The following is a 56526-nucleotide window of genomic DNA, read 5'->3' on the forward strand; positions in this document are numbered from 1 at the left end:
CGGCGGCGGAAGCCGCCATGAAGAGCGATGCATTCGTAAACGAGAAATCAATTCCGCCGACTTCGATCGGCACAATCTTCTGGATCAGGAACTGATGGGTCGGATCGTTAGACACCGCTTGTTCTCTCTATCTTTTAGCCCGCGCGAGACGGGATTATTGCACTGGATCGAACGCTGGAGCGCTCTGCCCTATTTTCCACCATTCTGGCGCTCGGCGGGATCAGGCTTTGCAACCTTCCCCGCAGCCCGCAGAACGTTCAACACGCCGGCACAAAATCCAAGAAGAAGAAGAACAATCAATCCCCAAGGCGCCGTGCCGACAAAACGGTCAAGGAGATAGCCAAGAACGGCGCCGACGACGATTGCGGAGATGAACTCGCTCGAAAGCTTCATCGCCTCGGCATAGCCTTTGCGGCTCGCTTCGGCGCTGGCTTCGATAGCCTCTTCCTTCCCCGCCTCTACGCGCTTGGTTGCGAGCTTCGCTTCCAGTTGCGCACGACGCTTCTCAAGACTTTCCTCGCGGTCATCCGCCATCGCGTTCTCCTCCTCCAGCCGCTGTCCGCGATCCCGCTACCCCGGTTTTCCGGACAACGACCCCAAGGTTTGAGAACCTTTCGGCCCGTTCTGAAGTCGCGCGCAACATAGTTTTAGCAAAAAGCATAGTCAAGGCGTGAGCGGCCGATGTCCAGCCATAAAATAGGCAATAGAAAACATATGCTTAGACCGATCTTGGCGCACATGGCCAAAATCGACCGAAAGAATCCGCTTTTGTGTGTGGCGATGAGACGCGAAATCGCGCCAGGATCCGCTTTTCCGTTAGCTCCAGCCGCCGCCGTAGGTGCGATAGAAGACGTGCAGGCCGATGCGGCCGACCTTCTCCATGGTCTTCGCCCATTTCGGACGAACGTAGACAGCATGATAATGCGTGGCGGAGCCAACCTGCGGGAGCCAGATCTTGCCGGCGGTAACCGCCATCGCAACTTCGCGGGCGATTCTCCAGTGATACTGCGAGTTCACCCGATCCTTGACGTTATCGCAGGCAAAGGAGAACTGGCATCGGTTGCGCCAGTCCTCGTTCTGGTAGACGACGCCGCAGATCGTCTTCGGGTAAGCCGGATTGCGGACGCGATTGAGAATGACCTGGGCAACGGCGGCCTGCCCCTTCACCGTTTCGCCACGCGCTTCGAAATAGATGCCGGATGCCAGGCACTGCTGCTCGGCGGCCGAGAATACCGACGGCGCCAAGATGCTTGCAGCCCAGGCGTGGTCACGCGGACCAATCTGCGGCACGAAGCGGCCGTCGTCGGCCTTGTCGGTCAGAATCGAATCGAACGGTGATTGACGGGAATAATCAGGCGCGGCCGGTGCATACGCCGTCGCCAGCACGTCGGCCTTTGCGTTGGTCACGAGGCCAGCCAGCATGGGCGAGACGCCGCGATCCGGCTTGGGCGGTTCCTTTTTATAGAAGTTGGTCGCGATCTGGATTTCCTTGCCCTTAATCTTCGGCTTCACGAAAGCCGACTTATCCTTCAGGTCAAAGGTGGGCTGAAAGAGCAAGCGCGTTCTGTGGAGGATAGACCCGGCGGAGAAATCCTTTGGCGGCTGCACCTTTTCGACGGCAACGACGCGGCCCTTCTTAGATGGACGATTGACGCGGTCTTCGTCCGGCGTCGCCTCATGTCCCTTGTCCTTCGCCATGAAGGCGATCTTGCGGCCGTCGGGCAGAACCATGCCTGCGCCGGCGGCGATCGTGCCTGTCGCGACAGGATCAGCAAAGGTCAGTTCCACCTGATGGATCGACCCTGCCGGCGAATTGGTCAAAACCATGCGCCAGTTCTCCCGCCCCTGGTCGAGGCCGGCAAGCAGAGCAGCGAGGTCAGCATGGGACGCCATCGTCGGTGACATCAGCCACCCGCAAACGCCGAAGAGCGCGGGTGAACTCCAGTTTTGAAGCAAGAAGCGCAGCTTGCCACGGGAACGGCTATTTCGACGCAACGCGAGACTCCGGCATGAGACGCATGAACATGCCGTTGAAAATGTCTCATTAACCTTGATGCTTGGTTAATGCGGACACCTTCCGGAGACGAAAGCATTAGCGGCAGGAAAAATAAAAGCCCGGCAGATTGCCGGACTTTTAAAGGGCACTTGTTCGGCTAGATAATGACGTGCGAGCCGAGTTCCACCACGCGGTTTGCCGGCAGGCGGAAGTAGTCCGACGGATTTGCTGCGGCATTGGCGAGCGCGATGTAAAGGCGATCCTGCCAATAGGGCATGCCGGACTTCGCATCGGGAACCAGCTTGCGGCGGCCGAGGTAGAAGGAGGTCGACATGATGTCGAACTTCAGGCCCGACTTGCGCAGCGTCGCCAAGGCTTGAGAGACGTTCTGCGATTCCATGAAGCCGAACAGCAGTTCGACGCGCGAGAAGCGCTCAGAAATCTGCTCGACCTTATAGCGATCGGCGCTCGAAACACGCGGCTTGTTGATCGTGCGGATCGTCAGAATCACGTTCTTGTCATGCAAAACGTGGTTGTGCTTCAGATTGTGCAGCAGCGCGGCGGGCGCCGATTCCGGATCGCTGGTCAGGAAGATCGCGGTGCCGGGCACCTGGGCGGGGGAATGGTCGCTCTTGCGTTCGATCGAGCTGACGAAAGATGCCATCGGGATATCGGTATGGCGCGTCTTCTCCATTAGTAGAGCCGAGCCGCGTCGCCAGGTCCACATGATGACGGTGAACACCGTGGCAATCATGATCGGAATGTAGCCACCGTCGTGGATCTTCAGCAGGTTCGCGCCAAGGAAGATGAGTTCAAGACCGACGAGCGGCGCCAACGCGAGCGTTGCCACCAGGATAGACCAGTTCCAGCGAACGCGCACGAACTCGAAGGCCATGATCGAAGTGACGACCATCGCGCCGGTGACCGAGATGCCGTAGGCCGTTGCCAGCGCATCCGACGTCTTGAAGCTGATGACGAGGAAAATGACGCCGAAGAAGAGCACAGCGTTGACGGACGGTACGAAGATCTGTCCCGTATTCGTTTCCGACGTGAAGAGGATTTCCATGCGCGGCAGGAAGCCGAGGTTGATGCCCTGGCGGACGAGCGAGAAGGCACCGGTGATGACTGCCTGGCTGGCAATGATCGTCGCAGCGGTCGCGAGGATGACGACCGGCAGCAGTGCCCATTGCGGATACATCAGGTAGAAAGGATCAGACATCGCCATCGGATTGCCGAGCACGAGAGCGCCCTGCCCCAAATAGTTCAGCGTCAATGCCGGGAAAACCAGCGCGAACCACGCCCACTGAATCGGACGACGACCGAAGTGCCCAAGATCGGCATAAAGCGCTTCCGCGCCTGTCACTGTCAGGAAGACTGCACCAAGCACCACGACGCCGTAAAATCCCTCATGCAGCAGGAAGCTGATCGCATAGTAGGGATTGAAGGCAGCAAGAATGCCGAAGTCATCGGAAATGTGCGAAATGCCCGCGGCGGCCATCACGATGAACCAGAGCGCCGTGATCGGCCCGAAAAACCGCGCGACGGCGCCGGTCCCACGAGACTGGACGGCAAACAGCAGGGCCAGAATGAAGACCGAGATCGGCACGATATAGCTCGTCATGCTTGGCGCCACGAGCTTCAGACCTTCGACGGCCGACAAAACCGACAGCGCCGGCGTGATCATTGCATCGCCGAGGAACAATGCTGCACCGACAAGGCCAAGCAGCATCAACAGCGCTGTATGCCCGTTGGCGGTCTTCATCAGCAACGCCAGCAGGGAGAGCGTGCCGCCTTCGCCTTCGTTGTCAGCGCGCAGCAGGAAGAGCACGTACTTGATGGTGACGATAATGGTCAGAGCCCAGATCATCAGCGAAATAAGGCTGATCACCTCGAAACGCGTGAGGCCGTCGATCGCGACGGGCTTCAATGCTTCGCGGAACGCGTACAGCGGGCTGGTACCGATATCGCCATAGACGACGCCGACGGAGCCCAGCGCAAGATAGAACAGCTTGCGCGGCTTCATTTTTCGTTCGTGTGAATGGCTGCCTTCGTGCATGAAATGAAAACAGGCTCTTCAGAGCCAGCCTTTCCATCGGAAAAAGAAGAAGGGAATGATGGCGGACAACACCATGAGCCCAATCGAATAGGGATATCCGTGGGCAAAGTGCAGTTCCGGCATGAATTCGAAATTCATACCGTAGATGGAGGCGACCAGCGTCGGCGGCAAGAACACCACGGATGCGATCGAAAATATCTTGATGATCGAGTTCTGCTCGATGTTGATCAGGCCGAGCGAGGCGTCGAGCAGGAAGGTGATATTGCCGGCGATGAAGGACGCGTGTTCATTGAGCGACTGGATGTCGCGCGAGACCGTCTTGCAGAGTTCCTTGGTGTCGCGATCCTGCTGAACGGCCGGGACATTGTAGAAAAACGTCATCAGTCGCGAAAGCGACGCGAGGCTGTCACGGATCTTGCTAACGAGGCGATGATGGCCGGCAATGTCCCTAAGCTTTTCTTCCAGATAGTTCGACGGCTTGCGAACTTTTCTGGCGCGGTCGCCAAACACATGCGTCGACAGGATGTCGATACGCGCGACCGACAACTCCAGGATCTCGGCAGTCCGATCGATCACGGTTTCAAAGAGTTTTGCCAGCAGCGCGGCACCACTCCGCCACTGCTGCGGCACGCGGTGAAGAGCGGCAATGAATAGCGAAAAGGACTTTGGTTGCGCGTAGCGAATCGTGATCAACCGCTTGCCAGACAGGATGAACGCAACGTCGGTCAGCGTCGGCGCGTCCGTTTCAACCTTCCAGACGAGAGACGCGGTCATGAACACTGCATCGTTTTCCGTGTAGAGGCGGGCCGACGGCTCGATGTCCTTGAGATCGTCTCGCGTCGGGACCTCAATACCAAGGGTTCTTTCGACGAAAAGTTCCTCCTCGCGCGAAGGCTCGATCATGTCGATCCACATGACATCGTCACGCAACGAACCTTGCGACAGATCGCCGATTTCAACCGACTTGCAATTGGAACAGTATGCAGTGATCACCGGTTGGACCTCCGGCAATCCGGGCATGTCGCGCGCATCGCCCTGCTCATCGAAGGCCCTTCCACGGCGCGCCGATTGCGAGAGCGCGCGGGATGCAAGTTCCCGACCTTAACGAAAGCGATTGACGAAAGTTCATACGACTCCTGGCACATCCGGCACTCCGGATATGCAATATGCTCATCCGCATCGCAGTCACCAATCCTTCGGCCAAGATAACTCCGAACATGCAGGTGACCGGTCCCCATCGGGGCGGCCATCATCGAGCATTCGCAAAAACCGCCTCATGGCGACGGCGCGCCATATGACGGAAAGCTGCGAAAGAATCAAGACATCTTACGTTCACGGCGCCGTTTGACCACATTTCCTCCGCAATTGGGAGTCTAGCGGCGGTGACGCATTCACTCGAAAACAATGGCCGGCGCGGCCCTCTGCGGCTGCCCACCGAGCTGCTGCCAGACCTTAGCGGCGATCTCGCGATAGATGCCGGCAACAATGCCGTTCGGCTCCGTGGCGACAAGTGGCGTTCCGGCGTCCGATGTCTCGCGGATGTTCATCGTCAGCGGCACTTCGCCGAGGAAAGGAACGCCGATGCGTTCCGCTTCCCTGCGAGCGCCGCCATGCCCGAAGATATCATAGCGCGTGCCTGTATCGGGCGCGATAAAATAGCTCATGTTCTCAACGATGCCGAGCACAGGAACCTCGACCTTCTTGAACATGTTCAGCCCCTTGCGGGCATCGACGAGAGCGAGATCCTGCGGGGTCGAAACGATAACGGCGCCGGCGAGCGGCACCTGCTGTGCCATCGTCAGCTGCGCATCGCCGGTTCCAGGCGGCATGTCGACAACAAGCACATCGAGCTCGCCCCAGGCAACCTCACGCAGCATCTGCATCAGCGCCGATTGCACCATCGGACCACGCCAGATCATGGCTGTCTCCTCGTCAACGAGGAAGCCCATCGACATGACCTTGAGCCCATAATTTTCCATCGGATTGATGATGCGACCATCGATCTGGGTGGGACGGCCCGAGATCTTCAGCAGCCGCGGCATCGAGGGGCCATAGATATCAGCATCGAGGATGCCGACACGCAGGCCATTTGCCTGGAGACCGAGCGCAAGATTGACGGCAGTCGTGGATTTACCCACGCCCCCCTTACCCGAGGCGACGGCGATGATCGCGTTGATACCGGGAACGCCAAGCTTGCCTGCGCGCGGCTGCTGTTGCGGCGCGTGAGCATGGCCATGATGGTCATGTCCCGCCTGCGGTTGAGGGCGTGAAACCGGCGCCGAGCCTGAACCGGCCTTCTTGTCTGCCGTCAGCGCAACCAGCGCTCCCTTGACGCCCGGCATCTCCTTGATGACCCGTTCGGCCGCGAGGCGAAGCGGCTCCAGCTCCTTGGCGCTTTCTGCCGGAACAGTGATGGAGAAATAGACCTTGCCGTCCGAAATGAAGACATCAGACACCATGCCGAGCTCGACGATATCGTGTTCGAGATCGGGTCCGCGGACCGTCTTCAGCGTTTCGAGAACCTGTTCCTTGGTGACGCCGGTCATTCCATCCTCACTGCCTATGTTGGCATTCTAGATAGAGGAGCGCCGCGTCTTCGCCAAACAAAATCGGTGATCGAGATGGCAATTGAGAGAAACGAGGTCAACCGGAAGGCCGTTGCGTCCACCAAGTCCGCCGGGCTTTCGCCCTGATGGATGCAAAGGCCTTCCGGGATACCAAAATAAGCTTTGCGAACTAGAGCAAGCGCGGCAAAAGGCCAGCACAAACAGCCCATCGGAAGAGTAAGCGTGGGGAATGCCGTCAGCGGCGTGTCCCAAACGCAACAACCGCCGCCGACGCCCAGGCCCGAGATCGGGTACCGTGGCGTCGGCTGGCGGTGTGCGGTCGCGCCATTTATCCGGCGTCGTTACCAGGTCCCCTCTGGACCGCTGGAAACACGGAAGCAGAAAACGTGCCAATTGGCAAACATTCGCAAAAGCCAATGTTATTCAGTGACACGCTGATCGGCAGTGGCGAAGATTTAGGCGCGAATGCTTGCGAAGCCCACAATTTGCGCAACCGTCACTTTATGAGACCAATCCGCAAGGCTCTGGCAACTGCCTGGGTCCGGTTGACGGTATCGAGTTTCTTCGTCGCGCGATTGAGGTAGTGGTTCACCGTGTGTTCGGACAGATTGAGGATCTCGGCGATCTCAACACTGGTCTTACCGGCGGCAGTCCAGTTCAGACAATCGATCTCGCGATCAGTCAAGGAATCCGTGACCCGCGTGTCATAACCGCGGATCTCCGCCAGCCGATCGAAGACGTGGGTAGAGATATAGTGGAGTTCGCGCATTTCCTCGCCGGTAAATGCCTCACGATCGCCTGAGAATGATACGGCGCCGCGACCGCCGGAGGCCTCGTGAGTGGGGAAGTAGGCGCAACGCATCATGCGAAAGCGTTCAAAGAGGGCCGCAACAAAGCCGGCCTTTCCATCGATTCGCTCCAACTTGACCTGCGACACGTCATTGAAGAACGGCGTGGTCGACGCCCTCAACCGTTTCATGACGGGGCTGTTGGTCACAAGCCCCTCCTGGTCGTAAGCTGCCAGCAGCTCCACCGGCCAGCTTGAGATCACAGTGCTGCTCTGCAGATCGATCGCCGTCGTCGAAGGAAGGTTAAACACCATGAAGGCGCGCGCGCGATAGGCTTCCGTCACTTTCTTCATGAAGCGGAAAATATCAAACTGCGTTTTCAGTCCGGCGATCTCACTAACGTTGACGTCCACGGAAGATTTTGGATGCGATGGGGTCATGTGCTTACTCAACTCGAAAGAATGGAATCCTGTGGAGAAGGCGTCTCGTCCACGTCGTCGCTAATTTGTAGTGCGGGTGACGAATTGCCTGCACATACACCCCAGGACGGGGGATTGACGAACGTCAATTGTGATGATTCGTCAGAAAATCTCAATACTATGCTTTAGTTGAGTCCTGGCCGATCGCAGCCAGTGTTCAACGACGCGGCCCAAGTCCTACGCGCATGGCTTCCATGATCCGTCCAGCCGTCTCCCGGATCGGGGCCGCCCATTCCGATAGGCTTTCCATACCGAGCCGATAGGCCGGACCAGTGACGGAAACGCCGCCGACAAGCGACAGGTTTTCCGACCAGATCGGGGCCGCGATACAGCGGATTCCGACTTCGTGCTCCTCACGGTCGAAGGCATGGCCCACCTTTCGTATCTCCTCAATCTCGCCAAGAAGCGACTTGGCGGTATGCGTGTTGGCGGTGAAGCGATGGAAGGCGATTTCCGCCACCAAAGCCCTAACCCGCTCTTGGGGCAGGATAGACAAGGCAGCCTTGCCTACACCAGTGCAATAGACCGGCGACGCGTTGCCGATCTGCGAGTACATCCTGACGGGCTGCTGCCCTTCGAACTTGTCGAGGTAGATGATCGAGGTGCCGCGAAGCACACCGAGATGGACCGTTTCACCGGTCATATCCTGGAGAGCCTTAAGGTGGGGCTCGGCAATGAGGCGGAATTCGTTGCGTCCCCAACTGCGAGAGGCAAAGTCCAATAGCCTTAAGCCAGGCAAATAGAGGCCGTCCTCATCGATTTCGAGCAGCCCCTCATCCACGAGATGACTGAGCTGGCGGTGAACCGTACCGCGTGGCTGATCGGTGACCGCCAATATGTCGGTGAAGCGCATGGGGCCGTCGGCGTGGCTCACAACATCGAGAAGGACCATCAGCTTGCCCAGGGTGCCCGTGTCGCGCTTCCCGTGCGCACTCTCTTTTGCCGCAGTCATCGTTGCCCCAAATGCCTTGACAGGGACACCAGCGTAATCGGATAATTCCACATAGTCAAATTGAGTTCCAAATAATAGAACAATTGTACGGCCGGGAGGAAATGGTGACGAGTATTGTTGCGCAGTTTCCGGAATTTAGGGATCGAACCGTGCTGATCACCGGAGGCGGGTCCGGCATCGGGGCAGCGATCGTCGAGGGTTTTGCCCGGCAGGGCGCCAAGGTTTCGTTCATCGATATCGCGGAAACGGAAAGTCATGAACTCGTCGAGGGGCTGTCGCGCGACACGCTGCATCCCGTTCGCTTCCACAAGGCGGATTTGCGGGATGTTGCGGAAATCCGCAGGACGGTCGACGCGGTTGTCGCTCATTCGGGCCCGATCAGCGTGCTCGTCAATAATGCCGCGCGTGACGACCGGCACGATTTCGAAACTGTGACTGAGGAATATTGGAACGACAACCAGGCGACCAACCTGCGCCACGTCTTCTTCACCACACAGGCCGTTGCGCCCTCGATGCGTGCTGCTGGCGGCGGCGCGGTGATCAACATGTCGTCGATCGCCTTTCTCCTCAACATGCCGGAATTCCCTGCCTATTCTGCAGCAAAAGCCGGTGTGATCGGGCTGACAAAAAGCCTGGCCGGCCAGCTCGGACCTGATAACATCCGCGTCAATTGTATTCTGCCGGGTATGATCGTGACGGATCGTCAGATGAAACTCTGGCTCACCGAGGAAGGCATCGCTCGGACCGTGCAACGCCAGTGCGTCAAGAAGGTCCTGCACGCCGATGCGATCGTTGGTCCTTGCCTGTTTCTGGCGTCGAGTTGCGCGGCAGCGATCAGCGCACAATCTCTTATTGTCGATGGAGGCATTTTCTGATGGCGGATCCCGCTTATGTCGCGGTGGATTGGGGAACGAGCAGTTTCCGGCTTTGGCTGATCGGCAAGGATGACAGCATCCTTGCCGAAAGTCGCAGCAATGAAGGCATGACGACGGCTGCGAAGACCGGCTTTGCCGAGGTTTTGACCTCGCACCTGGCCAAGGTGAATGCGCCAGGAAATCTTCCGGTCATCATCTGCGGCATGGCAGGTGCAAAGCAGGGATGGGTCGAGGCCGGCTATGTCGACGTGCCGACATCGCTATCTTCTATCCTCACCGGCGCGGTATCCGTTCCCGGCCAGAGCCGCGACGTCCGCATTCTTCCGGGACTTGCCCAGAGGGATCAGGCAAGGCCCGACGTCATGCGTGGCGAGGAAACGCAGCTTCTCGGCGCGCTTGGTCCCGCAAGCACCGGATCACAGGCAGTCTGCATGCCCGGCACGCATTCGAAGTGGGTGCACGTCACGGATGGACGGGTCACCGGCTTCTCCAGCTTCATGACCGGCGAACTCTTCGATGCGATATCCAAGCATACGATCCTGTCGCATGCCGTCGCCGGAGCGGAGCAGACGCCGACAGATAAGCCAGCCTTCGAAAGCGCGATCAAGGTAGCTTACGAACAGCCTGCAATGGCGACCAACCTCTTCTTTACGGCGCGCTCGGGACAATTGCTGCACGGTCTGACGGCCGCAGCCGCACAGGCCAGGATATCGGGCACCCTGATCGGTCTGGAAGTTGCGGGCGCCATGGCGGACGCTGGAACCGGCGTCAGCATTACACTTGTCGCCGCCGGCCGGCTGCAGAACCTTTATGAAACAGCCTTCAACGCACTATCTTTACCCTTTGACACGATCGACGCTGATACAGCTGTCCGTGGTGGGCTTGCTGCCGCCGCCAAAGCTATTTGGCCGAATTAAGAAAGCATCAAAGCGATGAACCGCATCCCCTTCCCCACGATGAAGCGCCCGCTGATTGCCATTCTTCGGGGCATCAAGCCCGAGGAAACCGAAAGCGTGGTCGGTGCGCTGATCGAAAACGGTCTGACAGCCATTGAAATCCCGCTGAACTCGCCCGAGCCGTTTAAGTCGATCGAGATCGCCGCGAAGATGGCACCTGCCGATTGCCTGATCGGTGCCGGAACCGTGCTGACCACAGAGGCCGTCGACAGCCTGCATTCGGCGGGTGGCAAGCTGCTGGTTACGCCGAACGTCGAGCCCGAGGTTATCGTGCTTGCCCGCAATTATGGCATGGTCACCATGCCCGGCGTCTTCACGCCGACGGAAGCGCTGACCGCCGCCCGCGCTGGCGCAACGGGGTTGAAATTTTTCCCGGCCAGCGTTCTGGGGCCGTCCGGCATCACGGCAATCCGCGCAATTCTGCCGGCGGAGCTCGTGATCGCAGCCGTCGGCGGTGTCTCGGACAAGAACTTCGCTGACTACACCAAGGCCGGCATTCATGCCTTCGGCCTCGGCACCAGTCTCTACAAGCCGGGAATGACCGCGGCGGAGGTTGCCGAGCGCGCCAAGGCGACCATTTACGCCTATGATGCAGCGGTAGGAGCTTAAGGCGTATGACGGAAATTCATGAGTTCGCGGGCAGGACACTTTGCAACACCAACTCCGTACTGGGTGAAGGCCCCACCTATGATCCGGACACGAACACGGTCTGGTGGTTCAATATTCTCGGCAAAGAGCTGCACGAGCTGAACCTTTCGACGGAAGAGAAGAAGGTGCATGCGCTGCCGATGATGGCGAGCGTGCTTGCCCGCATCGATGCCGGGCGCCAGCTGCTTGCGACTGAACAGGGCCTCTTTGTCCGCGACACGAAGAGCGGCAATCTGACCTTCTATGCAGCGCTTGAAAGCGACAAGCCGGAAAACCGCTCGAACGACGGCCGCACACATCCATCCGGCGCACTGTGGATCGGCACGATGAGCAAGCGGGCGGAAACCCGCGCAGGCGCTATCTATCATGTCGCCGGCGGTCGAGTGACCAAGATCTTCGAGGGCATCAGCATTCCGAATTCGATCTGCTTCTCGCCGGATGGGACCATCGGATATTTCACTGACACTCGCCTCAGCCGCCTCATGCGGGTGATGGTCGATGCGCAGACCGGCCTTCCGACCGGCGAACCGATTGTCCTCGTGGACACCATGGATGAGCCGGGCGGCATCGATGGCTCGGTTGTCGACGCCGACGGATATATCTGGAATGCGCGTTGGGGTGCCGGCACGGTCGATCGCTACAGCCCGGACGGGCTGCGCATCTCGCGTTACAAGGTGCCTGCGGCCCAGCCCTCCTGCCCCGCCTTCATCGGAAGGAACGGCGACCGCCTCGCAGTCACCACGGCATGGGAAGGACTGGATGACGATGCGCGGTCCATGCAACCACAGGCTGGGTCCCTGCTCGAGCTTGACGTCACGGTGAAGGGAATTTTTGACCCCGTTTATGTGATCTGACGCGAAACCGGGCACAATGCAAAGGGCACCCCCTGGGCGCCCTTTTTGTTTCCATCGGTGGGTTGATTGGTGAGGCCCCTGCAGCATTTGCGATAGAAGTTCCGCGAAATTAGCAATCTTTGCGCGATTTTTTTCGGGAACCAATAGAAATCCCATTCATTTCAATAGGGAACCGGCCAAATGGACGCCCGACCGCGAAGGGACGGCAAAATGGCTAGAGATCACTATTGAACTGAAAAGGTAGGTTCGAAATGACACGCAAACTTCTCACAACCGTTGCCGCTGGTGCCTTGTTTGCCACGGCTTTCGCACCCGCGGCATTCTCACAGAGCACAACCCAGCCGGCTGATCCGAACGCTCCGGCCACACAGGCGGCGCCAGGGGATCCGGCAGCTCCGCCAAAGGTTCCGGATGCAACGGCTCCGGTCCCGGCAGGTGACGCGGCTCAGGCGCCGGCGCCGGCTGAGACGACCGATACCGCGCAGGCGGGCGGCGGCGCGTATCTGACCGAGCAGGCTGCCGACCAGGTGAGTGCGAACACCTATATCGGCCAGTCGGTCTATAATAGTCAGAACGAAAGCATCGGTAGCGTCAACGACCTGATCATGAAGAAGGACGGCGGCTTGGTCGCAGCGATCGTCGGTGTCGGCGGCTTCCTCGGAATCGGCGAGAAGAATGTTGCCGTTCCGATGGATAAGATCACCGTCGCCCAGAACACCCAGGACGGCAGCGTCAAGCTGACCACCTCTGAGACCGCGGAATCGCTGAATGCGGCACCGGAGTTCAAGACGCTTCAGATGCTCGCAGCCGAGAAGGCCCCCGCGCCAGGTGGTACAACAGACACCACGGCCACAGGCTCGACAACGAACAATTAAGATATGCGCAGTGAGGACCGCGGAACCGGTGGCGTCCGAAAGGGCGCCATCGGCGTTTCAGGCGCTGACGCGATCCGACGTATCGTAGTAATTCTCGTGCAGGAACCGCAGCGTCGCGATGCCATCGGCGGGCTTGCCGAAGTGATAGCCCTGCCCCATGCCGCAGCCGAGCGAGCGCAGCTTGACTGCTTCCGAATAATCCTCGATCCCTTCCGCGACCACTTCCAGATCAAGCCCCTCGCACATCGTGAGGATCGCCTTGATGATGTGCTCGGAAGCGCGGTCGGAGTTGATCCGCGACACAAAGGCGCGATCGATCTTGATCTTGTCGAACATGAAATCACGCAGGCGACCGAGGCTCGACTGGCCGGTCCCGAAATCATCCAGCGAGATGCGCACACCTGCCTGGCGCAGATCGGCGATGATCCGATTTGCCGTATCGGCCGAGCCCATCATCGCAGTTTCGGTGATCTCCAGTTCGAGCCGGTGCGGGTCGAAACCGACCCGGCCGAGGATCGACAGGATACTGCTGCTCGTGCCCGGATCCATCAACTGCGCCGAGGAGAGATTGAAGGAGAGGAAGAGTTCGCGCGGCCAGGAAAGTGCCGCTTCCGCCGCCTTGCGCAGCAACGCCTCAGACAACGCGTCAATAAAACCGCGTTCTTCAGCAAGCGGCACGAAAACGCCCGGTGAAACGAAGCCCAGATCCGGATCGTTCCATCGCGCCAAAGCTTCGAAGCCCACGACCTGGCTGTTGGCGAGTGCGACGATCGGCTGAAAATGCACGTCGATCGCGTCGGAGATGATGGCGTTGCGCAACGCCTGTTCCAATTGCGTCGCGCGCTTCATTTCCTGGGCGATCTCGCGGGAATAGACGGTGATCTGGCCACGGCCGCGCCGCTTTGACCGGTAGAGTGCGGTCTCAGCGCTTTTCAGCAGTTCCTCGAACTCCTCGCCAGCAAATGGATAGATCGAAAAGCCGAAGGATGCCGACAACCTCACATTGCGATCGCCGAGATCGTAGGGCGCCGACAGCACCTCGCGGATCATCTGGCCGAATTTCTCGGCGCTGGCCCGCTCGAATACCAGCGGCAGGACAAAGGCAAATTCGTCGCCGTCATGACGCGTGACCAAGGCGCCATCCGGAATGCAGGCCTTCAGCCGATGGGCGACCTGGCAGAGAATCTCGTCGCCCGCCGATGAGCCGAAGAGATCGTTGATCGGTTTGAAGGAATCGAGATTGGCGATGCCGACCGTAAATGGTGCAGGATCACCCGCGCGTTCCGCGGCGATCTGGGCAATCCGGTCGCGCATGCGGTAGCGGTTGCCGAGGCCGGTCAGCAGATCGGTATAGGCCATCGTCTGAAGTTCATTCTGACTTACAGGCACCAAAGGCATTTCAGCCGACATCATCATTCAGACCCAGACTGCACCAATGCGGGAAAGGATGGCGGGCAAGTCTTAAGAATTCGATAGTGGATCGGCCGCGTTGAAACCGTGTTCTGTCCCAAGATTTAGGGAGTTGACGAGCTTTGTTCGTCACATGCTGGCCCGTTGGAGATCCCCCGCAAGGTACTTCTGAAAGATCCCCTGAAGAATATCGGGGCTCACCGGCTTCATGATCACATCGTCCATTCCGGCCTTTGCGCACTCAGCTCGATCACGCTCGAAGGCCTGAGTAAGAACGCCGATAATCGGCGTTCTTGAGCTGCCGTCTTCCTCTGTCTGGCGGATCAACCGCGCCGCTTCGAAACCATTGAAGCCTGGCAGCGATATGTCCATCAGGATGATTTTCGGCTGATGCTCGGTCCACAAACGAACCGCTTCATCGCCGCTTGGAGCGATCAGGTAGCGATAGCCGAGACCTTCGAGAATCTGCGAGAAGACGATCTGGTTGATGTCGTTGTCTTCGGCAACGAGCACGTCGAGCGTGCTCATCTCCTCGACGGTGGTGATTTCCCAATCGGTGTCGATGCCTTCGGCGATTTGGCCCCGATTGCTACGGTTGAAATGCCGAGCGATCTGGAAGGTGAGCTCATTGGCGAGCTGGAAGCCGTCCATCACCAGCGCCGGGATGCCATACTGCTCGGCAAGCTCAAGGCAGCGCATGCCAAGCTGATTGTCGATCACAAGCAGGTCAAGCGAGATGCCGGAAGAGCTCGCGATCTCCAGGAAGTGCTCTTCCTCATCCTCACCGCGGACCGAGCAAGCCTCGAAGCCATATTTGGCGAGGGTCCGCAAGGCCGCTGCTTCGGCCACCACGTCCGACGTCACCACCAGGACTTTCCGACCCGAGAAGTTCTCCGGGACGATCGCCTCCATCGCGGCCGGTTCGCGGCGCTCGCCGCTGCCGCCCATGGGAACGTAGGCGCGCCGATAGGAATTCTTGCTCGATGTTGTGACCGTCGACGCAAACCGGAATTCATCGAGGTCGGCGCCGTCCCGCGGCAGGTCCTGCATCGTCGAGACGAGAAAATAGCGCCCGGGCTTGCCGATGCGGTGCTTGCGCGCGACGATGTCGCGTTCCGCGCCGTCGCGGGAGACCTGCCGCTGGCGGGAGATCGACATTTCGCCGGTCTCCAGTACATGACGGTCACTTTCCTCGAAGCGCTGGGCAACCTCCTTGGAGAACAGGTCTCCGCTCTTGCGGCCGAGCACTTCATCGACCGTCGTCTGGTATTTTTCGCAAAAGGCGATGTTCACGGCGACGTAGTTCAGATTGCGGTCCTTGACGAAGAGCGGGAACGGCAGGTTGTCGAGGATATCCTCGGTGAGCTGCACGCGTTCCAGATCGGAGCGCCACTGTTCCTCACGCTTCTTGTCCTCGGAGATGTCCTGGATGACGCAGACGCCATAGCCGCTCGCGAGGCGACGCTTGCCGAACCGAATCCAGCGGTCCGTACCGTGCCGCTCGACCGCTTCGAAGCGTTCGCGCCAATGCGAGGCGATTTTCTGGGACAACCAATCCTCACGGCTCATCGCGCCTTGGTAGCTTGCCGACTGCGTGCCGATGCCGGTGTCGTAAATCGCGCCCAGGAAGTCTCGCAACCGAGTGCCGGGCTTGAGCATGGTCTCCGATATCGGAAAGAAATCGAGAACCTGGTGGCTCGCAAAGATCATGTGATCGGTCTTGTTGTAGACGATGAACGCGGCGCCTAGACTCTCGCATACCGCGTCAAACAGCGTCGTCTGCAGGCTGGTGTCAGCCGACATTTCGCTACTCACAGATGATGTGTCCGCTTTTTCGAAGCCGGCACTCATTCCTACGCGTCCCACATCTGTCCGATTAAAACCCAGTCCTCGGAAGTAAGTCGCAAAATGGCACCTTTGTCTTAAGGCGCGCTTAACGTTAAGCAACCGGAATTGGAGCGTGCAGAACGGTGATCGGCCAGCGCTTTGGCACTTCCCTCCGCTCCACGAATCCAAGAGAATAGGCGCATGGCCATCAGACAGCTTTCAGAAACCCTCATCAACCAGATCGCGGCCGGCGAAGTCATCGAACGGCCGGCCAGTGCCGCCAAGGAGTTGATCGAGAACGCCCTTGACGCAGGGGCGACTCGCATCGAGGTGGCGACATCGGGCGGCGGAAAGAGCCTGCTGCGGGTTTCCGACAATGGCTCGGGCATGGATGTTGCCGATCTGGAGCTCGCCGTACGCCGCCATTGCACCTCCAAGATCACCAATACGCTGGACGACATTCGCACGCTCGGCTTTCGCGGCGAGGCGCTGCCATCGATCGGATCGGTAGCGCGGCTCAGCATTTCCAGCCGCCGTCGGGACGGCGCCGGTGGCAACGAAATCACCGTCGAGGGTGGCAGAATTACGCATCTTCGCCCGTCACCCGGCAATCCGGGCACGATCGTCGAGGTTCGCGATCTCTTCTTCGCGACCCCCGCCCGCCTGAAATTCCTCAAGACGGAGAAGGCCGAGGCTGCGGCGATCACTGAGGTCGTCAAGCGCATGGCGATTGCGTTTCCCGGGGTGCGCTTCGTGCTCTCCGGGACTGACCGCACGACACTGGAATTGCCGGCGACGGGCGACGACCATCTGGCGCGCATGGCGCAGATCCTCGGCAAGGACTTCCGCGACAACGCCATCGAAATCGATGCCGAGCGGGAAGGCGTATCGCTGACAGGCTTTACCGGCGTGCCGACGTTCAATCGTGGCAACTCGGCCCATCAGTACGCCTTCGTCAACGGCCGCCCGGTGCAGGACAAGCTCATCCTCTCGGCAATCCGCGGCGCCTATGCCGAGACGATCCCTGCCGGGCGCTATCCGGTTGCGGTGCTGTCGATCAGGCTCGATCCAGTCCTTGTCGATGTCAACGTGCACCCGGCCAAATCAGACGTGCGGTTCCGGGACCCGCAACTGGTGCGCGGCCTGATCGTCGGGGCCGTACGCGAGGCGCTGGCGCGCGATGGCAGCCGCGCAGCGACAACCGGCGCAGACGGGATGCTGCGCTCCTTCCGGCCCGGCTTCCAGCCTAGCGCCCAGCGGCCGCAACAGCCCTGGTCGGCGGCGACATCGCCGTCGCGCCCGTTTTACCAGGCCGCAAACAGCGGCTTCGGGGAGCGGCCGCAAGCTTCCTTCGACGGGCTTGTGACGCCGACAGCGCGCAACGACGCCGCGTCGTCCCCGAGAATGCCGGTGGTGCCAGAAGAGCCGCCGCAGCTCTATCCGCTTGGTGCGGCCCGGGCGCAGATCCACGAAAACTACATCGTCGCACAGACGGATGACGGCTTGGTCATCGTCGACCAGCACGCCGCACACGAACGCCTCGTGTTCGAGGCGATGCGCAAGGCGCTGCATTCCAAGCGGCTGGCCTCGCAGGTGCTTCTTATTCCCGAGATCGTCGACCTGCCTGAAGAGGACTGCGACCGGCTGATGCAGTTTGCGGCGGATCTCGGCGAGCTGGGACTGGCGATTGAACGCTTCGGGCCGGGCGCCATCGCGGTGCGCGAGACACCTGCCATGCTTGGAGAGGTGGATGCCACGGGGCTCATTCGGCAGCTGGCGGACGAGATCGCCGAATGGGATACGGCCTCCGGCCTGTCGGCCAAGCTCGAATATGTGGCGGCGACCATGGCCTGCCACGGATCCGTGCGCTCAGGACGGCGGCTGCGCCCGGAAGAAATGAACGCGCTTCTGCGCCAGATGGAAGTGACCCCCGGTTCCGGACAGTGTAACCACGGACGCCCGACCTATATTGAGCTCAAGCTTTCGGACATCGAACGGTTGTTCGGCCGCAGTTGAAAAAGCTGGAAAAGGCCGCGGCGGCACGTTATGGCAGGGATATGACAAGCCTGTAAGGAAACGGAGCGCATGAATTTGTTCGAAGGAAATGGAAACCGCGAAGCGCAGATACGCTATCTCGATGCGGATTTTCAGATCCTGTCGCCGGGCTCCTACGTCGTCTGCGCGATTACCGGCAGGCAGATCCCGCTCGATGAACTGCGCTACTGGAGCGTCGCGCGCCAAGAGCCCTATGCCGACGCCGTGGCTTCGCTGGAGGCAGACAAGCGCGCCGGCGTGTTGCCCAACCAGAAGCGCTAGCGCGGCTGCAGATTCGCTCACCGCGCTTTCGAGAGACATACCGTTTAGGTCTTCCGCCCTTCCCTCAGGCGCCGGTCGCGACAGGCATTGATCGCGCGGTCGATGATAAGCCTTGGCGCCAGCGTGTCAGCGAAAGCCATCTCCACCTCGATCACCCGGCACTTTGCCGCGAGCTCTTCGGCTTTGCCATGGTGGCCGGCAAGACGGACGAAATCCTTGGAAGTCGTAACGATCTGAAGGCCGTCGCGCTCTGCCGTCGTTAGAATGTCGTCTATCTCGTCATCGGTCAGATGCTCGTGATCGCCGAACGAGCGGCGAGCGGCGATGTTCGCCCCGACGGATTCGACCGTCCGGAAGAATTTCGACGGATCGGCAATGCCCGCGAAGGCCAGCACATTACTGCCCGCAAGATCGACGCTATCGCACACCTTGAGCGAGGCTGTGAAATAGGGCTTGGCGGCACGCGCGGCGATCCGAACAATGCTGTCAGCGGCCTCTCCCGCGCCAACCTTCAGAAGCGCCGTGGCATAGCGCAACTGCTGGCGGATCGGCGCGCGCACGGGACCGCCCGGAACGATGTGGCCGTTGCCCAATCCGCGCGTGGCATCGATAACCAACAATGCATAGTCGATCGCCAGCCGCGCGCTCTGGAAGCCATCATCCATGATGATCAGGTCCGCGCCCTCCTTGACGAGGCGCTGGGCGCCTTCGACGCGGCGGCGGGAGATCACGGTCAGGGCCTCGCGGGCGAGAAGAAGAGGTTCGTCACCAACCGCAAGGGCACGGTGATGAGCCGGATCGACGACCGTCGTGACATCGAGCGAGCCACCATAGCCGCGGCTCAGGAAACCCGGCTTCAGGCCCTTCGCCTTCGCCGCGCGGGCGATGGTCAGCGCCGTCGGCGTCTTGCCCGCGCCACCGACCGTGAAATTGCCGACGCAGATGACGGGCACCGGAACCGAGGCGCGCTTGGCATTGGCCATGCGATACCCGGCGATGCGCCCGTACAGGAAGGAAATCGGATAGAGCGTCCAGGCACGCCAATCGGCTTTCGACCACCAGAAGGGTGGCGCTTCGGATACCATTTTCCCCGCCCTGCCTTTCGGACCCCGAGCGTCATGCTGACGGGTTATGTCCTCGACCGGGCGAAAAGAAAGGGTAATTTTCAAGAAAAAGCAAGCCCTTGGTCAATCAGGCAAGCTGAAGGTCGGGCAGCAGCCCCTCGAGCTCGGTGATGTCGTTCAGGCAGTAGTCCGATGCGGCGGAGAGCGATTCGCGCGATCCCGTGCCTGTGAGCACAGCCACGGTGACGCCGACCTTGGCGTTGCGGCCCATATGCAGATCATGGTTGTTGTCGCCAACGACGGCGACCTCGGAGGGATCGAGGCCGGTCGCGGCGCAGAAGCCAAGCACCATTCCCGGTTCCGGCTTGGTGCCGAAGCCGCTGTCATAGCCGGCCACGTAGTCGATGAACGGCGCAAAGCCGAAACGCTGGGCCGTCTGTCTGATCGAACGCTCATTGTCGCTTGATGCGACGCCGAGGCGAAAGCCGCGCCCATGCAGGCGACCGAAAAAAGCTGCAAGATCGGTGACTGCGACGGAAAAGTCGGCGGCATGCGAAAAGAGTTCGTCCAGCTTGATCGTCAGCTCGATTACGTCGAGCTTCGAGCCCGCGGCGATCAGCCCTTCCGAAATCTGGCGCGTGTTTCCGGCGGCAAGCAGGCTATCGGGAACGATGTGGCCGGTGAGCGGATCCATGCCGCAAGCTAGAAGCAGCCGGTCCGCAAGTTCCAGATCGCCCTCTGAAGCGATGCGGGCCAGTTCGCGGTTCACCGGCAGCCAGCTCTCGTCATAATCGAGAAGCGTACCGTCCTTATCGAAGAGTATTCCCTTGACCGCCTTCATATCCTGCCCTCAGCGCTGCACAGCCGCCTTCGGCAGCAGTCTCGCCTTCACCGTCAGCGGATTGATATAGGGCTCCAAGCCCTTGACCGTCGCCGTCAGCGCGCCACGCATTTCTTGCACGGCGCCGATCCCGGCCTCGATCATGTTGCGGCGTGCGCCGTCGTTGGTGAGCAAATAATGGACGCCCTTGGCGAGCATCTCCGTGTCGCGGACCATGCGCGCGCTGCCTCGCCGCGCCAGCTTCTGATAGGCTTCTCGGAAATTCTGCACATTGCTGCCCGACAGCACCGCGCAACCCAGCATCGCCGGCTCCAGCGGATTTTGCCCGCCCTCGGCAAACAGCGAGCGTCCAACGAAGGCGACCTCGGTCAAGCGCAGGTAGAGGCCCATTTCGCCGATCGTGTCTCCGAGAAAAACATCTACGTCAGGGGTGAGCACGTCATCGCGCGTGCGGCGGGCCACCTTGAGACCCAGCTTGACGAGCTCAGCCTCCACCTCATCGGCGCGTTCCGGATGGCGAGGGACGATGATCGTCAACTGCCCGTTTCGCTCCTTCAGCGCGCGATGGACGATGCCCGCTGCCTTTTCCTCGCCGTCGAAGGTGGAGATTGCCGCCCAGGTCTTGCGGTCGCCGAGCTGCTTCTTATAACCGGCAAACACTGCGGCATCATAAGGCGGAGCGTCGGTATCGACCTTGAGATTGCCGGACATCATGACGTGGCGCGCGCCGAGATCGCGGAAGCGCTCCGCGTCGACATCCGACTGCGCAATCACCAGCGCCAGGTTTTCGAACAGGGCCTCGGCAAGTGCCGGGCGTCGGCTCCATCGCTCGAAGGAGCGATCAGACATACGGGCGTTGACGAGTATCTGCGGGATGCGACGCCGGCCGAGCTCCATCAAGGTCGCCGGCCAGATTTCGGATTCGGCGATCAACGCACAGTCCGGCTGCCAGTATTCGAGGAAGCGGCTAACGGCCGGCTTCAGGTCGAGCGGCACATACTGGTGGATCGCTTCATTGCCGATACGCTCAGCGGCCAGCTTGGCGGAGGTGATCGTTCCGGTCGTCAGGATGACGTGGACGTCGCGACGGCGAATTTCGCGGATCAGCGGAATGACCGCGTTGGTTTCACCGACACTCGCGGCATGAAACCAGACCAGCGGTCCGGCCGGGCGGTCGGCGCTCGCATAGCCCGAGCGCTCCAAACGGCGGGCACGGTCTTCCTTGCCCTTGGCCGCCCGATAGGCGAGATATCCACCGACGAACGGAGTCAGCAACGTCCCTGTTGCCTGATAGGCGCCCAGCGCGAACCGCGCCATGCGACCGCTCATCTGCCAATTCTCCGATCGCAAATGATCGACATCAACCCATTCCCAATTATTGTTGCGGCCGCAATGGCCGATCAGTTTGTCCAGAATGCGTCAGGCAGTCAGTTCGCGGTCACACCAGCCGCCACCGCGGGAGGGTTACTGCGCAGACTTGTTTTCCGGGTCCAGCAAACGGTGCATGTGGACGATGAAATAGCGCATGTGGGCGTTGTCGACGGTCGACTGAGCCTTGGCCTTCCAGGCTGTCAGTGCGCTGGCGTAGTCCGGAAAAATGCCGACGATATCCAGGTCCTTCAAGTCCCGGAACTGAACGTCTTCCAGGCTTTCCAGTTCGCCGCCGAATACGAGATGCAGGAGCTGCTTCTTGCCGCTGGATTCAGTCATTTTCTTCTCTTTCTGCTCTGTTCTCCCCCACAGTGTCATCTGAGGGATTTTGACGGAAACGTCAACTGCCTCGTCGCTGGCCGATCCCGGTTATCAAGTCAGCAAGCCGTGCTGGCGCGGCAGCGCAAAGCTCGCCGTGGCTGACCTGCTCGCGGTTATAAAGCGGCGCGTTGCCCTGCAGATCCACCAGCTGGCCACCGGCGCATTCCAGTATCAGATCGGCAGCAGCGAGGTCCCAATCATGGGAGTTGTGCTTGACGAAGGTACCGTCAATCCGGCCGTCCGCAACCATGGCAATGCGATAAGCAAGAGACGGTACGTGCCGGACACGCTCGATGCGATTTTTGAGCGCGTCTGGAAACGCCTTCAGCACGTCCTCGGCGATGGCAAAGCGCCCAGGTGTCTCAAGAGCTGTCGTCGAAACAACGATCGGCCGGCCGTTTTTTAAAGCCACGCCGCCCTCTACCGCCTCGTAGAGTTCTTCGAGAACGGGAGCGTAGAGAACGCCGGCGACAGGCCGGCCATGGCGCACGACCGCGACGCTGACACACCATAAATCCTGGCCGGCCAGGAATGCCCGCGTGCCGTCGATCGGATCGATGATGAACAGCGTTTGGCGCGACAGGCGCGCGGCGTCGTCGTCGGTTTCTTCGGAAAGCCAGCCATAGTCGGGCCGGGCAGCACGCAGGATGGATTCAAGTTTCCGGTTGGCCGCGAAATCGGCGGCGCTGACAGGCGATCTGCCCTCGTTCTTCCACCAGACCTCCGGCGATTGATTGAAGTAGCCGAGCGCGACTTTGCCGGCCTGCCTGGCGGCATCTGCGATCAATTCCAGATCGCTCCGCCAGAGGGCTGTGTCCACGTCAGTCATTTCGGCAATCCAATCTATCAGCGCCCGGCGAGCGTCATTCCTTCGATCGCAAGCGTCGGAGCGGCGACGCCGAACTTGCGGTCTATGTCGTTTGCAGGTGTTACCCGCATGAACATGTCCTTGAGGTTCGAAGCGATCGTCACCTCGGATACGGCAAAGGTCAGTTCGCCGTTCTCGATCCAGAAGCCGGTAGCACCACGGCTATATTCGCCGGTGATCATGTTGACGCCCTGTCCGATCAGCTCTGTCACATAGAAGCCGTTGCCGACACCGCGGATCAGGTCCTCCGGCGCGATGTCGCCTGGCTCGAGAGCAAGGTTCGTCGCCGATGGCGTTACCGAATTGCCGCCGCGCACGCCTCGACCGTTGGTTTCCATTCCGATCTCGCGGGCAGTCGACGTGGAGAGGAACCAGTGTTTGAGAATGCCGTCCTCGATCATCAGCAGCCGTTCGCCTGAGATCCCTTCGCCATCGAAGGGTCGCGACGATGGGCCCCGAACGATAAGCGGATCGTCCGAAATCGTAAGCCCCGATTTCAAAACCTGCTGGCCCATCTTGTCGCGCAGGAAGCTCGTCTTTCGCGCAATGGAGGCGCCGTTGATAGCCCCGGCAATATGGCCGACGAAGCCGCGGGCAACACGGGGATCGAAGACAACCGTTACATCCTTGCCGGTATCCACCTGGCGCGGGTTGATGCGCTTGACCGTGCGTTCGCCTGCTCTGCGGCCGATCTCCGCGGCATCATCCAGCTCGCTGAAATAGATACGGCTGTCGAAATCGTAATCGCGCTCCATGGCCGTGCCTTCGCCGGCGATGACGCTGACGGATCGGCCGAAGCGCGAGCCCATGTAGCTGCCCTCAAAACCGTGGGAGGTAACGAGCACCAGGCCCCCCATGCCGGCCGAAGCCCCGGCGCCGGACGAATTGGTGACGCCTTTGACGGCAAGTGCGGCAGCTTCCGCCTTGAGGGCGGCTTCGCGAAGTTGGTCAGAAGAGACTTCGGTCGTATCGAGTAGCTCGAGGTCCGGATAGGATTTCGCGAGCTTGTCCTCGTCCGCCAGGCAGGCAAACGGGTCTTCCGGGGACACCTTGGCCATCGCCACGGCCCGTTCGGCCAGTGCGGAAAGATCGAAGCCCGGATTTGCTGAGACGCTCGCAACGCGCTTGCCGACGAAGACGCGCAGTGAGAAATCATCGCTTTCCGACGATTCCGTACCCTCGACCTTGCCGAGGCGCACGCTGACCGATTGCGAGCGCGAGCGCACGACCACCGCATCTGCGGCGTCGGCTCCGGCCTTCTTCGCCAGGTCGATCAATTGGCTTGCGCGGGAAAGAAGCGTCGAGGAGTCGATTTCTGAGGACATGATTTGGCCTTTCCTTCGCGTTCCATTTATTGTGCACTACGAAAAGCATCAAGGCCGCGCGCGCCGATTCTTTTGCCCGCCGCTTGCATGCCTCCCTGCATTGAAAGAAACTCGCTGCATGTCCGAGCCCAACACTCTTTTCACCGAGACGATCCTGCTGCTCGGTGGCGCCGTTGTTTCGGCACCGATCTTCAAGCGCCTCGGGCTCGGCACGGTGCTCGGCTATCTGGCCGCCGGCGTCGTCATCGGCCCGATCTTTCACGGCTTGACGGATGGCGAGCAGATCCTGGATGTAGCCGAACTCGGCGTCGTTTTCCTCCTCTTCATCATCGGGCTCGAGCTGAAGCCTTCGCGCCTTTGGCAGATGCGGCGCGACATCTTCGGGCTCGGAACCGCGCAGGTGGTGGCGACCGGTCTGGTGCTCACGCTACTGACCTATCTTTCCGGCGTTCTGGACTGGCGCGGCAGCATCGTCGCAGGTTTTGGGCTTGCCCTCTCCTCCACCGCGTTTGCGATGCAGATCCTCGAGGACGAAGGCGATGTGAATACCCGCTACGGGCAGCGCTCGTTCTCGATGCTGCTGTTTCAGGATCTTGCAATCGTGCCGCTGCTTGCGCTGGTCAGTATTCTTGATGGCGGCAAGGGTAGCGGCACGCCGCTGTTGGACTTCGCGATTGCCATCGCAGCGGTCGCCGCGATGATCGTCATGGGACGCTATCTGCTCACGCCGCTGTTTCAGGTCATCGCCCGCACGGGCGCCCGCGAGGCGATGATCGCCGCTGCCCTCTTCGTGGTGATGGGGTCGGCGAGCCTGATGCAGCTTGCCGGATTGTCTATGGCCATGGGCGCCTTCCTTTCCGGCGTGATGCTTGCCGAGTCCTCCTACCGCCATGAACTGGAAGCCGATATCGAGCCCTTCCGCGGTGTGTTGCTCGCTATCTTCTTCATCGCAGTCGGTCTTTCCATCCAGTTGGAGGTACTTAGAGACAACGCGCTCTTCATCATCGTCGCCGTGCCAGTCGTCATGGCCGCGAAGGCGCTGGTGATCTACGTTCTCTGCCGCGCGACCGGATCGCCGCATGACGACGCTATCAGGATCGCTTTCCTGCTGCCGCAGGGCGGCGAATTCGGCTTCGTCCTGTTTACCGCCGCCGGCATTGCGGGCCTGATGCCGACGAGTACCGCCTCGCTGCTGATTGCGATCGTCACCCTTTCAATGGCACTGACCCCGATCGGGACCATGTTTGCCAAGCGGCTGTTGTCGGGCAAAGAGCAAGAACAGCTGGATGAGGATTTCGAAGGAGCCGGCGCGGATGTGCTGATGGTCGGCTTCTCGCGTTTCGGACAGATCGCCGCCCAGATCCTGCTCGCCGGCGGGCGCGCCGTGACCGTCATCGACTTTTCAGCCGATCGCATCCGGCAGGCTTCCTCTTTCGGTTTCCGGATCTACTTCGGCGACGGCACGCGCAAGGACGTGCTGAGGGCCGCCGGCATCGACCGGGCCAAGATCGTCGTCGTCTGCACCCAGAAGCGCGAGATTACCGACAAGATCGTCGAGCTGGTGCAGGCAGATTATCCGGATGCCAAGCTCTTCGTGCGCTCCTACGACCGCATCCACTCGATTGCGCTCCGCAATCTCAATGTCGATTATGAACTGCGCGAAACGCTGGAGTCCGGTCTGCTGTTCGGCCGACGCACGCTCGAGGCATTGGGTGTCGGCGAGGCGGAGGCCTATGAAATCGGCGAGGATATCCGCAAACGCGACGAGGCGCGCCTGGTGCTCCAGGTCACGGAAGGACTGCAGGCCGGCCGCGACATGCTTTTCTCCCAGCCGGTGAAACCCGAGCCGCTCGTCAAGCCAAAGCGCGCCGCGAACTTCGACGAGGACCCGTTGGCGGGCACGGCAGAGGTAACCGCCGACGCTTAGAGCCGTTTCAGGGTTAAATTGAAACGTTCTGTCGGTTCAACCGATGAAGGAAGCTCCTTCGGCTCCTGCGCACGATCCGCCTGAGTTCTCCTGCTCTCCTTCTCCGCTCTGCACCGGTCCCTTGGCCTTAGCATCCGACGTGAACTGTCCCTGCAGTTGGCAATCGCACAATCAGCGAGTGCGTCGCAGCCTTGGGGCAAGTATCAGTATATTTCGATCATCTGCGCTTCGGAGGGACAGGCCAACACAGATCCCTCAAAGCACCCATCCTATGTTGACAGCTTTGCGGCCTAGTAAAGCAATAAAGGAGTGTTCGGCTCTGGCTGCCACTCCTTGCATATGGCTTGCCAATGCCAAGCATATGAGGGATTGTCCCAACTCTGGCCCCTGAGGCCCGCGCAGTCTCCAATGATAGGACAATGCCATGCCTCTACGCTATCTTTTCGCCGCTGTGGCCATCGCGCTCGTTGCCCTCTCCGGGTGCACGACCACCGGCTCAGGCGCGGAGAATACCACCTACGCAACTCCCGCAGGTATTGGGCCAGTTCGTGGCAGCGGCATTAACGGCTACTGATCTTAGGTAGGTGCCGGGCGCCCCTCCCCGCTGGCAGCTGGCGATGGTTGCATACCCAGCGCGTCCAAGGTCGGGGCGTAACGGATTCCCCTGGTACTCATGCTGCAGGCTGCTTAGCCAGTCTCCGGCGCCGTCGCTTATTTTTCGTTTCGGCCCAGGCGAAATCTCTGGCTTCATTGTCGCAGTCGGATGGTCGACCAGGCGGCCCGTGAGCCAACAGTACGTTTCAATTTAACCCTGAAAGGCTCTAAGAGGTGATGCGTGCCTCGATCTCACGATCAAGCGCGTATTTGAGTTCGTCCTTGATGCCGACCGACATGGATAGGACTGCGCGCGCCTTGAGGAAGTCCATTACACCGATGCGCCCGACTGCGGGGCGCAGGAAGATGTGCGGCGCCTGCAGGCGCAGCTTCAGGGAAATTGCCGTCTGCATCATCAGCTGCCCGGAGCCAAAGATGCTCTCCATCCGGTTCGGAATATGGGTGCCATCGCCTTCCGGTGCGCCAACGACATCGATGCCGATGACGATGTCGGCGCGATCCATCAGGCATTCGTAAGGAACGGGATTGCTGATGCCGCCGTCGATCATCACCCGCCCGTGCAGCCGCACCGGCATGAAGACCGCGGGGATTGCCGAGGAAGCGGCCAGCGCCGGGAACAGCGCGCCGTGGCTCGTCAACACCTCGCACTGACCGTAGTAATCGGTGGCTGTGACCGTCATCGGGATCGGCAGATCCTCGAAACGATCCGGCAAGTCGGCGGGCAGGAAGGCTTTCAGGATACGCTCGAGATTGAACTGACCGATACGCACGCCGTTGGCGACGGCATCGCGCACGGTTTGCGGGCGCAGGCCCCACAGGCGGCTGACGACCGCGGCCTTGTTGCCGACCGTCATCATGACATGCTCGCGGATGGCTTCGCCGGTCATGCCAGCCGCCATTCCCGCGCCCATGATCGAGCCGATCGAGGAGCCGGCAATCGCAACAGGGCGAATGCCGAGCTCGTCCAGCGTTTCGATGATGTGGATGTGAGACAGGCCGCGCGCGCCGCCACCGCCGAAAGCAACCGCAACCGTTGGTGTCGAACGGCCCGAGGCGTCGCGGGGGGCAGGCAACGCCGTTTCGATCTTCTCTGCCTGCTGCACCGCTGCCCCCGATTTCCGCAGCCCTATTCAGGATGATAGCGGAAGAAATGAACCTTGGTATCGCCGAATGTCCGGCTTTCCAGGAAGAGATAGGAAGGGTCGACCGAAACGGCAACATCCGCGCGTTCTTCAAGAACCGCAATCGCGCCCGGCTGCAGCCAACCGCCCTTGGCCGCGGCGGCCATGGCCTTTTCGCCAAGTCCCTTGCCGTAAGGCGGATCGGCAAACAGCATCTGGAACGGCTCGAGGTTGCCGACGCTGCCAAGATCGGTCGCATCGCGCCTCAGGATGCGCGTCCTGCCATGCAGGCCGAGCGCATCGATGTTTTCCCACAGGAGCCCCCTGCCCTCGACGCTGTTTTCGACGAACAGCGCGTGCCGACAGCCGCGGGAGACGGCCTCGAGGCCAACGGCGCCGGTACCGGCAAAAAGATCCAGGATCCGGGTGCCATCGACGCATTCCGGATAGGCATGACTCAGAATGTTGAACAGGCTTTCGCGCGTCCGGTCGGCAGTCGGCCGGATGTCGATTGACTTTGGTACGGCGAGCGGCCGTCCGCGAAACTCACCGCCGACGATCCGCACCGCGCGTCATTCCCTTTCCTTTAGGTCCACCCCGCGATGGCCCGCCTGAAGGCTTGCCGCCGCCACCCGGCCTGTCACCCTTCGGCTTGCCGGAGAAAGTCTTGCCGCCGCCGAGCTTGCCGCCGAATCCCTTGCCGCGCGGCTTGTCACCAAACGGTCGGTCACCGGCCGGGCGCTCGGACCGCGCCTCGCTGGAAAAGCCCTTGGCGCGCGGACGTTCATCCCCCTCTGCACGTGGACGGCGATCGCCGCGCGGCTTATCGCCGAACGGACGGTCTCCGCGTGCGGGACGATCCCCGAAAGAGCGGGGGCGCTCGTCGCCCTCTTCGCGCGGCTTGCGGTCGCCGCGCGGCTTTGCACCGAACGGGCGGTCACCACGTGCAGGGCGGTCGCCGGATGGCCTGTCGCTGCGCGCTGGGCGGTCACCGAAGGAGCGCGGGCGTTCATCCCCATCTTCGCGCGGCTTGCGATCACCACGGGGCCTATCGCCGAACGGGCGATCGCCTCGCGAGGGGCGATCGCCGGCTGACCTGTCGCCACGGGGTGGACGGTCGCCATAAGGTCTGTCACCACGCGCCGTGCGATCGGGACGGTCGCCACGAGGAGGACGCTCACCAAAAGGCTTGTCGCCAGAGCGCTTGCGGCCGCCTTCGTCCTTGCTCGTCACTTCGCTGGAACGGATCCATTCGCCTTCTTCATCGCGGGCGCGGTTGATCTGGACGCGCGGACCGGTGTCGTCGTGGCGGGCCGGCTGCGGCTTGGAGCGGCCGGGCTTCTCGCCGCGTCTAAGCGCAGTCTGAGCGTTCTTTTCGGCCTTGGCGGCTGCCTTTTCGCCAAGCGGGCGGGCGCCAGGCGCCATCCAGACATTGGCGTTGCGGCGGCTGCCGAGCGCCGGGCGCTTCGGACGGTCGTCGTCCTTGCGGCCGCCGTCGCGACGGTCATCGCGGCGATCGTCACGCTTGTCATCACGCTTGGTGTCGAGGCGGCTCAGCGCACGCTCGCGCTTGTCTTCAGGCTTCCACGAGCGTTCGCGACGCTCCGGCTTCGCTTCGACCTCTTCGTCGACTGCGACGGCCGGCGTGTTGTAGATCGGCGCGTCGAAGTTGGCCTTCGCATCCTCGATCAGGCGCGGGCCGAGCTGGTCGCGCAACGTGCGGCCGCGCACTTCGACCACATCCCGCTCCGGCAGGTCGCCAAGCTGGAAGGGGCCGTAGGAGATTCGGATCAGACGATTGACGTCAAGACCGAGCGCACCCAGCACATTCTTGATTTCGCGGTTCTTGCCTTCGCGCAGGCCCATGGTGAGCCAAACGTTCGAGCCCTGCGTGCGGTCGAGGGTCGCTTCGATCGAGCCGTAGAGGACACCATCGACGGCAATGCCGTCCTTCAGCTTGTCCAAAGCCTCCTGATCGATCTCGCCGTGGGCGCGCACGCGGTAGCGGCGCAGCCAGCCTGTCGTCGGCAATTCCAGCGCGCGGGCCAGGCCGCCATCGTTGGTCAGCAGCAGCAGGCCTTCGGTGTTGATGTCGAGGCGGCCGATCGACATGACGCGCGGCAGGTCGTCCGGCAGATTGTCGAAAACCGTGGGGCGTCCTTCCGGGTCCACGTTCGTGGTCACGAGCCCGGCGGGCTTGTGGTACAGCCACAGCCTGGTGCGCTCGATACCGCGGATCGGAACGCCGTCCACTTCGATCTTGTCTGCCAGCGTCACGTTGACGACGGGGCTGTCGAGGAGCTTGCCGTTCAGCTTCACGCGGCCGTCCATGATCATGCGCTCGATATCGCGGCGCGATGCGACGCCGGCGCGCGCCATCACTTTGGAGATGCGCTCAGCCTTGGCGTCGCCCTCGGCAACATCGCTCGCCTCGGCCTTGACGGGCACCTTTGCCGGCTTTTCGCCGGATTTCGGGCCGGCATTGCGCGCAGATGGCTTGCCGCCTGGCCGTTTTGGCTTGTCTTTGAATGTCATTTGTTGTTTGCCTGCCTTTTCGGGCCTTCCTATCAGGTCGCGCCCCTGCGGTTAAGTGGAAATTGTCGGATCGTGAAGACAAATCAATTTATGGAGCTGGCGCTTGACCAGGCCCGCGCCGCTGGCGAACGGGGCGAAGTGCCGATCGGAGCGGTTCTGGTGCTTGACGGCCGCGTTGTCGCAGCGTCCGGCAACCGTACGCGTGAGCTCAACGACGTGACCGCGCATGCCGAAGTCGCCGTCATTCGCATGGCGTGCGAAGAGCTTGGTCAGGAACGACTCACTGGTGCCGACCTCTATGTGACGCTGGAACCGTGCACCATGTGCGCAGCCGCCATTTCCTTCGCGCGCATTCGTAGGCTCTACTATGGCGCGGAGGACCCCAAGGGGGGCGCCGTCGACAATGGCGTGCGCTTCTACACGCAACCAACCTGCCATCACGCCCCGGACGTGTATTCCGGTTTGCAGGAGACGACATCGGCCGATATCCTGCGGACGTTCTTCGCGCAGAAACGGGATGTGCCATGACATTGCTCGCCAGCGAATTCGTCCTCATGGTCGCGGGCGTCGTCTATGCCTGTTGCAGGATCGCGCCGGACAACGGGTCGATCCCGATGCAATGGTCTCTTTCGGGAAATGTGAACCGGTCGGCGCCTCGGCTGCTCGCCTTTGCCTTCGTGCCGATACTGGCATTTGGTGGTGCTACTGCTCGCATCGAGCGCGATCTTCGCGCCGTCAGCACTTAGCCTTGCCGGCGGGATCTTCCTTGCCTGCCAGCTTCTGCACGTCTTGCTGGTTGACCGCTCGTCAAAAACAAAGCGGGGCTGATTGCCCCGCTCGAAACTCTACTGAAGGAGGTTCCACCACTGCTTGCCGGTCCCGGCGATCGCAGCTTCCTTCTTCTTCTTCTTCGCCTTCTTCAGTTCCGGTTCGCCTAGATCGTCGAGCTTTGCCGGATCGTCGACCTGACGATACTCGGTCGGCGGGTCCGAGATGTAGCGGCGCTGATCGATATAGGCGCCCTTCTGGATGGCGCGGGCTTCGCGATAGGCCTTGCTCTGCGCTTCAGTCGTCTGCCGGCCACCTTCGATCTGATTGTTTGCGAGCGGCGAGCGGTAGCTCGAGTTGTCGCTGTTTTCGTCAGCTTCTTTAACCAGACGCGCGCGCGTTTCCTCCGGGGATTCGATCCACTGCGGATTTTCCTTGCTGGCGATGCTCTGCTGCGGCTCGACAAGGGTTTCCTTGGCTGCCGCGGACGGCAGAACGAGGCCGGGGCGCGCACTGTACTTGACGCCCTTGTTCTTCGGTCCGTCGCCAGTCAGGGAAACGGACTGACCAAGGTCGTCAGTCAACTGCTCCATTGCGGTCTTGTCCGTTCCGTAGCGCGGGCTCCCCATGCAGCCGGTGATCATCGAGCCGCCTGCCACAGCAACAGTCAGGCAGACGCCCACACGGAACCAACGTGTTGATAACATGAAAACCCTTCCAGCCATGCCGGTGCAATCATCGCCCTACCGGAACCGTCCCCCTGACGCAAAAATCCGGCCATTTTCAGGCAGCTTTTACCGGATGAACCGCGATTAGGCAATTCACCCGGCAATATTCTTCAGTTTTGCACCGCTAGTTCGCGCAATGCAGCCGCATCGCGGGCCGAGACATCGGGATACTCAGGGTCGGAGCCGACATCCGTCGTGATCCGCCAGGAGCGCGCGCATTTGGTGCCTTCGGCCAGTTTGGGCTCGACGCTGACACCTGACACCTCGGGCAGACGGAAGGCATCGGCCGGGCCCTCGGCACCGTCGATGACGATGCCAGAGGTGATGCAGATCTCTTCGAAGTCCTGGCCCTCCAGCGCCTTCAGAAGCTCCGCATCGGCGACATGGACGACGGGGGCTGCCTCCAGTGAGGAACCAATACGCTTGTCCTTGCGCTCAATTTCCAGGGCGCCCGTGACAACGGTGCGAACGGCGCGGATCTTCTTCCACTTCTCGGCAAGAGCGTCGTTCTTCCATTCCGCCGGAATGGCCGGGAACTGCTCGAGGTGAACCGAGACAGCCGACGGATTGCGCGACAGCCAGGCCTCTTCCGCCGTGAAGGGCAACATCGGCGCCAGCCATGTCACCACGCATTCAAAGATATTGCGGATGACATGAAGGGCCGAACGACGGCGCGGGCTCGACGGCGCATCGCAGTAGAGCGTGTCCTTGCGAACGTCGAAGTAGAAGGCCGAGAGCTCGACGTTGGCAAAGTCGATCAGTGCACGAGCGATCTTCTTGAAGTCGAAGGCGTCGTAGCTTTCGCGGACGAGCTGATCGAGCTCGGCCAGGCGATGCAGCATCAGTTGCTCGAGTTCCGGCAGGTCGGCAAGCGCGATGACTTCGCCCTTGTCATGCGCCAGCGTGCCGAGCATCCAACGGATGGTGTTGCGCAGCTTGCGGTAGGCATCGATGTTCGTCTGGATGATCGTCTTGCCGACACGCAGATCCTCGGCATAGTCGGACGTCATCACCCAAAGGCGCAGGATATCGGCACCCGCGTCCTTCATGATTTCCTGCGGCGATGTCACGTTGCCTTTCGACTTCGACATCTTCTCGCCTTTCTCGTCCATGGTGAAACCATGGGTGAGAACAGCATCATAGGGCGCCCGGCCACGTGTTGCGGCGGATTCCAGCAGCGACGAATGGAACCAGCCGCGGTGCTGGTCGGACCCTTCGAGGTAAAGGTCGCCCGGCCATTTCAGATCCGGGCGGTCTTCGAGCGTGAAGGTGTGTGTCGAGCCCGAGTCGAACCAGACATCGAGGATGTCCATGACCTGCGTCCAGGGCTCGTTTGCCTTCTCGCCCAGGAAGCGCTCACGCGCGCCATCCGCGAACCAGGCATCGGCGCCTTCCTTCTCGAAGGCTTCCAAGATGCGGGTGTCTACCGCATCGTCCTGCAGGATTTCGCCCTGCTCATCGACGAAGACGCAGATCGGCACACCCCAAGCGCGCTGACGCGAAAGCACCCAGTCCGGACGCTGCTCGATCATGGCGCGCAGACGGTTCTGGCCAGCAGCAGGCACGAAGCGGGTCTCATCGATCGCGCTTAGCGCACGGGAACGCAACGTCGTTCCGTCGCCGAGCTCCTTGTCCATGTAGACAAACCACTGCGGCGTGTTGCGGAAGATGACCGGCTTTTTCGACCGCCACGAATGCGGATAAGAGTGCTTCAGGCGACCGCGTGCGAACAGCGCGTGACGTCCGATCAATGCCTTGATGACACGCTCGTTGGCATCGCCCTTCTTGCCGCTGTCGTCGATGACGCGCGCCGCACCCCCTTCCGCGTCCGGGCCGAAGCCGGGTGCGTCGACCGTAAAGAAGCCGGCGTCGTCGACCGGGAACGGGATCGTAGAGGAGACGCCACGCGCTTCGAGCTCGCGAACGTGATCCATCCAGACGTCGAAGTCCTCGCGGCCGTGGCTCGGAGATGTGTGGACGAAGCCGGTGCCGGTCTCGTCGGTGACGTGATCGCCATCAAGGAGCGGCACCTGGAAATGGTAGCCGCCGCCCAAGCCGTGCAGCGGGTGGGCGCAGGTGATGGCAGCAAATTCCGCGGCTTCCACGTCGCGAACGTGCCTGAAGGTCACCTTTGCCTTGGCGGCCGATTCCTCGGCAAGACGCTTGGCGAAGATCAGTCGTTCGCCGGGTTGCGGTCCGAAGTCATTCTCCGCCGTCTCGACCTCGTAGAGGCCATAGCCGTAGCGCGAGGAATAGGCGATGGCGCGATTGCCCGGGATCGTCCACGGCGTCGTCGTCCAGATCACCACGAAGGCGCCCTTGAGTTCGCTGGGGCCTTCGGCAACCGGGAACTTCACCCAGATCATGTCGCTTTCGACATCCGCGTACTCGACCTCAGCCTCCGCGAGCGCTGTGCGCTCGACGACCGACCACATGATCGGCTTGGATCCGCGATAGAGCTGGCCGGATTTGGCGATCTTCAGCAGTTCGCCGGCGATACGCGATTCCGCGTGGAAGTTCATTGTCGTGTAGGGATTGTCAAAGTCGCCCTCGATGCCGAGGCGCTTGAACTCTTCCGACTGCACCTTGATCCAGCCGGCCGCGAAGTCACGGCATTCCTGGCGGAATTCGTTGACCGGAACCTCGTCCTTGTTCTTGCCCTTCTCGCGGTACTTCTCCTCGATCTTCCACTCGATCGGAAGGCCGTGGCAGTCCCAGCCGGGAACGTAGTTGGCGTCGTAGCCGCGCATCTGGAACGAGCGGTTGATGACGTCCTTGAGGATCTTGTTCAGCGCGTGGCCGATATGGATGTTGCCGTTGGCATAGGGAGGGCCGTCGTGGAGCACGAACTTCTTGCGGCCGGCGGCGGACGCCCGAAGCTTCCTGTAGAGGCCCATCTGCTGCCAGCGGGCAACGGTTTCCGGCTCCTTCTGCGGCAGGCCGGCGCGCATCGGGAAGTCCGTTTCCGGCAGATAGAGGGTCTTCGAGTAGTCGACTTTTTCGGCTGTATCGGTCATGTCTAGCAATCGTCTCTAGGCGCCACGGGAGCGGGCGCAACGGGCTTGAAATTGGTGACGGAGGCGCTCGTCGTCCAAGCGCCGAAAACCCGGACCTTCCGGCCGCTTAGCGCGCGCGGAAGGCCGGGCCGATAATTCGTATCGTGATCGCCAGCCGGAACTTGTTCATCGCGCCGGTTCATAGGCGCTTTTGCCGGGAAAAGGAAGAGGGATTCCATGACGTCGAGGGCGCCCAAGCGCGCGGAAGTGCCGATACCCCGAATCAGGTGAAGCAGATCTTGAGGTCGAGTTCGCCGAGCGGCCGCACACCGGCAAGCAGCGCGCTTGCCTCTTCCTTGTCGCGGTTCATCTGTTCCACAAGCGGCTCAAGGCCATCGAACTTCAATTCCGGGCGCAGATAGCCGAAGAACGACACCGAACAAATCTGCCCGTAGAGGTCGCCGCTGAAATCGAAGACGTAGGTCTCGAGCAGAGGCGCGCCGTTCTCGGTGACCGTCGGTCGGCGACCGTAGCTGGCGACACCATCGTGCAGCGTGCCATCGGCAAGACGAAAGCGAACGGCATAGATACCCGCCTTGAGATCGGCTTCAGTGGGCAGTTGCATATTCGCGGTCGGAAAGCCGAGCTGACGGCCAAGCTTCTCGCCGCCGATCACTTCCGCTTCCACAGTATAGTGATAGCCGAGCATGGCGGCGGCCTCGCTGACATTGCCGTCCTTCAGCAGTTCGCGAACGTGGCTCGAAGACACCACATCGGTATTCTCGTCGCGAAACGCGTCGATCAACGTCACGCCGAACCCATATTTCTGACCGGCACCCATCAGGAAGGCCGGACCGCCTTCCCGGCCACGCCCGAAATGAAAGTTGAAGCCCGTTACGACCTCGGAGGCGCCGAGCCAATCCTTAAGGATCGAATGGATGAAATCATCCGCCGAGCGCTGCGAAAACTCCCTGTCGAACGGATACTCGATGACGGCGTTGAAGCCGATCGCTTCGAGGATACGCGCCTTGAGCGGCGCCGGCGTCAGGCGAAAGACCGGTTGATCCGGGCGAAAGACCGTGCGGGGGTGAGGCTCAAAGGTCAGGACCAGCGCCGGAATACCGCGCTGACTCGATATCTCCAGGGCCCGGTTCAGCACGGACTGATGGCCCCGATGCACGCCGTCGAAGTTGCCGATGGCAATCACGCCGCCACGCAGGTGGGCCGGCAAGGGTTCGCGGGTCTCATTGCGGTGAAAAACGGTCATCGGCTGGCTTTTCTCATGCGAGGCTCTTTATGCGAGACGGGGCATCCACCACTTCGGTGTCGCTTTTTCGCGTTCCAGATAGGCCGTGAGGATTGCCTCGTCGGTCTCTCCGTTCAGCGTGTATTCCTTCGCGTGGATGCCGCCGCTGATATAGAGGAGATCAAGGCCGTAATCGAGAGCGCCGCGAACATCGGTTGGCATGCCGTCCCCGATGGCAAGCACACGGCTCGGCGGAAAGTCGCCGTGGGCCTCGCGGGCGACCGACAAGACGGCGTCGTAGATCGGCTTGTGCGGCTTGCCTGCAATACGTGTCTGACCGCCGAGCTGATTGTAGTAAGCCGCCATCGCGCCGGCGCAGGGGATGATCTTGTGGCCGCGCTCGACAACCAGATCGGGGTTGGCGCAAATCATCGGCACGCCGCGCACCTGAAACGCCTTCAGCATCTCGGTGTAGTCTTCCGGGGTCTCGGTTTCATCGTCGAAGAAGCCCGTGCAGACAACGGAGTTCGCATCCCTTGCCTCGACGCGCTCCACGCCAAGACCCTCGAGGATCGCCTGGTCGCGATCCGGTCCGAGCAGAAACACCTTCTTGGGGCCCTCGGCGATGAGCCCGCGCGTGACGTCGCCCGATGTGACGATGCGGTCGTAGGCGCCATCCTGGATGCCGATCTGGCGAAGCTGCGTCACAACCTGCGGAGCGATACGCGGCGAATTGGTGATGAGAACAACGGTCAGCCCCTCGCCGCGCGCCGCTTCCAGCGCAGCTGCCGCTTTGGGGAACGGATCGACGCCGTTGTGCAAGACGCCCCAGACATCGCAGAACACCGCGTCATAGTGGCTGGTGATTTCCGCAAAGTTCTCGATCCGCTTGGCCATTCCGATTTCCCGATCTCGTTAAGTCACGGCTGACATCGCAAAGGCCTGCCGGGATGGCAAGGCATTTTGCAGTGAGCAACTGCAAAAACCGGAAGCTGTCGACTAGAAGACGGCGATGGCAGCCCTGACCAACAGGCCCGTGGCGGTGGATACTCCGATCACCGTCAGGATGCCGACCTTGAAGCGAAAGAGCAGAACGGACGCCAGGGCGAAGATCCCGAGTGCCGCGACATCGAGCGTCCACCACTGCGGCCAGGCAACGCTAACGATCGGCAGGCCGGTCTTCCCGGAAAGAAGCGCGACGCGGCCAACGTCGGCGAAGAGCACATGCAGGCCGAACCACAGTGCAAGATTGAGAATGACGCCGACAACCGCCGCGGTGATCGCCGAAAGGGCGGCCGAGAGGTTTTCGTTGTTGCGCAGTTTCTCGATGTAGGGAGCCCCGGCGAAGATCCAGATGAAGCTCGGTACGAACGTCGCCCATGCGGCGAGGAAGGCGCCGAGAACGCCACCGGCAAGCGGCGCCATCGCAATAGGGTTGCGATAGCCAGCGAGAAACCCAACGAAACAGAGGACGAGGACCAGCGGCCCAGGCGTCGTCTCTGCAAGTGCCAGTCCATCGAGCATCTCACCGGGCTGCAGCCAGGCGTAATGGCCGACGGCAACCTGCGCGACATAGGAAAGGACGGCGTAGGCGCCTCCGAAGGTTATCACGGCCATCTTGGAGAAAAAGATGAAGACCGCGCCGAACACATTGGTTTCGCCGCTCAGAGTTTCGGCGATCAGATCCGTGGGTGCATCAAGGCCACGAATGAAAAAGAGCGGCGACTGCCAGACGAGGATCCAGAACACGAGCACTACGAGCGGCCTTGCGATGGCATGCGTCGTGACCACAGGAAAATGCCGGTGCGAGGAGGTTTGCGGCAAGACTGGCGCGGCCAGCCGACGCTGGCGATGCTTCATCCATAGTAGGCCTGCTGCTCCGCCCGGGATGATAACCAGAGGAAACGGCAGGTTTAGAAGGAAGAGCGCCAGGAACGACGCTGCTGCCACATAATAATGAAATCGCTCTTTCAGCGCTCGGCGCCCCGCCCGGAGCAATGCCTCGATGACGATTGCCAGAACCGCAGCCTTCACGCCGAAGAAAAGCACGGGAAGCCAGGCGGCCTCCTGAAAAACGGCGTAGAGGCTCGATAGCGCCAGGATGACAAGGAAGCCCGGCAGAATGAACAGCAGGCCGGCAATGAGGCCGCCGCGCACGCCGTGGATCAACCAACCGATATAGGTTGCCAGTTGCTGGGCCTCGGGGCCTGGCAGCAGCATGCAGAAATTCAATCCATGCAGGAAACGTTCCTCGGAGATCCAGCGCTTCTCGTCGACAATCGTCTTATGCATGAGGGCGATCTGGCCGGCCGGCCCGCCGAAGCTCAGACAGCCAATCCGCGCCCAGACGCGAACCGCCTCCCGCAGCGTCGGCGCCGCCTCGATATCCCCTGCCGCGATCGCCTCATGCACGGTTGCCGCCCCTCTCGCCTCAAGGCGCTCGATATCATCGGCACGCCTTTACGACAATCCTGGCGCAGACAGGGCTGCAACTAACTTTTCGAAGACAAAAGCCTAGGGGATGCTCGATCGTCGCATAGGCTGTCGCACTTCCGACAAGGATGTGCTGTTAAGGCTGTTGCGAGGACGGCGAAGAAAAATTGCGGCCGTTCTTGACTCCCCGCTAGGCCACTCCTAAATGCTGCCTCGCTAGCACTCACCAAGGACGAGTGCTAACACCATCCGTGCAGGCCGCTCTCGGCCTGTGAGTGTCATTTGATCGAGGGATTAGACAATGGCAAGCACCAACTTCCGCCCCCTTCACGATCGCGTCGTTGTTCGCCGCGTTGAGTCCGAAGAAAAGACCAAGGGCGGCATCATCATTCCCGACACCGCCAAGGAAAAGCCGCAGGAAGGCGAAATCGTCGCCGTCGGCTCCGGCGCTCGTGACGAGTCCGGCAAGGTCGTCGCTCTCGACGTCAAGGCTGGTGATCGCGTTCTGTTCGGCAAGTGGTCCGGCACCGAAGTCAAGATCAACGGCGAAGACCTTCTGATCATGAAGGAAGCCGACATCATGGGCATCATCGGCTAATCAGCCGCTTTTCCCTTTCCGATTTTAGCTACGGGCCCAAAGCCCGGACAACTCGAATTCAGGAGTTTCAATCATGGCAGCTAAAGAAATCAAGTTCGGCCGCACCGCGCGCGAAAAGATGCTGCGTGGCGTCGACATTCTCGCTGACGCAGTGAAGGTAACGCTCGGCCCGAAGGGTCGTAACGTCATCATCGACAAGTCCTTCGGCGCTCCGCGCATCACCAAGGACGGCGTTTCGGTCGCCAAGGAAATCGAACTGGAAGACAAGTTCGAAAACATGGGCGCCCAGATGGTCCGCGAAGTTGCTTCGAAGACCAACGACATCGCCGGCGACGGCACGACCACCGCAACGGTTCTCGCTCAGGCGATCGTTCGCGAAGGCGCCAAGGCAGTTGCTGCCGGCATGAACCCGATGGACCTGAAGCGCGGTATCGACCTCGCTGTTGCTGAAGTCGTCAAGGATCTTCAGGCCAAGGCCAAGAAGATCAACACGTCGGAAGAAGTTGCCCAGGTCGGCACGATCTCCGCAAACGGCGAAAAGCAGATCGGTCTCGACATTGCTGAAGCAATGCAGAAGGTCGGCAACGAAGGCGTTATCACCGTCGAAGAAGCCAAGACCGCTGAAACCGAACTCGAAGTCGTCGAAGGCATGCAGTTCGACCGCGGCTACCTCAGCCCGTACTTCGTCACCAACCCGGAAAAGATGGTTGCTGACCTCGAAGACGCCTTCATCCTCCTGCACGAGAAGAAGCTTTCGAACCTCCAGGCTATGCTCCCGGTTCTCGAAGCTGTCGTTCAGACCGGCAAGCCGCTCCTCATCATCGCTGAAGACGTCGAAGGCGAAGCCCTTGCTACGCTCGTCGTCAACAAGCTGCGCGGCGGCCTGAAGATTGCTGCTGTCAAGGCTCCGGGCTTCGGCGATCGCCGCAAGGCAATGCTCGAAGACATCGCGATCCTTACCGGCGGCACGGTCATTTCCGAAGACCTCGGCATCAAGCTCGAGTCGGTTACCCTCGACATGCTCGGCCGCGCCAAGAAGGTTTCGATCTCCAAGGAAAACACGACGATCGTCGACGGTTCGGGCGCCAAGTCCGACATCGAAGGCCGCGTTGCCCAGATCAAGGCCCAGATCGAAGAAACTACCTCCGACTACGACCGCGAAAAGCTGCAGGAGCGTCTTGCTAAGCTCGCTGGCGGCGTTGCCGTCATCCGCGTCGGCGGCTCGACGGAAGTCGAAGTGAAGGAAAAGAAGGACCGCATCGACGACGCGCTCAACGCGACGCGCGCTGCTGTTCAGGAAGGTATCGTACCGGGCGGCGGCGTTGCCCTGCTGCGTTCCTCCGCCAAGATCTCGGCCAAGGGCGAGAACGACGACCAGGACGCCGGTATCAACATCGTTCGCCGCGCTCTGCAGGCTCCGGCCCGTCAGATCGCCGAGAACGCTGGTGATGAAGCTTCGATCGTTGTCGGCAAGATCCTCGAGAAGGGCGAAGACAACTTCGGTTACAACGCCCAGACCGGCGAATACGGCGACATGATCGCCATGGGTATCGTCGACCCGGTCAAGGTTGTTCGCACGGCTCTGCAGGACGCAGCTTCGGTTGCTTCGCTGCTGATCACCACCGAAGCCATGATCGCCGAGCTGCCAAAGAAGGACGCTCCGGCTGGCATGCCGGGCGGCATGGGCGGCATGGGCGGCATGGACATGATGTGATAGGCCGAAAGCCTATCGCAGGAATTGTCTGTAAAGCTTCACTGATCCACTTCAGGTATCCCGGAATAGGAAGGGCGGTCTTCGGACCGCCCTTTTTTGTTTCGCACCTGATTCGTCGCCCCCACCCTCCAGCTTTTTCAATCGATAGCTGAAACGTTTAATCAGAGTCGTGAGCAACCCTCGCATTGGGCGAAGCTTTCGCAAAACTTGTGGCGCTGTATTTTTTCTTTCACAGGCTGATTTCTCTCGCGGTGCAATTTTCTACACATTTCAGCGCGAGGAACCGCAGTGAAACCGTTTGCACGTCAAGAACTTGCGAAATTTTTGCTATTTCCTGGCGTCCAGGAGCGTCTTCGGGTGTATTTTCCACTCGCAGTAGAGATCTGCAGTGCGCAAAAAGCCGATTGCTGTTTGCATAAAAGACCGATAAATCCGCGTTGCATTCGGCGCGCGTTCATCGGCCGACGGTCGCTATCCCATATCGATCCTGACCATGGGGCGCGAGACCGAGTTCGGGAAAAACCCCTCCCGAAAATATATCATAAGTTGTGTAACGTGCCGAGAAATTGGACGCGGTTCCGCCAGAGGGACCGGCAATCCAAACCCCATTTCCCGGTCGCCCGCGCATGATGCGCGGCGCAGCATGAACCTGCTCATTTTTGCCGGACGTGTAGCGGGGGAAGCTGCACCTAAGCTGGGGAAAAATTTGTTCAAAATCGCAAGAACCAACGCCGCAGCGCCGCTCATGCCGGGCTCACTGGATATCAGCAATCATGATCCTGAAATGCTGGCGCAGTTTTCCATTTCGGAAACCTGGGTCGGAGACTTCTCCACCGGCGTGATCCACCTCAAGGAATGGAGTGCCATGCTGCACGGGCTTCCCGCGCGGGAATGCGGGCTTCTCAGCCTCATGCGCTGTTACGACCCGAAGGATCACGACCGCATCCTGGAGCTCTTCGAACAGGCTGCGACGCTTTCTTCTTCCTTCTGCTTTTCGACCACGATCATGATGCCGAACGGCTTCCGTCAACCATTGTTCTGCATGGGGGAGTCGAACGGTCACGACGACGCCTACAGCGGCAGCATGCTTGGTGTCTTCGTCTTTCCTCGATTCAAGACGAATGCCGGCAGCGAGTTCGCGCGGCGCCAATAGAAGCGTCCGCCACACACAAAAAGCCGGGCCCTTTGGAACCGGCTTTTTCTTTGCCTTGGCTCGGCTTTAGGCAGGGCGCGCAGGTATATTCAAGCCCTTTTCGGATGCTGGCCGAGCGATGCAGCGCTCAAGCCAGGCCATCACCGCCGGAAAGCTCTTATAATCAAGCACTTCGCGGCCGCCATAGAACACGTCGGCACCACGGAGCCACGGGAAGGTGGCGATATCGGCGATCGTATAAAGGTCGCCCATGATCCACTGGCGGCCCTGCAGCCGCGCTTCCAGCACGCTCAGCAGCCGCTTGGATTCGTCACGGTAGCGCTCCATCGGGTAGGAGTTGTTGGCGACCTTGTCGGCCGCGAACTTGTAGAAGTGCCCGAACTGACCGAACATCGGCCCGATACCGGCCATCTGGAAGAAGACCCACTGGATCGTCTCATAGCGTCCTGCCGCATCGGCAGGAATGAGTTTGCCTGTCTTCTCAGCGAGATAGAGCAGGATGGCACCGGATTCGAAAATGCCGATCGGCTTTCCATCCGGGCCATTGGGATCGATGATCGCCGGGATGCGGCCGTTCGGGTTAAGCGACACGAACTCCGGAGACTTCTGGTCATTCGTGCTGAACGAAATCAGATGCGGCTCGTAGGGTAAGCCAAGCTCTTCAAGCGCGATCGATATCTTGACGCCGTTCGGCGTCGGCAACGAGTAAAGCTGGATAACGTTGGAATCCGCTGATGGCCAGCGCGTCGTGATCGGAAAAGCGGAAAGATCTTCCATTGGGGTCTCCATCTTGGGCGGCCGACCATAGAAGAGGGGTATCGCCGATGGCAAGCCGACTTCGTCGTCGATCCATCGTTCAATAATAGAGAACGAACTGTCCCCTTCCGTCTATCTTTCCACGACAGCAAAAAAAGGCGACAAAACGGCATGCGAGGTCGAAACCGTGCCGGGGAGCACAACGACCTCAAACGCCATTCAAACGGAGACATTGTCCCATGTCGAATACCAACAACGCCATCATTCTCGTCGCTCGCATTCTCCTCTCCTTCATGTTCATCCTTGCTGGCTTCGGCAAGCTCACGGACGTCGCTGGCACTGCCGGCATGATCGCCGGCGCTGGCCTTCCTGCTGCTACCGCCCTTGCCTATCTCGCCGGCGCCTTCGAGCTGGTGACGGGCCTTGCCGTTCTCGTCGGCTTCCAGACGAAGATCGTCGGTTGGCTGCTCGCCGTCTTCTGTGTCTTCACGGCCGTCCTCTTCCACCTGCCCTACGCCAGCGGCGCGGAACTGGTTAACATCCTGAACCAGATCATGGTCATGAAGAACGTCACGCTGGCCGGCGCCTACATCCTGCTCGCCACCTACGGCCCGGGCGTCTACTCGCTCGATGCACGCCGCGGCGCCTACGCCACCACCCAAGCATGAAGAACCCGCCGTCACCAGACGGCGGTTTTTTTCGTGCCTGACGATTTTGAGACGGTCAGAGCGCCGAACGAACGGCGTCTACCAGTCCCTGGACTGTGGCGTCGTTCACATGGCTTTCTTTGCGCGCCCTGACGAAGCAAGCCTCGGAGCGAAGAATGACGCCATCGGACAGGATCTTCAGGTTGTTTGCACGAAGGGTCGAGCCGGTCGAGGTGATATCGACGATGATGTCGGCGGAACCTGAGGCCGGCGCCCCTTCCGTTGCCCCAAGGCTCTCGACGATGCGGTAGAGCTGGATGCCGTGCTGACTGGAGAAGAACTGTTGCGTCAGCCGCCAGTATTTCGTGGCGATCGCCAGGCGCCGGCCGTGGCGGGCGCGGAAATCGGAGGCAACATCGCCGAGGTCGGCCATGGTGTCGACATCGAGCCAGATTTCCGGGACAGCAACCACGACATCAGCGTGGCCGAAACCGAGACGGGCACAGACCTCCACACGCTTATCCGCCTCCGCCAGCCCCTCGCGGATAAGATCCTCACCGGTGACGCCGAAATCGACCGTGCCGTTGCCGAGCTCGCGGGAAATCTCGGAGGCGGAGAGGAAGGCCACTTCGACGTCGTCCCATCCCTCAACCCGTCCGCGATAGGAGCGATCGTTGCCGACAGCGGTGATTCTGATGCCGGCGCGTTCGAAGATCGCCGAAGCATCGTCTTTCATGCGGCCCTTAGAGGGCAGTGCGATGGTAATCGTCATCAGGCAGCCCTCTCCGCTTCGATGCGATCCAGCCAGAGCGAGAAGCCGACGGCCGGAATGCGGTCCTTGGCGCCAAGGAAGGTCATCAACTTATCGAAACGGCCGCCACCGGCGAGAACGGCCGACGTGCCCTGAACGCCAATCTCGAAAACCAGACCGGTGTAGTAATCCAGCGGGCGCCCGAAGGCTGCGCGGTAATCGATCAGCGCGAGATCGACGCCGGCATTCGCCAACGCGGCGACGCGACCGTCGAAGCGCGCAAGCGCGTTACCGAGCTTGAGGCCCGCGGCATCGGCAAAGCCAGCCAGCGCCGCCGAGGCATTGATCAGCGGCACATTCAGCGACAAGAATTCCTCGAGCACGCGGAAGGCCGCGTCATCGAGGCGCGTTTCGGAGAGGATGAGTTTCTCCTTCAAGCGACGCGCGATTTCCAGCGGCGAGCGGCTTGCATTCGTCGAATAGCCCGTCGCCTGCATCGTCGCATCGATATGCGCGACCAGTGCGGCTTCGTCGTCGGCGGCGATCAGATGCGCGATCTCGTTGCTCAGCCCGGTGACGAACTGAGGGCTGACAAGGCTCGCCAGCAGAGCTTCGAGCTGGCTCATGTTGCCGAAGGCGTGGATCAGCCGCTTCTGCCAGCCGAGCGGCAGGCCGAGCGCCTGCACGACCGCTTCGAAGACGGCCTGATCGCCGAGGGTGACCGCAAGGCGCTTACCCGGAACGACACGCTCCAAGACGCCGATCGCATCGCCGATTGCCCGCGCGTCGGCAGCGGCGATATTGATGTCGCCGAGATCCTCGATCCCGGCCTGATAGAACTCGCTTCCGCCTTCGCGCCGCTGGCGGAAGACTTCGCCGAGATAGGAATAGCGCTTCGGCGTGCCGGTCGCGCTCTCGATGTGGCGTAGACAGACGGGAATCGTGAATTCGGGACGCAGGCAGAGGCTGGCACCTGTCTCGCTCTCGGTCATGAAGATGCGGCGGCGAAGATCCTCACCGGCGATATCGAGGAAGGGTTCGGCGGGCTGGATGACGGGTGTGTCCACCCTCTCCGTCTTTCGCGCCGCAAACTCTGAGAGGAGATCGCCGGAGAAGTCCGGCAGGTTGATCAGGGCCATCTCAGCCCGCCCTCTTCCGGTCTTCGGCCTGCGCCGCCAAAATTTCCTTGACCTTGGCGACCAGATCGCTTTCGGCAACAGTCTCCTGGGCGACGCGCGCCTCGCGCCAGCTGGCGTTGTCCTCGATCTCGCCCGACAGGCGCTTGCCCTCGATTAGGTCCTTGATCTGCACGACGCCCTCAGCGCGCTCGTCGCCGCCCTGAATGATGGCAACGGGGCAGCCGCGGCGGTCGGCATATTTCAGCTGGTTGCCGAATTTCTTCCAGTTGCCCTGATACATCTCGGCGCGGACGCCGGCCTTGCGCAGTTCCTGCGTCATGCGCTGGTAGCGGCCCATTACCTCGACATCGCCGTCCATGACGGTCACCAGAACAGGCTCGATGACGTCGGCCTGGCCGAGCTTTCCGAGGTTCTTCAGCGCCGTCATCAGGCGCGAGACGCCGATGGAAAAGCCGGTGGCCGGCACCGCCTGGCCCATGAAGCGGGACACAAGGCCGTCGTAGCGACCGCCGCCGCCGACGGAACCGAAAACGACCTTTTCGCCCTTCTCGTTGGTCACGTCGAAACTCAATTCGGCCTCGTAGACCGGACCGGTGTAGTATTCGAGACCGCGGATGACAGATGGATCTATCCTGATACGATCCTCATCATAGCCGGCCGCTCTTACGAGCGCCTCTATCTTTTGCAGTTCGGCGTGGCCCGCAGCATAAAGATCGCTCGCCGGGCGGAAATCATCCCCTTTGAGATAGCCCAGGATAAACTCAATCTGATCTGCGGTCAGGCCAGCGCCCTTGGTAAAGTCACCTGACTCATCCTTACGGCCACCACCCAGTAGCAGTCGCACGCCGTCGAAGCCGAACTTATCGAGCTTATCGATTGCGCGCAGCACGCCCAAACGCCGACCAGCATTCTGTTCGCCACCAAGGCCCGCTTCCTCCATGACGCCATCGATAACTTTGCGGTTGTTGACACGGACCACGTACTGCCCGGCTAGACCAAGCGCATCCATCGTGTCCGCCATCATCATGCACATCTCGGCATCCGCCGAGACATCTGGTGCGCCGACGGTATCGGCGTCGAACTGCATGAACTGGCGGAAACGGCCCGGACCCGGCTTCTCGTTGCGGAAGACATAGCCGGCGCGATAGGTGCGGTACGGCAGCTGGATCTCGTTGAATTTCTCGGCGACAAGACGGGCGAGCGGCGCCGTCAGGTCGTAGCGCAAGGACATCCACTGCTCGTCGTCGTCCTGCAGCGAGAAGACGCCTTCGTTCGGTCGGTCGGCATCGGGCAAGAACTTGCCGAGCGCATCGGTATATTCGAAGAGCGGCGTTTCGACAGGATCGAAACCATAATGCTCATAGACTTCCCGGATCTTCGCGGTCATTTCGTTGACGGCACGAATGTCGGCTGCCGAACGATCGACGAAGCCGCGTGGAAGTCTGGCCTTGAGCTTTTGTGGTTTCTTCTGCTTGTCGTTCATTTCCAAGGTATTCCGCTCGCTGTGACAGTGGCGGTTTCCTAGCGGAAAGGGCCGGATGCGGCAAGGGCGAAGGCCCTTGATCCGGAACACAGAATCAATTGAACGAGGGAGAATGGATCGAATGGCGGGAGCTACATCATGATCGCGGAGGCACTTCTCTACGCCGCGACCGTTCCGATGACGCTGAAGGCGCATCGCCGGTTCATCCGATACTCCGTCAATCTATGGTCCCGCGCCGGCCGCTGCAGCCGGCAATGGGAGGAGCACGAGGAGCGTAGCCGGAGCGCTGTAAGGAGCGCCATGGCGGGTTTGCGGCAGAGGCGGACGGTGGTCGTTTTGGGATCCGGCCTGCTGCGTGATGTGCCGATAAAGGAGCTGGCCGAGACCTTTGACACCGTCGTGATCGTCGATCTCGTGCATCTTGCCTCGGTGCGCCTGTGGCTTCGGTTCAAGCGATACCGCAATGTTCGCCTGATCGAGCGTGACCTTTCGGGTTCTGACGAGCTTGCCGGGGGTAAACAGCCGGAGCCGCTCGCCTTTCTGAGGACCGTCCCGTATCTCGATTTCGTCATCTCGGCCAATCTCCTCTCCCAGATCGGTCGTGGCGCAAAACGCTACGAGGCGGAAGAGAAAGGCGCCATGCCCTCCGATACCGTCACGCGACTGATCGAGGCACACCGTTCTGGGCTGGAGGCAGCGCCCTGCAAGACCTGCCTGATTACCGATGTCTGCTATGCGGTCATCGACCGCAGCGGGAAGCTTCATGAGGAGGCTGACCTGCTGCACGGCGTGTCGCTGTCATCGGTTCAAGCCAACTGGACATGGCCCGTGGCGCCACTCGGCGAGGAGAGCGCCGACTATCAGATCGTGCATAAGGTCGTTGCCGCCTATTGAGGCTCGTCTCTTCCGAGCCCGAATCTCGTTCAGGATGAGGTAGTCAGTTCGAGCCGCGCCGAGGTGTCCTCAGTTGACAAATGGCGGACAGCCCATAGTCTGCGTGTACGCCTTTGAAATCGCAACCGTTCGAAGATGAGGATCATGCCTATGGCAAAGTGCATGAGACGGCTTCTAGTAGCGAATCTTGCCCTTTGCCTTTCGGCTTTCGCGGCAGCCGCTGCGACGCTCGACACGATCACTGAGCGCAACAGCGTGCGCATCGGCTACATCGCCGACGAGGCGCCCTTCTCCTCCAGCAAGCCGGGCATTAATCCGACGGGATATGCTATCGACCTCTGTGGCAAGATCGCCGATGAACTAGAACGTCAAGTTCCGCAACTGAAGCGCGAATACATAGAGATGACCCTCGCCAACGGCTTCGATGCGGTGAAGAATGGAGAGGTCGATCTGCTTTGCGGTGCGATCACCGTCACTTTGAAGAGGCGGGAAATCGTCGACTTCTCACAGCCCATCTTCCTGACCGGGGCGACTGCGCTGCTCCGCAAAGATTCGCCCAACTACCTGCAGACTCTTTTTCTCGACAAGCCCGCTGTTCGCTCCGTTAGCCAGAGTGTCGCATCCACGCGCGTAATCGGCGTGCGTGCAAGCACGACAACGGGAGCGACGCTGCGCGAGGCGCTGGCAACCCAGGTGTCGAAGACGAGGCTTGCCGATTTCGAGACGCACGAGGACGGGCTTACGGCGCTGGAGGATCACAAGATCGATGCCTATATCGCCGATCAGGTGCTGCTCATCAGCCTGGCCAAGCGGGCGCGCGATCCGTCCTCGCTCGAGATCGGCGATCGGCTGTTTACGCACGAACCCTATGCGATAGCGCTACGTCGCGACGACGCCAACTTCCGCCTGCTGGCCGATCGTGCACTGACGTATTTCTATCTGTCGGACGATTTTCTGCCGCTGCTGGAAACCTATTTCGGAGCGGAGGCGCCGATGCTGCACACGCAAATCATTATGGAGCATGTGCCCTATTGATATTGACCAGATCAAGTCAAAGTCGCTGGGCGGCCTGCACCGTAATCTCGCGATATGCATCCGCTACGGGTTTAATGCTGCAACCGCGCTGGTAGCGCCTGCCAAATCCGCAAAAAGCACCTTGGCTTCTTCGTGTCGTGTTCCTATTTTGACGGCATGCGCTTTCTTGCAATCATAGCGATGGTGTTCGCCTGGCTTGCTTACGGCACCATGTCCGCCTGGGCTGGCTGTCCGACATGCCTGTCCATGCAAACCGTCGCTTCGAATGCCAGCGTCGAGCATCAGCACATGAGCGGGATGGATATGGGCGAGAAAGCCAAATCGCCGGCGCCACAACAGGATCCCTGCTCAGCCAGCGGCATGGTGCACATGCCTTTCTGCTCGGCCTGTCTTGTCGTGCCGCCGTCGATGACTTTCGCTGCAACCGGCAAGCAAGTATTTTCCTATCCTGCTCCCGGACCCGCTCATGCCATGCGGGATGCGCGACCTGCGCCGCTGGCGCCGCCTCCCCGGCTCATCTGACAGGCTTTCATGGACCGCTGCGGTTTCGACCGCGCATTGAATTCCAGTATCAGACAGAGGAAGGAAATCCCATGTCTCTGAAAGTTATCGTCATCGCCACGGCTCTTGCACTCTCGGCCACGTTCGCCGCCGCCGAGGACATGCAAATGGACATGAGCAAGCCGATGGGCGACCACAGCGCAGCAAGCCATGCTTTTGCTGAAGCCAACTCCAAGATGCACAAGGATATGGCGATCACCTATAGCGGTGATGAAGATGTCGATTTTGTCCGCGGTATGATTCCGCATCATCAGGGCGCGATCGACATGGCGAAGATCGAGCTGAAGTACGGCAAGGATCCGGAAATTCGCAAGCTCGCCGAAGCGGTGATCAAGGCCCAGGAGGCGGAGATCGCCGACATGCAGGCCTGGCTCAAGGCACAAGGCAAGTAATCGCAAAGGACGCCGGGGTATAAAGCTCCGGCGTCCGCTTCACTAGACTTCGATCAGGCTCTTGGTTCAAATGGTTCCGGTCGGCGACCGGCTCCCTGTCGCGCAAGCATCCAGCCCGGATATTCAGGCGCGAGTTCGCTGACGTCATCCAGTTTCTTCAGGTCGCCGGCATCGAGTTTCAAATTGACGGCCGCCAGGTTCTGGTCGAGCTGCTCGACGCGCTTGGCCCCGATGATGACAGTCGTCACGAAAGGCTTGGCGAGGATATAGGCAAGCGCCACGGTCGCGACGCTCGTGCCGTGCTTCTCGGCGATCTCGCGCATGACGGCAACGCAGGCCCAGGCGCGATCCTTGTCTACCGGCGGGAAGTCGAACGAGGCGCGGCGCCCTTCCCCATTGCCTGGGGCTCCCGGCCCATACTTGCCGGAGAGGAGGCCACCAGCCAGCGGCGACCAGACCATCAGCCCGAGCTTCTCTTCCTGCATCATTGGCACGATCTCACGTTCCAGATCGCGCCCGGCGATCGAATAGTAGGCCTGTACCGTCTCGAAGCGCGCGAAGCCGCGGCGTTCGGAGATGCCGAGCGCCTTGGCGATGCGCCATGCCTGCCAGTTGGAGACGCCGACATAGCGCACCAGACCGCGAGACACGAGATCGTCCAAGGCGCGCAGCGTCTCGTCGATCGGCGTGGCCGTATCGGTGGCGTGGATCTGATAGAGATCGATATGATCGGTCTGCAGGCGCTTCAGGCTCGCCTCGACCGAATCCATGATGTGGCCACGTGAGGCGCCGCGGTCGTTTGGCTTGTCGCCCATGACGCCGTAGACCTTCGTGGCGATGACCACGTCCTTGCGAGGAACGCCCAGGTTCTTCAGGGCCTGGCCGAGCAGCTTCTCGGATTCGCCGAAGGAATAGACGTCGGCCGTGTCAATGAAATTCACGCCAGCGGCAAGCGACCTTTCGACGATCTGGTCAGCCGCCTTCTGATCAACATCAGCAATGGACCCCCAGATATTGCCCTCGCCGGCGGCTCCAAAGGTCATGGTGCCGAGGCAGATTTCGGAGACGAATAGTCCCGTATTTCCAAGTTGATTGTAACGCATGGTCGAAGATTTCCTTGTGTCGACCGCGGGCACTGCCCACGGACAGATGAATTCATTTTTTGGTTATTGGCCTGCGCATGACGGGAACAGCCGGAATACGGCTGCGCGGGAGGCACTATCGATGTAAGGCGAGACAGCGGCATTTCAACATGCCGTGTACTCGCCTCACGGCTTTGCGATCCCCTTGTTTCGCGTCAGTCTTTCAATAGATTCCAACCAGATCACTCGGAGATGGGCGATGACGACTCGCGCGCTGACAACCATCGGCTTCGATGCCGACGACACGCTCTGGCAGAATGAGCAATACTACCGGCTGACCGAGGCGCACTTCACCGAGTTGCTGGCCGATTATGCAGACGGCCCGAGGATCTCGGAGCGCTTGCTGGAGGCAGAGAAGCGCAATCTCCGCCACTACGGCTTCGGCATCAAGGGATTTACCCTGTCGATGATCGAGACGGCGATCGAAGTCACCGAAGGCAAGGTGCCTGCCAGCGTCATTGCCGGCATCCTCGACACCGGCCGCGACCTGCTTTCCCACCCGGTCGAGACCCTGCCACACGTACAGGAGACGCTCGCGGCGCTCTCGGAGAATTATCTGCTGGTAATGATCACCAAGGGCGACCTGTTCGATCAGGAGCGCAAGCTGGCGCAATCCGGGCTCGGCGACTTCTTTCACGCCGTTGAGATTGTTTCCGACAAAACCGCCGTGACGTATCGGCGGATCTTCTCCAAGGTCGGCGGCGGCCCGGAACGGGCCATGATGGTCGGCAACTCGCTGAAATCAGACATTGTCCCGGCAATCGCCGCCGGCAGCTACGGTGTCTTCGTGCCACACGAGCTCACCTGGGTGATCGAGCATGTCGAGGAACCGAAGGACGCACCGCGCTTTCGCAAGATCGAACATCTCGGCGAACTGCGTGGGCTGATCGAAGGTCTTGGCTAAACCCGTTGTCACTGCCTTGAGGGAAAGAGTGGCGACGGCGATTGCTTCTCGGCCGGAGCGGTTGGTTGCGGCGCTGTCGCCTGAGGCTCGACGAGAATGCTGTAGGGTGCGCCAAGGCCGCGGCGCGGCGATACCTTGGAATAGTAAGGCCGCAGCAGCCAGGTGGTGTTGTCCTTCACGGTGATATTGTAGCTGCTGCCATCCTCGTCGGTACCGAAGATTGCCTCCTCATCGGGCGTTGCGAGATCGAATATCGAGAGGAAGGCAAACTTGCTCTTCGTCGAGAAGCTGACCTTCACATGCTGGCCCGCCTTGACCGGAAGCGTGTAGACGCGCCCGTTGCCGAACTTCGTCCAGCCCTTGAGCTCCATGGTTGCGGCCGGAAACTGTAGCTTTTCCAGTCGCTCGCCAGGCTGCAGCTCCGGTGACTGGGCGAATGCCATGGACGCTACCAGGCAGAAGGCGACGGTTGCCGCGAGCGCCTTCATGGGCGCACCAGCGCATCGCGCATCGCCTCTACCTCGACGCGGCAGAAACAACCTTCAACATGATCGTTGACGAGACCCATTGCCTGCATGAAGGCATAAACTGTGGTCGGGCCGACAAACGTCCACCCGCGTTTCTTCAGATTCTTGGAAATGACGACCGATGTCGGCGTTGTCGGGTTGGCCATAACAGCGGCACGGTCGACCACCTTCGGCCGCTCGTTGTGACCGGGTTCAAAGCTCCAGAAATAGCGGCCAAGCGAGCCGAACTCCTGCTGCAATTCAATCGCACGTCGGGCATTGTTGATCGTCGAAACGATCTTGCCGCGATGGCGCACGATGCCGGGATCGGCAAGGCAGCGCTCGATATCGCTGTCGTCGAAAAGCGCAACCTTCTCGAAATCGAAGCCGGCGAAGGCAGCGCGGAAATTGTCGCGCTTGCGCAGGATGGTGAGCCAGGACAAGCCGGACTGGAACCCCTCCAGGCAGATCTTCTCGAAGAGGCGGGTATCATCCGTTACCGGGCGTCCCCATTCCTCATCGTGATATCTGAGATAATCCGGGAGGTTGGCATGCCAGTGACAGCGGCTCTTGCCGTCTTCGCCGATAATAATGCCCGTATCGCTCATGATCCCGCTTCGCTTTCGTGCTGCGAATCCGGCTTTACCATTTGCAAACTCTGTTTCCAAACCGAACGATAACCCTGACGAAAAGTTTATCTCGCGCTTCAGACTTGAATGAACTCAAATTTACTATTCGCTGGCGGGAACGATGGCAGCGTGAAGGCAGGCGGCCGCTGCCGTCCGCGCATTTCGGCCATTTGTAGAGAGTCCGTCCGATGATGAAATCCCTTATGCTCGCCGCAGCGATGCTCGGCGTCTTTTCCACGGCCGCGCTTGGCGACGACCGCTACGCGACACGCCCGCCGGTCGTGCTGAGCCCGGATCTTGCAGCCCCGTGGATCATGCAGCTCGGCGGCAAGGTTCGTCCCGTCGTCTACCAGCGACCGGTCGTTGCGCAGCGCGGTCTGTTCACGTCCGGCGCCTTCGGCCGCGCTCCTGCGGCCAAGGCGCAGCCGGTATCCGCCATCAATCCTGGTGTTCCCGTCATCCGTCGTCAGCTTGAGCCGCAATACCTGCCGCAGATCGTCACCTACGAAACCAAGGAACAGCCCGGCACGATCGTCATCGATACCAATAGCCGCTTCCTTTATCTGGTCATGGACGGCGGCAAGGCGCGGCGTTACGGCGTCGGCGTCGGCAAGCCGGGCTTCGAATGGGCCGGCGTGCACAAGATCACCCGCAAGTCCGAATGGCCGGACTGGACGCCGCCTTCGGAAATGATCGGTCGCGAAGCTGCGAAGGGCCACTATCTTCCCGCGCGCATGGACGGCGGTCCCGGGAACCCGCTCGGCGCGCGTGCCATGTATCTCGGTTCGACGCTCTATCGCATTCATGGAACCAATGCGCCGTGGACGATCGGCAACGCCGTGTCCTCCGGCTGCATCAGGCTGCGCAATGAAGACGTTGTTGACCTTTACGAACGCGTAAAGGTTGGAACCCGCGTCATCGTCATGTAAGGGCCTATCAATACCGGCGCGGAGCCGGGAATAGTTGAAATTAGACATCGCAGCTGCTTCATTCCGCGCCCAACATCTTGAACTGGACCGAAGTTCGGGTAGCTTCGGTCCGGTTTTGCTTTGAGGGAATCAACCATGCTGAAATTCGCGACGGCTCTTGCGGCCGCCGGCCTTCTGGTCTCTTCCATGTCCACATCGGTTTCGGCGCAGCCGATTACGCCTGTTCACGATGGCGCACCTGTCGTTCGGGTTGCCTCGCCGCCGAAATCGGTCAAGCCGCAGTTCAAGCGCCAGCGCGTGCGCCTCGTCACGAACGAAACGCCCGGCACGATCATCATCGATACCAACAACAAGTTCCTGTATCTCGTCGAAGCCAAGAACCGCGCGACGCGCTACGGCATCGGCGTCGGCCGCGAGGGCTTCGGCTGGTCAGGTGTGGTCAAGATCGGCCGCAAGGCAGAGTGGCCGACCTGGACGCCGCCGGCTGAGATGCGCGTTCGCGAGGCGGCGAAGGGTCATATCATCCCGGCCTTCCAGGAAGGCGGCGAGGACAATCCGCTCGGTGCCCGCGCGATGTATCTCTACAAGGGCGGCCGCGACACGATCTTCCGCATCCATGGCACCAACCAGCCATGGACGATCGGCCTGAACATGTCGTCCGGCTGCATCCGCATGATGAACAAGGATGTGATCGAACTCTACGATCGCGCGCCGGTCGGCACCAAGGTCATCGTCATCGGTCCCGGCAACAAGCAGGGCGAGATCAGCTTCGAGGATCGTGGCATCGACGTGTTGCGGACGCTGTTCGGCGGCTGAGACAAGTAATCAGGCGGCCGGACAACCGGTCGCCTATTTTGATCCGCAGCTGACCTTGCCGGTGGCTGTGAATGGTTTCGCGCCACCTTCGAGAGCGAGTTCATAGGTCCCCGAGAATGCGTTCATGGATTTGCCGCGCTGGCCGGCAATCACGATCAGGCTGATTCCCTGACCATTCGCATCGTCGCCACCTTCATAGAACACCTCCAGCCGCAATTCGCCGTCATACGACCAATGGTGCGTCAGGTTTTCTGAAGTGACGGCAATCTTCTTGAGCGCTTGCGTGATGTCGCCGCTCTTAATCACCAGTGCGCCGCGAAAATGATTGAGCTTGTGGCCGCCTCCGGCCTCGAAGCCGCTTTCCACCGTGAAGCGCACATCCTTGTCATCCGCCGAGCAGAAAAAGCGAGTGTCTGCATGGGCGGCACTGGCCGCACCACAGAAAACCGTAAGCGCGAGGATTGTGCGATACATGGCGGGCTCCTGAGATCGCCGGACGATCCGGCGCCGCTAAGCTAAGTGCAAACCCTTTAATTTTTCCGGTATGTCCCCGCCATAGGCCCAATCCAGCAGCTGGATCGTGTGGACGATCGGAACGGCGGTCCCGGTCGCAATCTGCATCATGCAGCCAATGTTGCCAGTGGCGATTACATGCGACTTGGTTGCCTCGAGATTCTTGACCTTGCGGGCCTTGAGCGTATCGGAAATATCAGACTGCAGGATGTTGTAGGTGCCAGCGGAGCCACAACACAGGTGACCTTCGGCAGGATCCCGGACATTGAAGCCCGCAGCCTTCAACAGCTGCTTCGGCGCCATTGTGATTTTCTGGCCGTGCTGCATCGAACAGGCCGAATGGTAGGCGACGGTGATGCCCTTCGGCACCTGCGCGGGGAGCTCGAGGGATACGAGAAATTCTGTAATGTCCTTCGCCAGGGACGAGACGCGCGCCGCCTTTTCGGCATAGGCAGCATCAAGCCGCAGCATATGGCCATAGTCCTTGATCGTTGTGCCGCAGCCGGAGGCGGTGATGATAATTGCGTCGAGCCCGCCCCTCTCGATTTCCCGCGTCCACACATCGATGTTGGCACGTGCGCTCGCCAATGCCTGCTCCTCGCGTCCCATGTGATGGACGAGCGAGCCGCAGCAGCTCTCTCCCTTCGGAACGACGACTTCGACTCCGAACCGCGTGAGGAGGCTGATCGTCGCTTCGTTGATGCCGGGATCCAACACCGGCTGCGCGCAACCGGTCAGGATCGCCACGCGGCCACGCTTCTCACCGACCGCCGGGTGGCTCGCCGGCACGGCATAGGCGGAAGCCGGAGGAATGTGGCGCGGCGCCAGCGCCAGCATCGCGGCAAATGGTTTCAATGCGGGCGCACGCTGCAAAAGGCCAGCCAACGGACGGCCCGCCGACGACAGCTTGAGTGCCAGGCGAAATCGATCGGGATAAGGCAGAACAGCGGCAAGGATGGCGCGCACCAGCCGGTTCATGAACGGACGCTTGTAGGTCTTTTCGATATGCGCCCGTGCGTGGTCGACCAGGTGCATGTAATCGACGCCGGAAGGACAGATCGTCACGCAGGCGAGACAGGAGAGACAACGGTCGATATGGGTGACGACCTCGGCGTCCGCCGGGCGCCCGTTTTCCAGCATGTCCTT

Annotated in this window: 53 protein-coding genes and 1 pseudogene (1 of these 54 only partly in view); 21 read left to right on the forward strand and 33 right to left on the reverse strand. The window is 60.7% G+C overall.

All coding sequences use genetic code 11. From position 1 onward, the window contains the following. The 8 genes and pseudogenes from PMI09_RS31435 to PMI09_RS20950 form a co-directional block, all read right to left on the reverse strand. Positions 1 to 115: pseudogene (locus tag PMI09_RS31435) on the reverse strand (F0F1 ATP synthase subunit A); the annotation flags it as partial. 74 nt (positions 116 to 189) lie between these two features. Continuing rightward, complete coding sequence (locus PMI09_RS20920; RefSeq protein WP_007799129.1) at positions 190 to 534, reverse strand: AtpZ/AtpI family protein; 345 nt, start codon at positions 532 to 534, stop codon at positions 190 to 192. A gap of 282 nt (positions 535 to 816) precedes the next feature. Next, positions 817 to 1995 (reverse strand): cell wall hydrolase, encoded by a 1179-nt coding sequence (locus PMI09_RS20925; protein ID WP_007799130.1) that lies wholly within the window; start codon positions 1993 to 1995, stop codon positions 817 to 819. Between the two features lie 158 nt (positions 1996 to 2153). Then, positions 2154 to 4052 (reverse strand): potassium transporter Kup, encoded by a 1899-nt coding sequence (locus tag PMI09_RS20930; RefSeq protein ID WP_037083674.1) that lies wholly within the window; start codon positions 4050 to 4052, stop codon positions 2154 to 2156. Positions 4053 to 4070: 18 nt separating this feature from the next. After that, positions 4071 to 5045 (reverse strand): magnesium transporter CorA family protein, encoded by a 975-nt coding sequence (locus PMI09_RS20935; RefSeq protein WP_007799133.1) that lies wholly within the window; start codon positions 5043 to 5045, stop codon positions 4071 to 4073. A gap of 398 nt (positions 5046 to 5443) precedes the next feature. Beyond that, entirely contained in the window at positions 5444 to 6598 is a 1155-nt protein-coding gene (apbC, locus tag PMI09_RS20940; RefSeq protein ID WP_007799137.1) for an iron-sulfur cluster carrier protein ApbC, read from the reverse strand. Positions 6599 to 7115: 517 nt separating this feature from the next. After that, positions 7116 to 7847, reverse strand: coding sequence for a helix-turn-helix transcriptional regulator (locus PMI09_RS20945; protein WP_007799139.1), 732 nt, complete (start codon positions 7845 to 7847; stop codon positions 7116 to 7118). 196 nt (positions 7848 to 8043) lie between these two features. Beyond that, positions 8044 to 8838: an IclR family transcriptional regulator gene (locus tag PMI09_RS20950; protein ID WP_007799150.1), complete on the reverse strand. Its 795-nt coding sequence runs from the start codon at positions 8836 to 8838 to the stop codon at positions 8044 to 8046. Positions 8839 to 8939: 101 nt separating this feature from the next. On the opposite strand from PMI09_RS20950, the gene PMI09_RS20955 reads away from it, so the two are divergent. From PMI09_RS20955 to PMI09_RS20975, 5 genes are all read left to right on the forward strand, one after another. Continuing rightward, on the forward strand, positions 8940 to 9713 hold the full coding sequence (locus PMI09_RS20955; RefSeq protein WP_210294050.1) for an SDR family NAD(P)-dependent oxidoreductase: 774 nt from the start codon (positions 8940 to 8942) through the stop codon (positions 9711 to 9713). Next, positions 9713 to 10630, forward strand: coding sequence for a 2-dehydro-3-deoxygalactonokinase (locus PMI09_RS20960; RefSeq protein WP_007799154.1), 918 nt, complete (start codon positions 9713 to 9715; stop codon positions 10628 to 10630). The genes PMI09_RS20955 and PMI09_RS20960 overlap by 1 nt, the downstream gene beginning before the upstream one ends. Before the next feature lie 15 nt (positions 10631 to 10645). Then, positions 10646 to 11278, forward strand: coding sequence for a 2-dehydro-3-deoxy-6-phosphogalactonate aldolase (locus PMI09_RS20965; RefSeq protein WP_007799156.1), 633 nt, complete (start codon positions 10646 to 10648; stop codon positions 11276 to 11278). A gap of 5 nt (positions 11279 to 11283) precedes the next feature. Continuing rightward, positions 11284 to 12171: an SMP-30/gluconolactonase/LRE family protein gene (locus tag PMI09_RS20970; protein WP_007799158.1), complete on the forward strand. Its 888-nt coding sequence runs from the start codon at positions 11284 to 11286 to the stop codon at positions 12169 to 12171. A 251-nt stretch (positions 12172 to 12422) separates the two neighbouring features. Further along, positions 12423 to 13046 (forward strand): PRC-barrel domain-containing protein, encoded by a 624-nt coding sequence (locus PMI09_RS20975; protein WP_007799160.1) that lies wholly within the window; start codon positions 12423 to 12425, stop codon positions 13044 to 13046. Between the two features lie 57 nt (positions 13047 to 13103). Here PMI09_RS20975 and PMI09_RS20980 read toward each other — a convergent pair whose 3' ends face one another. Continuing rightward, complete coding sequence (locus PMI09_RS20980) at positions 13104 to 14462, reverse strand: putative bifunctional diguanylate cyclase/phosphodiesterase (RefSeq protein WP_007799162.1); 1359 nt, start codon at positions 14460 to 14462, stop codon at positions 13104 to 13106. Between the two features lie 123 nt (positions 14463 to 14585). Further along, the gene (locus tag PMI09_RS20985) at positions 14586 to 16307 is read right to left on the reverse strand and encodes a response regulator (RefSeq protein ID WP_007799164.1); all 1722 of its coding nucleotides are present in this window, start codon (positions 16305 to 16307) and stop codon (positions 14586 to 14588) included. Positions 16308 to 16484: 177 nt separating this feature from the next. Here PMI09_RS20985 and mutL point away from each other — a divergent pair, with 177 nt between their 5' ends. Then, the gene (mutL, locus tag PMI09_RS20990; protein ID WP_007799167.1) at positions 16485 to 18299 is read left to right on the forward strand and encodes a DNA mismatch repair endonuclease MutL; all 1815 of its coding nucleotides are present in this window, start codon (positions 16485 to 16487) and stop codon (positions 18297 to 18299) included. Between the two features lie 69 nt (positions 18300 to 18368). Continuing rightward, complete coding sequence (locus PMI09_RS20995; protein ID WP_007799169.1) at positions 18369 to 18599, forward strand: DUF2093 domain-containing protein; 231 nt, start codon at positions 18369 to 18371, stop codon at positions 18597 to 18599. Between the two features lie 44 nt (positions 18600 to 18643). Here PMI09_RS20995 and lpxK read toward each other — a convergent pair whose 3' ends face one another. The 6 genes from lpxK to PMI09_RS21025 all read right to left on the reverse strand — a co-directional run bounded on the left by lpxK (position 18644) and on the right by PMI09_RS21025 (position 24449). Continuing rightward, on the reverse strand, positions 18644 to 19684 hold the full coding sequence (gene lpxK, locus PMI09_RS21000) for a tetraacyldisaccharide 4'-kinase (RefSeq protein WP_007799171.1): 1041 nt from the start codon (positions 19682 to 19684) through the stop codon (positions 18644 to 18646). Between the two features lie 106 nt (positions 19685 to 19790). Further along, the gene (locus PMI09_RS21005; RefSeq protein WP_007799173.1) at positions 19791 to 20504 is read right to left on the reverse strand and encodes an HAD family hydrolase; all 714 of its coding nucleotides are present in this window, start codon (positions 20502 to 20504) and stop codon (positions 19791 to 19793) included. A gap of 9 nt (positions 20505 to 20513) precedes the next feature. Continuing rightward, positions 20514 to 21833 (reverse strand): lipid IV(A) 3-deoxy-D-manno-octulosonic acid transferase, encoded by a 1320-nt coding sequence (gene waaA, locus PMI09_RS21010; protein ID WP_007799175.1) that lies wholly within the window; start codon positions 21831 to 21833, stop codon positions 20514 to 20516. Positions 21834 to 21968: 135 nt separating this feature from the next. Continuing rightward, positions 21969 to 22214 (reverse strand): DUF4170 domain-containing protein, encoded by a 246-nt coding sequence (locus PMI09_RS21015; protein WP_007799177.1) that lies wholly within the window; start codon positions 22212 to 22214, stop codon positions 21969 to 21971. 61 nt (positions 22215 to 22275) lie between these two features. Further along, positions 22276 to 23085 carry a 3'(2'),5'-bisphosphate nucleotidase CysQ gene (locus PMI09_RS21020; RefSeq protein WP_007799179.1) on the reverse strand — a complete coding sequence of 270 codons (810 nt, stop codon included), beginning with the start codon at positions 23083 to 23085 and terminating at the stop codon, positions 22276 to 22278. A 17-nt stretch (positions 23086 to 23102) separates the two neighbouring features. Further along, positions 23103 to 24449: a TldD/PmbA family protein gene (locus PMI09_RS21025; RefSeq protein WP_007799189.1), complete on the reverse strand. Its 1347-nt coding sequence runs from the start codon at positions 24447 to 24449 to the stop codon at positions 23103 to 23105. A gap of 118 nt (positions 24450 to 24567) precedes the next feature. Here PMI09_RS21025 and PMI09_RS21030 point away from each other — a divergent pair, with 118 nt between their 5' ends. Together PMI09_RS21030 and PMI09_RS31775 are read left to right on the forward strand one after the other, a co-directional pair. After that, positions 24568 to 26376 carry a monovalent cation:proton antiporter-2 (CPA2) family protein gene (locus PMI09_RS21030; protein WP_007799190.1) on the forward strand — a complete coding sequence of 603 codons (1809 nt, stop codon included), beginning with the start codon at positions 24568 to 24570 and terminating at the stop codon, positions 26374 to 26376. A gap of 424 nt (positions 26377 to 26800) precedes the next feature. Further along, on the forward strand, positions 26801 to 26950 hold the full coding sequence (locus PMI09_RS31775) for a hypothetical protein (RefSeq protein WP_007799191.1): 150 nt from the start codon (positions 26801 to 26803) through the stop codon (positions 26948 to 26950). 247 nt (positions 26951 to 27197) lie between these two features. Here the strand turns inward: PMI09_RS31775 and PMI09_RS21035 are convergent, their stop codons facing one another. Genes PMI09_RS21035 through PMI09_RS21045 form a run of 3 tightly spaced genes read right to left on the reverse strand, consistent with a single transcriptional unit; the run spans position 27198 to position 30647 of the window. After that, on the reverse strand, positions 27198 to 28094 hold the full coding sequence (locus PMI09_RS21035; RefSeq protein WP_007799192.1) for a patatin-like phospholipase family protein: 897 nt from the start codon (positions 28092 to 28094) through the stop codon (positions 27198 to 27200). Between the two features lie 23 nt (positions 28095 to 28117). After that, positions 28118 to 28678, reverse strand: a complete 561-nt coding sequence (gene rsmD, locus PMI09_RS21040) for a 16S rRNA (guanine(966)-N(2))-methyltransferase RsmD (RefSeq protein WP_007799194.1) — start codon at positions 28676 to 28678, stop codon at positions 28118 to 28120. After that, on the reverse strand, positions 28659 to 30647 hold the full coding sequence (locus tag PMI09_RS21045) for a pseudouridine synthase (protein WP_007799196.1): 1989 nt from the start codon (positions 30645 to 30647) through the stop codon (positions 28659 to 28661). Before PMI09_RS21045 ends, rsmD begins: the two co-directional genes overlap by 20 nt. A gap of 90 nt (positions 30648 to 30737) precedes the next feature. On the opposite strand from PMI09_RS21045, the gene PMI09_RS21050 reads away from it, so the two are divergent. Together PMI09_RS21050 and PMI09_RS21055 are read left to right on the forward strand one after the other, a co-directional pair. Next, on the forward strand, positions 30738 to 31175 hold the full coding sequence (locus PMI09_RS21050) for a nucleoside deaminase (RefSeq protein WP_037083678.1): 438 nt from the start codon (positions 30738 to 30740) through the stop codon (positions 31173 to 31175). Next, positions 31172 to 31393 carry a hypothetical protein gene (locus PMI09_RS21055; RefSeq protein WP_007799200.1) on the forward strand — a complete coding sequence of 74 codons (222 nt, stop codon included), beginning with the start codon at positions 31172 to 31174 and terminating at the stop codon, positions 31391 to 31393. Before PMI09_RS21050 ends, PMI09_RS21055 begins: the two co-directional genes overlap by 4 nt. Before the next feature lie 99 nt (positions 31394 to 31492). On the opposite strand, the gene PMI09_RS21060 is transcribed toward PMI09_RS21055, so the two are convergent. The 5 genes from PMI09_RS21060 to chrA all read right to left on the reverse strand — a co-directional run bounded on the left by PMI09_RS21060 (position 31493) and on the right by chrA (position 38797). Beyond that, the gene (locus PMI09_RS21060; protein WP_007799202.1) at positions 31493 to 32122 is read right to left on the reverse strand and encodes a hypothetical protein; all 630 of its coding nucleotides are present in this window, start codon (positions 32120 to 32122) and stop codon (positions 31493 to 31495) included. Positions 32123 to 32253: 131 nt separating this feature from the next. Further along, positions 32254 to 35160: an isoleucine--tRNA ligase gene (ileS, locus tag PMI09_RS21065; protein ID WP_007799203.1), complete on the reverse strand. Its 2907-nt coding sequence runs from the start codon at positions 35158 to 35160 to the stop codon at positions 32254 to 32256. A gap of 262 nt (positions 35161 to 35422) precedes the next feature. After that, positions 35423 to 36406, reverse strand: a complete 984-nt coding sequence (locus PMI09_RS21075; protein WP_007799204.1) for a bifunctional riboflavin kinase/FAD synthetase — start codon at positions 36404 to 36406, stop codon at positions 35423 to 35425. Positions 36407 to 36433: 27 nt separating this feature from the next. After that, a complete protein-coding gene (locus PMI09_RS21080) occupies positions 36434 to 37282 on the reverse strand; it encodes a TIGR01459 family HAD-type hydrolase (RefSeq protein ID WP_007799205.1) in 849 nt (282 codons plus the stop codon). A gap of 102 nt (positions 37283 to 37384) precedes the next feature. After that, entirely contained in the window at positions 37385 to 38797 is a 1413-nt protein-coding gene (gene chrA / locus PMI09_RS21085) for a chromate efflux transporter (RefSeq protein WP_007799206.1), read from the reverse strand. A gap of 322 nt (positions 38798 to 39119) precedes the next feature. Here chrA and groES point away from each other — a divergent pair, with 322 nt between their 5' ends. From groES to PMI09_RS21100, 3 genes are all read left to right on the forward strand, one after another. Continuing rightward, positions 39120 to 39416, forward strand: coding sequence for a co-chaperone GroES (gene groES, locus PMI09_RS21090; protein WP_004675403.1), 297 nt, complete (start codon positions 39120 to 39122; stop codon positions 39414 to 39416). A 73-nt stretch (positions 39417 to 39489) separates the two neighbouring features. After that, on the forward strand, positions 39490 to 41130 hold the full coding sequence (gene groL, locus PMI09_RS21095; RefSeq protein ID WP_007799209.1) for a chaperonin GroEL: 1641 nt from the start codon (positions 39490 to 39492) through the stop codon (positions 41128 to 41130). A gap of 706 nt (positions 41131 to 41836) precedes the next feature. Then, positions 41837 to 42283 carry a hypothetical protein gene (locus PMI09_RS21100; RefSeq protein ID WP_193385411.1) on the forward strand — a complete coding sequence of 149 codons (447 nt, stop codon included), beginning with the start codon at positions 41837 to 41839 and terminating at the stop codon, positions 42281 to 42283. A gap of 66 nt (positions 42284 to 42349) precedes the next feature. Here PMI09_RS21100 and PMI09_RS21105 read toward each other — a convergent pair whose 3' ends face one another. After that, on the reverse strand, positions 42350 to 43060 hold the full coding sequence (locus PMI09_RS21105) for a glutathione binding-like protein (RefSeq protein ID WP_007799219.1): 711 nt from the start codon (positions 43058 to 43060) through the stop codon (positions 42350 to 42352). 218 nt (positions 43061 to 43278) lie between these two features. On the opposite strand from PMI09_RS21105, the gene PMI09_RS21110 reads away from it, so the two are divergent. Then, a complete protein-coding gene (locus PMI09_RS21110) occupies positions 43279 to 43707 on the forward strand; it encodes a DoxX family protein (RefSeq protein ID WP_007799221.1) in 429 nt (142 codons plus the stop codon). Between the two features lie 55 nt (positions 43708 to 43762). Here the strand turns inward: PMI09_RS21110 and hisG are convergent, their stop codons facing one another. The 3 genes from hisG to hisS are packed head-to-tail and all read right to left on the reverse strand — an operon-like array spanning position 43763 to position 47059. Then, positions 43763 to 44458, reverse strand: coding sequence for an ATP phosphoribosyltransferase (gene hisG / locus PMI09_RS21115; RefSeq protein WP_007799223.1), 696 nt, complete (start codon positions 44456 to 44458; stop codon positions 43763 to 43765). Continuing rightward, positions 44458 to 45576: an ATP phosphoribosyltransferase regulatory subunit gene (locus PMI09_RS21120; RefSeq protein ID WP_007799226.1), complete on the reverse strand. Its 1119-nt coding sequence runs from the start codon at positions 45574 to 45576 to the stop codon at positions 44458 to 44460. Before PMI09_RS21120 ends, hisG begins: the two co-directional genes overlap by 1 nt. 1 nt (position 45577) lies before the next feature. Beyond that, a complete protein-coding gene (gene hisS, locus PMI09_RS21125) occupies positions 45578 to 47059 on the reverse strand; it encodes a histidine--tRNA ligase (protein WP_007799228.1) in 1482 nt (493 codons plus the stop codon). A 138-nt stretch (positions 47060 to 47197) separates the two neighbouring features. Between hisS and PMI09_RS21130 the strand changes: the two genes are divergently transcribed. The 3 genes from PMI09_RS21130 (at position 47198) to copM (ending at position 49941) form a co-directional block, all read left to right on the forward strand. After that, complete coding sequence (locus tag PMI09_RS21130) at positions 47198 to 47953, forward strand: hypothetical protein (protein WP_007799230.1); 756 nt, start codon at positions 47198 to 47200, stop codon at positions 47951 to 47953. A gap of 150 nt (positions 47954 to 48103) precedes the next feature. Beyond that, the gene (locus PMI09_RS21135; RefSeq protein ID WP_007799236.1) at positions 48104 to 48988 is read left to right on the forward strand and encodes an amino acid ABC transporter substrate-binding protein; all 885 of its coding nucleotides are present in this window, start codon (positions 48104 to 48106) and stop codon (positions 48986 to 48988) included. A 593-nt stretch (positions 48989 to 49581) separates the two neighbouring features. After that, the gene (gene copM / locus PMI09_RS21145; protein ID WP_007799237.1) at positions 49582 to 49941 is read left to right on the forward strand and encodes a CopM family metallochaperone; all 360 of its coding nucleotides are present in this window, start codon (positions 49582 to 49584) and stop codon (positions 49939 to 49941) included. 53 nt (positions 49942 to 49994) lie between these two features. On the opposite strand, the gene PMI09_RS21150 is transcribed toward copM, so the two are convergent. Next, on the reverse strand, positions 49995 to 51044 hold the full coding sequence (locus PMI09_RS21150; protein ID WP_007799238.1) for an aldo/keto reductase: 1050 nt from the start codon (positions 51042 to 51044) through the stop codon (positions 49995 to 49997). A 238-nt stretch (positions 51045 to 51282) separates the two neighbouring features. Between PMI09_RS21150 and PMI09_RS21155 the strand changes: the two genes are divergently transcribed. Then, on the forward strand, positions 51283 to 51987 hold the full coding sequence (locus PMI09_RS21155; RefSeq protein WP_007799239.1) for an HAD family hydrolase: 705 nt from the start codon (positions 51283 to 51285) through the stop codon (positions 51985 to 51987). A gap of 8 nt (positions 51988 to 51995) precedes the next feature. Here PMI09_RS21155 and PMI09_RS21160 read toward each other — a convergent pair whose 3' ends face one another. Beyond that, on the reverse strand, positions 51996 to 52475 hold the full coding sequence (locus PMI09_RS21160) for a hypothetical protein (protein ID WP_007799242.1): 480 nt from the start codon (positions 52473 to 52475) through the stop codon (positions 51996 to 51998). After that, the gene (locus tag PMI09_RS21165; protein WP_007799244.1) at positions 52472 to 53101 is read right to left on the reverse strand and encodes a DNA-3-methyladenine glycosylase I; all 630 of its coding nucleotides are present in this window, start codon (positions 53099 to 53101) and stop codon (positions 52472 to 52474) included. The genes PMI09_RS21160 and PMI09_RS21165 overlap by 4 nt, the downstream gene beginning before the upstream one ends. Positions 53102 to 53310: 209 nt before the next feature. On the opposite strand from PMI09_RS21165, the gene PMI09_RS21170 reads away from it, so the two are divergent. Both PMI09_RS21170 and PMI09_RS21175 read left to right on the forward strand, forming a co-directional pair. After that, positions 53311 to 54051, forward strand: coding sequence for a L,D-transpeptidase (locus tag PMI09_RS21170; RefSeq protein ID WP_007799247.1), 741 nt, complete (start codon positions 53311 to 53313; stop codon positions 54049 to 54051). Between the two features lie 135 nt (positions 54052 to 54186). Continuing rightward, complete coding sequence (locus PMI09_RS21175; RefSeq protein ID WP_007799253.1) at positions 54187 to 54867, forward strand: L,D-transpeptidase; 681 nt, start codon at positions 54187 to 54189, stop codon at positions 54865 to 54867. 33 nt (positions 54868 to 54900) lie between these two features. Here PMI09_RS21175 and PMI09_RS21180 read toward each other — a convergent pair whose 3' ends face one another. Then, on the reverse strand, positions 54901 to 55341 hold the full coding sequence (locus PMI09_RS21180; protein WP_007799255.1) for a hypothetical protein: 441 nt from the start codon (positions 55339 to 55341) through the stop codon (positions 54901 to 54903). 36 nt (positions 55342 to 55377) lie between these two features. Continuing rightward, positions 55378 to 56526, reverse strand: partial view of a glycolate oxidase subunit GlcF gene (glcF, locus tag PMI09_RS21185; protein WP_007799257.1) — the 3' portion only. The gene runs 165 nt beyond the window's last position; 1149 of the gene's 1314 nt are visible here — the last part of the coding sequence; its start codon lies off the right edge, out of view; it ends in the stop codon at positions 55378 to 55380.

The organism is Rhizobium sp. CF122, from assembly GCF_000282035.1.
Taxonomy (GTDB): Bacteria; Pseudomonadota; Alphaproteobacteria; order Rhizobiales; family Rhizobiaceae; genus Rhizobium.

What these genes read in the sequence shown, in the direction of transcription:
- groL (WP_007799209.1), top strand. Translation starts at nt 39,490, where the DNA reads ATGGCAGCTAAAGAAATCAAGTTCGGCCGCACCGCGCGCGAAAAGATG.
- copM (WP_007799237.1), top strand. Translation starts at nt 49,582, where the DNA reads ATGTCTCTGAAAGTTATCGTCATCGCCACGGCTCTTGCACTCTCGGCC.
- PMI09_RS20920 (WP_007799129.1), bottom strand. Translation starts at nt 534, where the DNA reads ATGGCGGATGACCGCGAGGAAAGTCTTGAGAAGCGTCGTGCGCAACTG.
- PMI09_RS20985 (WP_007799164.1), bottom strand. Translation starts at nt 16,307, where the DNA reads ATGAGTGCCGGCTTCGAAAAAGCGGACACATCATCTGTGAGTAGCGAA.
- PMI09_RS20950 (WP_007799150.1), bottom strand. Translation starts at nt 8,838, where the DNA reads ATGACTGCGGCAAAAGAGAGTGCGCACGGGAAGCGCGACACGGGCACC.
- PMI09_RS20970 (WP_007799158.1), top strand. Translation starts at nt 11,284, where the DNA reads ATGACGGAAATTCATGAGTTCGCGGGCAGGACACTTTGCAACACCAAC.
- PMI09_RS21030 (WP_007799190.1), top strand. Translation starts at nt 24,568, where the DNA reads ATGTCCGAGCCCAACACTCTTTTCACCGAGACGATCCTGCTGCTCGGT.
- PMI09_RS21165 (WP_007799244.1), bottom strand. Translation starts at nt 53,101, where the DNA reads ATGAGCGATACGGGCATTATTATCGGCGAAGACGGCAAGAGCCGCTGT.
- PMI09_RS20980 (WP_007799162.1), bottom strand. Translation starts at nt 14,462, where the DNA reads ATGATGATGTCGGCTGAAATGCCTTTGGTGCCTGTAAGTCAGAATGAA.
- PMI09_RS21025 (WP_007799189.1), bottom strand. Translation starts at nt 24,449, where the DNA reads ATGTCCTCAGAAATCGACTCCTCGACGCTTCTTTCCCGCGCAAGCCAA.
- PMI09_RS21080 (WP_007799205.1), bottom strand. Translation starts at nt 37,282, where the DNA reads ATGGCCAAGCGGATCGAGAACTTTGCGGAAATCACCAGCCACTATGAC.
- groES (WP_004675403.1), top strand. Translation starts at nt 39,120, where the DNA reads ATGGCAAGCACCAACTTCCGCCCCCTTCACGATCGCGTCGTTGTTCGC.
- PMI09_RS21130 (WP_007799230.1), top strand. Translation starts at nt 47,198, where the DNA reads ATGATCGCGGAGGCACTTCTCTACGCCGCGACCGTTCCGATGACGCTG.
- hisS (WP_007799228.1), bottom strand. Translation starts at nt 47,059, where the DNA reads ATGAACGACAAGCAGAAGAAACCACAAAAGCTCAAGGCCAGACTTCCA.
- PMI09_RS20975 (WP_007799160.1), top strand. Translation starts at nt 12,423, where the DNA reads ATGACACGCAAACTTCTCACAACCGTTGCCGCTGGTGCCTTGTTTGCC.
- PMI09_RS21005 (WP_007799173.1), bottom strand. Translation starts at nt 20,504, where the DNA reads ATGAAGGCGGTCAAGGGAATACTCTTCGATAAGGACGGTACGCTTCTC.
- PMI09_RS20955 (WP_210294050.1), top strand. Translation starts at nt 8,940, where the DNA reads ATGGTGACGAGTATTGTTGCGCAGTTTCCGGAATTTAGGGATCGAACC.
- PMI09_RS21155 (WP_007799239.1), top strand. Translation starts at nt 51,283, where the DNA reads ATGACGACTCGCGCGCTGACAACCATCGGCTTCGATGCCGACGACACG.
- PMI09_RS20995 (WP_007799169.1), top strand. Translation starts at nt 18,369, where the DNA reads ATGAATTTGTTCGAAGGAAATGGAAACCGCGAAGCGCAGATACGCTAT.
- PMI09_RS21075 (WP_007799204.1), bottom strand. Translation starts at nt 36,406, where the DNA reads ATGACCGTTTTTCACCGCAATGAGACCCGCGAACCCTTGCCGGCCCAC.
- PMI09_RS21180 (WP_007799255.1), bottom strand. Translation starts at nt 55,341, where the DNA reads ATGTATCGCACAATCCTCGCGCTTACGGTTTTCTGTGGTGCGGCCAGT.
- PMI09_RS21175 (WP_007799253.1), top strand. Translation starts at nt 54,187, where the DNA reads ATGCTGAAATTCGCGACGGCTCTTGCGGCCGCCGGCCTTCTGGTCTCT.
- lpxK (WP_007799171.1), bottom strand. Translation starts at nt 19,684, where the DNA reads ATGGTATCCGAAGCGCCACCCTTCTGGTGGTCGAAAGCCGATTGGCGT.
- PMI09_RS20945 (WP_007799139.1), bottom strand. Translation starts at nt 7,847, where the DNA reads ATGACCCCATCGCATCCAAAATCTTCCGTGGACGTCAACGTTAGTGAG.
- PMI09_RS21110 (WP_007799221.1), top strand. Translation starts at nt 43,279, where the DNA reads ATGTCGAATACCAACAACGCCATCATTCTCGTCGCTCGCATTCTCCTC.
- PMI09_RS21020 (WP_007799179.1), bottom strand. Translation starts at nt 23,085, where the DNA reads ATGACTGACGTGGACACAGCCCTCTGGCGGAGCGATCTGGAATTGATC.
- PMI09_RS21120 (WP_007799226.1), bottom strand. Translation starts at nt 45,576, where the DNA reads ATGGCCCTGATCAACCTGCCGGACTTCTCCGGCGATCTCCTCTCAGAG.
- PMI09_RS21015 (WP_007799177.1), bottom strand. Translation starts at nt 22,214, where the DNA reads ATGACTGAATCCAGCGGCAAGAAGCAGCTCCTGCATCTCGTATTCGGC.
- hisG (WP_007799223.1), bottom strand. Translation starts at nt 44,458, where the DNA reads ATGACGATTACCATCGCACTGCCCTCTAAGGGCCGCATGAAAGACGAT.
- PMI09_RS20930 (WP_037083674.1), bottom strand. Translation starts at nt 4,052, where the DNA reads ATGCACGAAGGCAGCCATTCACACGAACGAAAAATGAAGCCGCGCAAG.
- PMI09_RS21160 (WP_007799242.1), bottom strand. Translation starts at nt 52,475, where the DNA reads ATGAAGGCGCTCGCGGCAACCGTCGCCTTCTGCCTGGTAGCGTCCATG.
- PMI09_RS21105 (WP_007799219.1), bottom strand. Translation starts at nt 43,060, where the DNA reads ATGGAAGATCTTTCCGCTTTTCCGATCACGACGCGCTGGCCATCAGCG.
- PMI09_RS21150 (WP_007799238.1), bottom strand. Translation starts at nt 51,044, where the DNA reads ATGCGTTACAATCAACTTGGAAATACGGGACTATTCGTCTCCGAAATC.
- waaA (WP_007799175.1), bottom strand. Translation starts at nt 21,833, where the DNA reads ATGAGCGGTCGCATGGCGCGGTTCGCGCTGGGCGCCTATCAGGCAACA.
- PMI09_RS21170 (WP_007799247.1), top strand. Translation starts at nt 53,311, where the DNA reads ATGATGAAATCCCTTATGCTCGCCGCAGCGATGCTCGGCGTCTTTTCC.
- apbC (WP_007799137.1), bottom strand. Translation starts at nt 6,598, where the DNA reads ATGACCGGCGTCACCAAGGAACAGGTTCTCGAAACGCTGAAGACGGTC.
- PMI09_RS31775 (WP_007799191.1), top strand. Translation starts at nt 26,801, where the DNA reads ATGCCTCTACGCTATCTTTTCGCCGCTGTGGCCATCGCGCTCGTTGCC.
- PMI09_RS21045 (WP_007799196.1), bottom strand. Translation starts at nt 30,647, where the DNA reads ATGACATTCAAAGACAAGCCAAAACGGCCAGGCGGCAAGCCATCTGCG.
- PMI09_RS21135 (WP_007799236.1), top strand. Translation starts at nt 48,104, where the DNA reads ATGGCAAAGTGCATGAGACGGCTTCTAGTAGCGAATCTTGCCCTTTGC.
- PMI09_RS21055 (WP_007799200.1), top strand. Translation starts at nt 31,172, where the DNA reads ATGACATTGCTCGCCAGCGAATTCGTCCTCATGGTCGCGGGCGTCGTC.
- ileS (WP_007799203.1), bottom strand. Translation starts at nt 35,160, where the DNA reads ATGACCGATACAGCCGAAAAAGTCGACTACTCGAAGACCCTCTATCTG.
- PMI09_RS20960 (WP_007799154.1), top strand. Translation starts at nt 9,713, where the DNA reads ATGGCGGATCCCGCTTATGTCGCGGTGGATTGGGGAACGAGCAGTTTC.
- mutL (WP_007799167.1), top strand. Translation starts at nt 16,485, where the DNA reads ATGGCCATCAGACAGCTTTCAGAAACCCTCATCAACCAGATCGCGGCC.
- PMI09_RS20965 (WP_007799156.1), top strand. Translation starts at nt 10,646, where the DNA reads ATGAACCGCATCCCCTTCCCCACGATGAAGCGCCCGCTGATTGCCATT.
- PMI09_RS21050 (WP_037083678.1), top strand. Translation starts at nt 30,738, where the DNA reads ATGGAGCTGGCGCTTGACCAGGCCCGCGCCGCTGGCGAACGGGGCGAA.
- PMI09_RS21060 (WP_007799202.1), bottom strand. Translation starts at nt 32,122, where the DNA reads ATGTTATCAACACGTTGGTTCCGTGTGGGCGTCTGCCTGACTGTTGCT.